The following is a 57,509-nucleotide window of genomic DNA, read 5'->3' as shown; positions in this document are numbered from 1 at the left end:
CCCGGGTCCGCGTCCGCTCAGCTCGGGACGTCGCGACGGCGGAAGCCGGTCGCCCCGGCAGCGAGCAGCAGGACCGCCACCCCGGTGAGCACGGCCAGCGGCAACGCGGTGAACCCGGCCGCCGGCAGGGCCGGCACGTGCGTGTACGGGGAGAGGTCCAGCACCGGCTGCGGCAGGTCCAGTACCGCCCCGAGCTGCCCGAACAGCAGGAACACGATCAGCGTCGCCCAGGACAGGCTCGCCACCGCGCGGGGCGCCAGCCCGAAGAACAGCACCACCACCCCGGCCAGCACCAGCAGCGCCGGCACCCGGACCAGGGCCGCCCCGGTCAGCTCGCCCACCCGGCCGACCGGGTCACCGGCGACGGTGGCGTACCCGAGTCCGGTGGTCGCCCCGGCCAGGAGCAGCAGGCCGGTGGCGCCGAGCACGGCGGTGGACAGGTGCCCGGCCAGCCAACGCGGCCGGCTGACGGCGGCGGCGAGCACCACCTCCAGGGTCCCGTCGGACTCCTCGGCGCGGGCCCGCAGCACCGCCTGCACGACGTACGCGCCGATGGTCAACGCGAAGATCCCGATCATCGCGGTCAGGTACGCGTCGACCAGGTTCGCCCCACCGCCGAGCTGGCTGATCGCCTCGGCCGCCGCCGCGTTCTCGCCGACCATGTTCTCGACCTCGTCGGCGGCGAGCCCCAGGCCGAAGCCGAGCAGCGCGACACCGACGGCCCAGCCGAGCAGGGCAGCGCGCTGCAACCGCCACGCCAGGCCGACCGGGCTGAGCAGGCCACGGGGTGCCCGCGCCGGCCCGCGCCGGGTGGCGAGCAGGCCGGCCCCGAGGTCCCGCCGGCTGGTCAGCAGGTACGCGGCCACGGTCGCCGCGACCAGCAGCGCGGCGGGCAGCAGGAGCACCCACCACCGCTCGCCCCCGTACGGGCGGACCTGGGTGGCCCAGCCGAGCGGGGAGAGCCAGGCGGGCCAGGCGCTGACCACGCGCAGCCCGTCCGGGCTGGCGTCGCCGAACACGTCACCGGCGGCGCGGAGCACGAACGCCACCCCGACGGTCGCCGCGGCCAGGGCGTTCGCGCCCCGGGAGGTGCCGGAGAGCTGGGCGGTCACCGCGGCGACCGCCGCGAAGGAGACGCCGACGGTGGCGATCGCCGCGGCGGTGGCGACCGATCCGCCGGCCGGCAGGTCCGCACCGACCAGGGCGAGGGCGACCAGCGCGGCGGTGAGCAGGTTGGCCGCGACGGTGACCAGCAGGGCGGCGGTGAGCGGGGCGTAGCGGCCGAGCACCGACGCGCCGAGCAGTTCGGCCCGGCCGGTCTCCTCGTTCTGGCGGGTGTGCCGGACCACGGTGAAGGTGCTCAGCAGGGCGGTCAGCACGGCGAGGGTCAGGTACGACTCGGCGAAGACCACCGCGCCCATGCTCGGCCCGGCGATCGGCCCGTTGAACGCCCGCGCGACCAGGCTGGCCGCCGCGGTGGTGGCGTAGGTGAGCCGGTCCCGTTCCCCGGCGTAGAGGCCGGCGACGCTGGCCGCCAGCGCGGCGGTCAGCAGCGGCGTCCCGAGCACCCAGAACACCAGCCGGACCCGGTCGCGGCGCACCGCCAGCCGGACCAGGCGACCGGTGCCGGTGAGGGCGCTCACCGCTGCCCCGCCGGCACGCGCCCGGTGGGGGTGACCCGGTCGCCGTAGTGGGCCAGGAACAGCTCCTCCAGGGTGGGCGGGGCGCTGGTCAGCGACCGGACGCCGAACCGGACCAGGTGGCCGAGGAGGTCGTCCAGGTGGGCCGGGTCGACCTCCAGCTGGAGTCGGTTGTCGGCCGTGCCGACGAGCTGGGTCCCGGCGATGCCGTCCAGCCCGGTCACCGGGCGCGCGGTCTCGACGGTGACGGACAGGCGGGTGAGGTGGCGCAGCTCGGCGAGGGTGCCGGACTCGACGGTGCGGCCCTCCCGGATGATGCTCACCCGGTCGCAGAGCGCCTCCACCTCGGCGAGCACGTGGCTGGAGAGCAGCACGGTGCCGCCGTCGCCCCGGATCCGCCGGATCTCGTCCTGGAACACCGCCTCCATCAGCGGGTCCAGGCCGGAGGTCGGCTCGTCCAGCACGTACAGCTCGACGTCGGTGGCGAAGGCCGCGACGATGGCCACCTTCTGCCGGTTGCCCTTGGAGTAGGTGCGGCACTTCTTCGTCGGATCGAGGTCGAACCGCTGGAGCAGTTCGTCGCGGCGACGCCGGTCGAGCCCGCCGCGCAGGGCCCCGAGCAGGTCGATCGCCTCCCCGCCGGAGAGGTTCGGCCAGAGGTTGACGTCACCGGGGACGTAGGCGAGGCGGCGGTGCAACGCCACCGCGTCCCGCCACGGATCACCGCCGAGCAGCCGGACGTCGCCGGAGTCCCACCGGAGCAGTCCGAGCAGGACCCGGATGGTGGTGGACTTGCCGGAGCCGTTCGGGCCGAGGAACCCGTGCACCTCCCCCGCCTCGACGCGCAGGGCGAGCCCGTCCAGGGCCCGGGTGCGGCCGAAGGTCTTGACCAGGTCGTTGACCGAGATGACGGCCATGACGCCTCCTGTCGCTCAGCGGGCGAACAGTGCACACTGTACTGACCGACGGTCAGCGTATCCACCTGTCGCCACCGGGCACCGGTCAGCCGCCGCTACGCTGACGGCCGTGGACGACGAGGAGCCGGGCGACACCCGGGGCAGGATCCTGCGGACCGCGCTGGACCTCTTCGCCGCCCGGGGCTACCAGCGCACCTCGCTGCGCGAGATCGCCGAGCGGCTCCGGCTGACCAAGGCCGCCATCCTCTACCACTTCCCCACCAAGGAGGACCTGCTCGCGGCCCTGGTCGAGCCGCTCCTGACCGACCTGGAGGCGCTGCTGGCGACGGCCGGCGGACTGCCGCCGGAGCGGGGTCGCTGGGCGCTGCTCGAGGGGTTCGTGGACACCATGCTGGCGCACCGCCGGCCGCTGGGCATGCTCTTCCACGACATGGCGCTGGTCGCCCGTGGGCCGACGTACCAGCGACTGGTGCAGTTCGCGCTGCGCGCCAACGAGATCGTCGCCGGGCCGGCCGGCGACCGGCGGGACCGGATCCGGGCCAGCCAGGCGATCGCGATGTGCTCCGACCCGGTGGTCTTCTTCCTGGACGTCCCGCCGGCCGTGCTGCGCGCGGACATGCTCGACGGGGTGCACCGGCTGCTGGACGGACCGGCCGTCCCCGAGGCGCCGGCCGCGCCCCGTCGACCCGGCCGGCCCCGGGCGATGAGCAGCGGTCAGATCGCCACCGCCCGGCGGATGCACGCGGCCGGCCGGCACTCGGTCGAGGAGATCGCCGCCGCCCTGGGCGTCTCCCGGGCCACCGTCTACCGGCACCTGGGCGACGAATAGTGAGCCGCGTTGTGCGACGGTAGTGAGACAGTTACGAGACGACGTCCACCGTTGTCGGCTCCACCGTGTAGTGGATGGTCTGCGCGATGATCCAACCGTCCTCGACGAGGAAGGAGTCGGCGCCGTCGAGGACCTGGTAGCCGGTGGCCTCGGCCGTCCACTCCAGGAAGCCGACCCGTCCCTCCACCAGCACGGTCGTGTACGTGTAGCGGGCGTCCGGCAGTTCCTCGACCAGCCACCGGGCCAGGGTGCGGACACCGTCGCGTCCCCGGAACACGCCCCGCCGCTCCAGGACCACGCAGTCCGGCGCGACGTTGCGCTCGATGTCCTCGGCGAACCGCCCCTCGGCGGCGAGGCGCAGGTGGTCGTCGAGCACCTCACGCGCGGTGCGTCCCCGGAGATCCACGGTCATGGCCCCATCATCGCCGCTCGCCCCGGCCGGCACGGCGGTTTGCCGGGTCCGGGGGCCGAGAATCAGGCCGTAGGTGCGGTCGGAGCGACAACGGGTACCCGGGCCGGGTGAAGCCGGATGACGACGCCGTGGACGTCGAGGAGCCGCTCGCCGCGAACGTACCCGCGGCGCCGCACGACGCCAGCGGCGAGCAGGTGGCGACCCGTGACCTGACCGGGCTGGCGCCACCCGCCCGGCCGGCCCGGCGCTGGACGCCCCGCCGGGTGGTCGTCACCCCGGCGGCGCTCGACCACCCGCACGGGCGCCGGATCGTCGACCGGATCGAGGGGCTCGGCATCGAGGTCGAGCGGTTGCGCGCCAACCGGCTGGTCGGCGTGCGGGGCGAGACCGAGCGGGAGACGTACGCGCGGGCGAAGTCGACCCTGGCCATCGTGGTCAGCCCACCGTCGCGGCGGGCGCTGCAGTCGATCGCGCCGAGTGCGGACTGGCGGGCGGACCTGGCCGAGGGCTGCCCGGCCCACTGCCAGTACTGCTATCTCGCCGGCTCGCTCTCCGGTCCTCCGGTGACCCGGGTCTACGCCGATCTCGACGACATCCTCGCCGGCCTGGCCGACTACGTCGGCCGGGGAACGGTGACCAGCCGCAGCGCCACCCGGGCCGGCGAGGGCACGACGTTCGAGGCGTCCTGCTACACCGACCCACTCGCGCTGGAGCACCTCACCGGCAGCTGGCGCCGGGCGGTGGAGCACTTCGGGGCCTGGGACGCGCCGGTGCAGTTGCGCTGGACCACGAAGTACGCCGACGTGGACACGTTCGTGGGACTGCCGCACGCCCGGCGCACCCGGGTGCGGTTCAGCGTCAACGCCGCCCCGATCAGCGAGCGGTTGGAGGGCGGCACCGCGACCGTGCCGGAGCGGCTCGACGCCCTGCGCAGGCTGGCGCTCGACGGCTACCCGGTCGGGCTGACCATCGCCCCGATCATGCCCGCGCCGCACTGGCGGGAGCACTACGGCGCACTGCTCGACCGGGTACGGGCGGCCGTGGCCGGGGTCGACCGGCTGGACCTCACCACTGAGCTGATCACGCACCGGTTCACGCCCGGGAGCAAGGAGGTCCTGCTCGGCTGGTATCCCCGCACCCGGCTGGAGATGGACGAAGAGTCCCGCCGCCGCAAGTTCGGCCGGTTCGGTGGGGTGAAGTACGTGTACCGGCCCGACACGATGATCGAGCTGCGCACCTGGTTCGAGCGGGAACTCGAAGCCAGGGTGCCCGCTGCCCGGATGCTCTACTGGACCTGATCCGCCCTCGACGACCGGGGCGACGCGACCTCCGTCCGCCGGCCGACCCACTCGTGGGCCGGCCGGCACCGGACGGTCAGAGCGGCTGGACGAAGTACGGTGACACGTCCAGCCAGCCGTTGCCGGCGGCACCGTCGAGCCGGCCGCCGCTGGTGCTGGTCAGCGTGTACCAGGAGTCCACGTAGTCCGGGTCGTCGGTGTACCAGGAGGTGGGGATGGCGTCCAGGATCGCGCCCACCAGCGGTTGGTACGCCCCACCGTCCACGACGACCAGCAGGGCGGCGACGATGGCCTGCACCAGGGCCTGGTAGTTGGTGTCCCCGTCGTCCTCCATCATGACCACGTCAGCCAGGTTGTACTTGTACCCGGCGAAGTGGACGAGGATCTGGTTCGGGCGGTAGGTCGTGCCGTCGTCGTCGAGGTACGGCATCTGGACCAGGTCCACCGTGGCCTTGCCGTCGAGTCCGAACCCGGCCACCACGCTGTAGATCTCCGCGTCCCCCTTGATCCACGGCTCCATGTCGTCGTCGAGCCGTAGCGCGTCGATCCGGGTCGCCCAGTAGCCGGCGGTCGCGGTCGCCCGGCCGCGCACGGTGCTCGCGCTGTCGCCGACACCCCGGCGGGCCAGCTCGGTCCGCATCAGGGAGAGGCCGGCGGTCAGCGCCCGGCGGGTGTCCACCTCGACCACCAGCACCGGTCGCGCGGGGATCCGGGCCGCGTCGAGCCGCACCGGGACGCCACCCCGCGCGTAGGCGGTGACGCTGGCCGGAAGGTCGTCCGACGGTGCCGCCGCCACCAGCGGCGACACGCCACGGGCGAGCGCCGCGTGCATGTCCGGGAGGGCCAGTCGCAGCCGCAGCACCGATCCGGTCGTGGCCGGCAGGCCCTTGGCCCGCAGCACCCGGTCGTTCGCGGTCCGTGCGGCGTCGGTCAGGGTCGCGGCGGGGAACCGGACGGTGAGCAGGTCCGCCGGCCCCGCGGCGGTGGCCGCGACGACGACCCGGTCGGTGGTGCGGTCGTCGAGTCCGACGGCGAGCTGGCGGGCCAGTCCGTCGGTGATCGCGTGGACGCCGCCGACGGTGGTGGTCGCGGGTGCCGGGCGGTGGTCGGCGGGACGGGCGTGGGCAGCAGCGGCGACCGAGGTCGTCAGGACCGCCGTCGCGAGGCCGACCGACAGGGCGGCGTGGCGGAGGGTACGAGCGGGCACGCGAAGTCTCCTCTGACGTCTGACCGCCGCATCGTGGCGACGGCGCAGAAGAGATATACCGCGCTCCATGCATAGCGATCAATACCTAGAACCGCTGCCCGATCGCGTCGGTTCCCGGCTCCGGGCCGGCCACCCCGGACGAGCACGCAGCCGGACGGGGGGTCGCCGCGGCGGCGGTCCCCCGTCCGGCGGCCGGGTCAGGCGGCGGCGCGCAGCGGGGCGAGGGCCTTGCTCCAGGCGACGACCTCGTCGAGGAGGGTGTTCACCGCGGGGAGGTTGTAGTCACCCGGCTTGAAGACGCTGAAGTTCTCGAACTCGGTCATCAGCGAGAGCACGACCTGCTGGCGGACGTCGGCCATCTTCAGCTCACCGGCGATCAGCCGCAGGTGCTCGACGGCGCGGGCCCCGCCGGCCGAGCCGTACGAGACGAAGCCGACGGCCTTGTTGTGCCACTCCGCGAAGAGGTAGTCGATCGCGTTCTTCAGCACCCCGGAGGTGCTGTGGTTGTACTCCGGCGTGACGATCACGAAACCGTCGAACGAGGCGATCGTGGCAGCCCACCGCTTGGTGTGCTGCTTCTGGTACTGGCCGAGCGACGCCGGGATCGGCTCGTCCAGGTGCGGCAGCGGATGGTCGGCCAGGTCGATCAGCTCGAACTCGGCGTCGGTACGGCGCGAGGCGATGTCCAACACCCACTTGGCGACCTGCTCGCCGTTGCGACCGGGGCGGGTGCTGCCGATGATGATCCCGATGCGGGTCATGAGGAGTACTCCTGCACACTCGTAGCGGCCGGCGGGGACCGACCTCGTATTTGCCGCGTCAAGCAAACAGGCTGGCACTTGCTTTGTCAAGCAAGTAGAGTGCGTGCGGTGACGACCGAGGAGCCACCCCGGCAGGGCCCGCTGACCGCCGACGAGGAGGCCTTCCTCCGCGCCTTCACGCGGACGATCATCACGGTCCCCCGCGCCCTCGACGGGGACCTGCTGCGCGACCAGGGCATGTCGATGAGCGAGTACACCGCACTCCGGCTGCTCTCCGAGGCGCCCGACCGGCGACTGCGGATGAACGACCTGGCCACCGCCGGCGCACTCTCGCTCAGCGGGACGAGCCGGATCGTCGACCGCCTCGAGGGGCAGGGCCTGGTCCGCCGGCAACGCTGCCCGAACGACCGGCGCGGCTACCACGCCGTGCTCACCGACGCCGGCTTCGACCGGCTGCGCCAGGCCTGGCCGGCACACCTGGCGAGCGTACGGCGGCACGTCTTCGACCACCTGTCGACGGCGGACCTGTCCGCGTTCACCGCCGCCCTCCAGCACTTCGCGACCGACGTCCCGTGCCCCGAGACGGCGTGCCCGGACGGCGCGGCCGACTGACCCACCTGCCCCGAAGCGCGAGCTACACAGGCGTCGATCGATCGATTATGCTCTATCGACGCCGCCGTCGGGCGGCGGAAGACGAATCACCGTCGCGCGAAGGGGCATCGTCATGCCGTTGTCGTTCTCTCGCCGGTCCGGCGCCTTCGCCGCAGCGGTCGCCCTCGGAATCGGCGCCGCGCTCACCCCGACCGGCCCGGCCGGTGCCGCGCCGACCGTCTCGCTCCTCTGCGAGTCCGGAGCCGCCATCCTCTCCTGCGACGTGACCTACGCGAACGCCCAGCAGCCGGTGTCCGTCCGGTGGTGGGTCGACAACACGTACCGGCCCGCCTGGGACGACCTGACGTCCGTGGCCCAGCGGTGCGCGGTGGGCCGGGCCTACGCCGTACGGGTCGTCGTCGCTGACGCGACCGGCGAGACCGAGGCGATCCGGCGCATCTCGTGCCGGCAGATCACGCCGTAGCGGCCCACCTCGGCCGGATACGCCCGGTTGACCAGCTTCAGCAGCCGCGGCGCGCTGCCGGGGACGCCGATCGGCGCGACGCGGGTGCCGCGCGGGCCGGGTCAGATCCGGTAGAGGCCCCGGTAACGGCGGATCAGCCGCCACTGGAGCACCACCGCCGCCACGGTCAGCAGCACCATCACCAGGGTCGCCGCCGCCGCGTAGCCGTACCGGAGGTACTCGAAGGCGTTGCGGTAGACGAAGAGCGACAGGTAGGTGGTGGCGTACGGGGGCGGGCCGCCGTCGGTCACCACGAACGCGGGGACGAAGGAGAACTGGAGACTGCCGATCGCGTCCCGGATCAGCAGCAGCGCCAGCACCGGCGCCATCAACGGCCACGTGATCCGGCGGAACACGTCCCAGCCGGTGGCGTCCTCGATGGCCGCCATCTCGTACACGTCGGCGGGGAGCGCCCGGCGGGCGGCGAGCAGCACCACGAAGGTCTCGCCGATGGTGAACAGGCTCATCAGGATGATCGCCGCCCGCGCGTCGGTCGGGTCGGTGAGCCACTGGGGCGGGGTCCGGCCGAACATGGTCAGCCCGTTCTCCCCGCCGAGCCGGAGCACCTGGTTGACCGGGCCGTGCAGCGGGTTGAGCAACCAGAGCCAGAGCAGCCCGTACGCGACCTCCGGCACCGCCGTGGGCAGCACGGTCGCGGTGCGGGCCGAGCCGACGGCCGGGCCGCGCCGGTGCAGCAGCAGTGCCAGACCCAGCGCCAGCAGCAGCCGCAGTGGCACCGCCACCAGGGCGAAGACCAGCGAGTTGAGCAGCGACACCCGGAACACCGGGTCGCCGGCCAGCTCGGTGAGGTTGTCCCACCCGACGAAGCGCGGCGCGCGCAGCAGGTCGTACTCGGTGAACGCGAGCACCAGGGTGACCACGGCGGGCAGCAGCACCAGGCCGACCAGACCGACCAGGTACGGCGCCAGCATCAGCCGCAACTGCCGGCGGGAGCGGGGGTCGGGGTTCACGCCGGGCCGACCCGCCGCCCGGAGGTGTCGAAGAGGTGCGCGTCCGGCCAGCGCACGGTGACCCGGACGGCGGAGCCGGGAGCGGGCCGGCGGGCCGCCGGGACCCGGGCCACCACCGGGTGCCCGCCCGACAGGGTCAGGTACGCGTAGGCGTCCTCGCCGACCACCTCGACCCGGTCGACCACCGCCGTGCCACCGGCGTCGGTCGACGTCGGGTCGGCCAAGCCGACCGCCTCCGGACGGAAGCCGATCCGGGTGCCGCCCACCCCCGGTGGCGGGTCGCCGGCCGGGGTGAAGGCGTCGGCCGGCAGCAGGTTCATCGCGGGCGACCCGACGAACCGGGCCACGAACACGCTCGCCGGGCGACGCCACACCTCCTCCGGGGTGCCCACCTGCTCGACCCGGCCGTCCCGCAGCACCGCGATCCGGTCGGCGAGCACCAGCGCCTCGGTCTGGTCGTGGGTGACGTGCACCATGGTCGCGCCGAGGCGGTCGTGCAGGGCCCGCAGCTCGGCCCGCATCTCCACCCGCAGGGCCTGGTCGAGGTTGGACAACGGCTCGTCGAGCAGGAACACGTCCGGCTCCCGGACCAGGGCGCGGGCCAGCGCCACCCGCTGCCGTTCCCCGCCGGAGAGCTGCCCGGGACGGCGGCCGAGCAGCTCGGCACAGCCCACCGTCTCGGCCGCCGCCCGCGCCCGCTCCCGGGCCGCCGACCGGGGTACGTCACGCACCTCGAGGCCGAAGGCGATGTTCTCCGCGACCGTCAGGTGCGGGAAGAGGGCGTACGACTGGAACACCATGGAGACGTTGCGCCGCCCCGGGCGCAGGGCGGTGACGTCCCGGCCGGCGATCAGTACCCGCCCGCCGGTCACCGGCTCCAGCCCGGCCACCACCCGCAGCACGGTGGACTTGCCCGCCCCGGAGGGACCGAGCACCACCAGCAGTTCCCCGCGCGCCACCGCCAGGTCGACGGCGTGCAGGACCTCCGTGCCCCGGTAGGCGGCCGAGACGCCGGCCAGGGCGAGACCCGCCGTGCTCACCCCTGCTCGCCCCGGGCGAAGATCGGCCGGGTCGCGGTGTCGAGCTGGCGGATCACGTCGTCCAGGCGGTCCCCGCGGAACACGGCGTTCTCCAGGATGCCGTAGCTGACGTCCTCGATCTCCGGCCAGGTGGAGACGGTCGGCAGGGCCCGGACCGTGGGGATGGCGTCCAGGAAGACCTTCGCGTTGCGCGGCGGCCGCGTCGGGTCGAGGAACGCCGCCGAGGTCGCCACCTCGACGTGCGAGGGGACGGTCCGCCCGGTCGCCGCGATGATCCGCTGTCCCTCCTCGGCGATGGCGAACTCCAGGAACCGCCACGCGGCAGCCTTGTTCTTCGCGCCGGTCGGCATGCAGTACGCGTCGGAGTGCAGCACCCCCACCGGCTTGGCGTAGACCGGCAGCGGGGCGACGTCCCACTCGAAGCCGGTGACGGTGCGGAAGGTCGTGGTGGCCCGTCGGGAGGTCATCAGCATGGCGAGCCGCCCGTTGGCGAAGCGGGACTCGTCGTCCTCGGCCTCCACCTCCTCGTCGGTGGGCGTCACCCCGTACGCCTGGCGCAGGTCGACCAGGTTCTTGAGCGCCTCCCGCGCGGCCGGGCCCGCCAGGGTCAGCCGGGTCGGCTTCGCCGGGTCGTCGACGATCTCCCCGCCGGCCGACCAGACGAACGGGGCGAGCCGGATGATCGACGGTTCGACCCCGAGCCCGTGCACCGCCGGCCGGCGGGCCGCGCCCTCGCTCTCGGTGCCCTTGATCACCGCCCCGGTGGCGTCGCGGGTCATCAGGGTGGCCGTACCGACCATGTCGTTCCAGGTCCAACCCGGCTTCGGCTCGGGTACGCCGTACTTCGCGAAGAGCGTCCGGTTGTAGTAGACGGCCAGGCTGGAGACGTTCTGCGGCAGGCAGAGCTGCTTGCCGTTCCACCTGAAGGCGTCCATCGCCACCGGGTAGTAGTCGGCCGGGTCGAGCTTGTCCGAACCGGCGATCCGGTCGTCGAGCGGTTCGATCACGCCCTTGGCGGCGAACTGGCCGTAGAAGCGGTAGTTCATCAGGAACAGGTCCGGCGGCGCTCCCCCGGCTACCGAGGTGGACAGCCGCGCCAGCAGGTCCTTGCGGTCGCTGGCCTCGACGAGCTGCATCCGCGAGCCCGGCTGCGCCTTCTCGTACGCCTTGACCAGGGTGCGGTAGGCGGCGAGTTCCTCCGGGGCGCCGAAGACCAGCAGCCGCACCGGCCCGTCGTCGGACGGGTCGGAGCCGGAGCCACACCCGGTGGCGAGCAGCAGGGTGGACAGCAGCAGCGCGAGCAGCGCCTTCGGTCGCATCATCGTCCGTTCCGGTCGGGGGTGTGCAGGAGACGCCGCTGGGCGAGGACGAACACCACCAGCGCCGGCACCGTGGCGACGACCGCGCCGGCCAGGAAGACCGGGAAGTTCGTCGGGTCGAGCACGGACAGCGAGCGCAGTGCCAGCGGCAGGGTGAACAGGTCACGGTCGTAGACGTAGACCAGCGGGTCGAGGAAGTTGGACCAGGTGAGCACGAAGGTCAGCGCGGTCAGGCCGGCGGTCACCGGGCGGACCATCGGCAGGGCCATCCGCCACCACGTCCGCACCGGGCTCAGGTCCTCCACCAGGCAGGCGTCGTACAGCTCCGCCGGCAGCGCCCGGAACGCCAGGTAGTAGACCAGGACGTACAGCGGTGAGGTGCCCACCAGCGCCGGGGCGACCAGCGGGACCAGGGTGTCGGTCAGACCGAGCACCCGGAAGACCGCGAAGCGCGGCACCAGCAGCGCCGTCGCCGGCACCATCAGCGCCACCAGGGACGCCGCGACGACGGCGGCGGTGGTGCGCGGGGCAAGCCGGGCCATCGCGAACCCGGCCAGCGACGCCACCAGCACGCTCAGCGGCACGGCGACCACCGCGACCAGGACCGAGTTCACCGAGGCCCGCAGCAGCCCGCCCAGCTCGACGGCCTGCTCGTAGCCGACCGTGGTGAGCGGGTCCGGGACCAGTCGGGGCGTGGGTGCCGGGGGCAGGCCGGGCTGGGTCAGCGAGCCGGAGACCAGCAGCACCAGCGGCGGCACGAAGACCAGGAGGACGAAGGCCGCGCCGAGGGTGCGCCAGACCCGCGACGCCCGTCCGGGCAGCGGTGCGGGGCCGCGTCCGCGACCCCGCACCCGGTTGTCACCGATGACCGTCCCGCCTAGCGGAGGGTGAGCTGCCAGGCGCCCAGCCCGTGCGAGGCGGCGTAGAGGATCCGCTTGCCGGGCACGACGGTCAGCCCGGCGACCTCCACGTTCGGCATGCCGGCGGCGGCGGGGACCCAGCTCGTGCCGCCCCGGGGCAGCCGCAGCACCCCGAAGTCGGTGGACGCGTACAGGTCGCCGGTGACGTCGTCACGCACCAGGTCGGTGACCGGCTGGTCGCCGACGTCGTACGACCGGTCGGCCCAGGTCGCCCCGGCCCCGGCGACGGTCACCTCGAACAGGTGCCCCGGGGTGGCCGGGGTGTTCGAGCCGAAGCCGCTGTAGGAGATCCACATCCGGTTCGGGTTCGCCGGGTCGACGTGGATGCTGGTGACGAAGCGGTTCGGGGTGTTCGGGGTGTCGATCCGGGTCCAGGTCACCGCGGACGCCGGCTCGGCGTCCACGTTGTGGCTGACGAACACCCGGCCGGTGCTGGTGGCCGCGTACGCGGTCGACGTGTCGGTGGCCACCCGCTCGACCACCGAGACCGCACCGCCGGCCCGGTCGCCCCAGGCGGCGTCGGTGAGCCGGGTGGTGCCCAGCTCCGCCCAGTCACCGCACTGCGCCTCGTAGGTGCCGGTCCAGGTGTTGCAGATCCGGTTCGCCTCCTCGATGCTCCGGTCACCCAGACCGAAGGTCGTGGTGCGGTAGACCGTGCGCCCGGTGCCGGCGAACATCGTGCCGCTGACCTTCGGGTCGCTGATGTGCGGGGCGTAGAAGAGCGTGTTGGGGTGGCCGAAGATCGGGTCGGAGACCGAGATCCAGCTCCCGATGTCCCCGCCCGCGAAGTTCACCTCGGGCGTGGCGTCGTAGAAGGTGTGGAACCGGAACTCCGGCCGGCCGACGTCGAAGCCGGAGGCGCCGCCGTCGCCGATCATCGTGTTGACCCAGCGCTTGCGCTCGCCCTTGTTCTCCCAGGTGCCGTTGTCCTGGGTGCCGCCCTGCAACAGGGTGTGGTCGTGCGGGCTCACCGAGAGGCCGATGTACTGCAACGTGGTCATGCCCTTGTTGATCCCCTCGATCTTCGCCGGGATCCGGGAGAGCATCTGCTGGCAGCGGGCCCGCTGCGCGTCGGTGACCAGGCCACGGTCCGGGTTGTCGCACCAGGCCGAGCGGTCCACGAACTGGCCGTTCGACCGCACCATGCCGCCGTCACCGGCCTCGAAGAACTGGTACGGGTTGCGCGGGTTGGTGACCAGCGCGTGCTGGTCGGGGTGGATGCCGTTCGGGTGCACCTCGTCGGTGCCGTCGAAGGTCATGTCCGTACCGGTCACCCCGGCGTCGGTGGAGAGCACCACCGCCCGCTTGTTCGCCACGGTCTCGCCGTACACGTAGGAACCACCGGTGTAGACGATGTCCGGGTGACCCTTCGGGGTGTGCACGAAGACGTCGTACCAGCACTGGCCGGTGCACTGGTTGTAGGTGGCGAACCCCGGATCGGCCGGGTTGGAGCTGGTCAGGTCGGTGAAGGTCGGGGTGCCGCCGGCCACGTCGTCGCTGCGGAACAGTCGCGAGTACGGGTTGCCGATGTTGCCCTCGTAGACGTACATCCGGGTCCTGCCGTTCGGCAGCGCGGTGACGTCGATCGCGGCGCGGGTCTGGAAGACGGCCCGGTTCAGCGACTCCTTGATCTGCGTCCACGTGGTGCCGCCGTCGGGTGAGCGCCAGACGCCCCGGGCGTACGAGGAGGCGTAGACGACCTGCGGGTCACGCGGGTCGAGCTTGACGTAGCGGACCCCGCGCGGCGAGCAGGCGGTGGTGTTGTTGTACTCGGCGGCGTTGCCGGTGCACTCGGTGGCGTTGGCCGAGCCGTTGTGCAGGAAGGTCCACCGCCTACCACCGTCGGTGGACTTGTAGAGGCCCCACTTGGCGGCGTCGGGCACCGGACGGGTGCCGCCGGTGCAGCAGGTACCGGACATGCCGCGCAGCGCGGTGGTGGTGGCGACGTAGAGGGTCTTCGGGTCACCCGGCTTGATGGTGATCTCGCCGATGCCCTTGCCGGCGAGGGAGTCCTTGCCGAGCGGCCCCTGCCAGGTGAGACCCCCGTTGGTGGACCGGTACAGGCCGACGCCCGCGACACAGCCGGAGGCGCAGGTGTTCGCCTCGCCGGTGCCGACCCAGACGGTCAGACCGGTCGGGTCGTTGCGGTCGATGACGACGGCGCCGGCGGCGTTGATGCCGAGCGGGCCGCCGAGGTAGATCCAGTTGGGCTGCGGGGCGAGGACGTTCAGCGTGCCCCACACGCCGCCGCCCGCCGGGGTGGCGTACGCGCGGCACAGCAGCGGCTTGCAGTCCGGGGCGATGTCGATCGAGGTGACCCGGCCGCCGGCGACGTACTCGTTCGGCACGTAGTTCGACGAGTTACGGAACTCGGTGAACGGATAGAGCGCCTCGCGGGGGCCGATGGTGGTCCACCGGCTGGTCGGGCCGCCGCGCGCCGCGCCGGTCCGCCGCTCGGCCCGGCCGTACGCGTCCCGCGCCCGGTCCATCTGGGCGACGGTGATGCCGGCGGCGGGATAGGAGCGCTCCTGGAACTCCTGCTGGGCGGCGTACCCGGGGCCCTCGGGCGCCATGCCGGTGTTGCCCGGCACGGACTGGTGCAGCCGCTGGAGGTGCGCGCCCAGCCGGCCGGGCAGTTCCCCGCCGCCGGGGGCGGCGGCGGGCGCGACCTCGGTGCCGGCGAGGTGGATGCCGGCGGCGCCGGTCGTGGCCACCAGGGCCGCGACCGCGAGTCCTACGAACAGGTGGCGACGTCTGCGCTTCACGAGGGATCCCTCCTGCCGCCCGGGTCCGGTGCCGAACGGCAACCGTCACGCAGGGCGTCCAGTGTGGAGGATCCCAGAGCGGATCTCGGCAGACAATCCCCCGGCCGGCGGCCCCGCCACGGTGGCCCGGCGACGAGCATCCCGACGCAGGTCGGAGTAGGCTGGGTCGCCGAGGGTACCGGTACCGCATGCCGAACCGTTACGAGAACTACCCCCGCATCGCGATCGTCACCGGTGGGGACTCCGGCATCGGCCGGGCCTGCGCGGCGGCCCTCGCCGGAGCCGGCTTCGACGTGGGGATCACCTGGCACGCCGACGCCGACGGGGCGGAACGCACCGCCGAGGAGGTACGCGCCGCCGGCCGCCGCGCCGAGACCGCCCACCTGGACCTCACCCGGCTGCCGGGCGCGGCCTCGGTCGTCGACGAACTGGCCGAACGGCTCGGCGGGATCGGGGTGCTGGTCAACAACGCCGGGACCGGTGCGTCCACCCCCTTCGTGGACACCGCCTGGGAACAGTGGCGGGAAGTGCTCTCGGTCGACCTGGACGGACCGTTCCTCTGCGGTCAGCGGGCGGCGCGGCGGATGCGGGCCACCGGCCGGGGCGGACGGATCATCAACATCACCAGCGTGCACGAACACGCGCCCCGGGTCGGCTCGGCGGCGTACTGCGCGGCCAAGGGCGGACTGGGGCTGCTGACGAAGGTGATGGCACAGGAGCTGGCGGCGGACGGGATCACCGTCAACGCGGTCGCCCCGGGTGAGATCGCCACCCCGATGACCGGGCAGGAGGACGTCGACCCGTTCACCCGGGAACGTCCCGGGGTGCCGGTGGGGCGGCCCGGCGACGCCCGGGAGGTCGCCGCCGTGGTGGCGCTGCTCGCGTCCCCGGCCGCCGCGTACGTCACCGGAGCGTCCTGGCCGGTGGACGGCGGCATGCTCATGATGGGACCACAGGCCGGGTCGCACCTGCCCTCGGACGAGTGGCGGGCCGGGTGAAGGACGGCCCGGGGCAGGCCGACGCCTCCTCTGTCGGCCTGCCCCGGGGGCTCGGGGAGCCCCGGTCGCGAGGAGGTCCGATGGCGGGGGCGGCCTCCGCCGCACCCGGCCGGCGCTCCTCCCCCGCGATCAGGTGCGCCACGGAAACGGCGACACCACCGTTTCCCGCCGTCGACGATAATGCTCTTCTCCACCCATGAATGAATCGTTCCGGTAACGGCCGGATTGGTTGTCGTGCATCGGCAACGATTCGATATCGCCGCCGGCCACCGCGACCTGGCAGCCCGTTTTCGTTGTCAGCCGAATGGTCGTTCGTCGCGGTACGACCGGCGCACGGACGATTCTGCGGCAGCTCCGGTGGTTTCCGCGCCGGCCTTTCGGGAATGCGCGCCCCGTGCACGGACGTCGTGCGCGGGGCCGGCCGGGACCGGACCGGAATCGGCGATCGGCGGCGCCGGCGAGGGCGACGGTCCGGCGTGCCGGCATGCCGGCCCACCGGCCGACGTTTGCGCCGCCACGGCGCGGGCAGGAGTGCGGCATGAGCACCGATGAGCGCAGGGATCGCGCGACCACCGACGAACCGGACGGCACCACCGCGTTCGAGGCGTCACTGCGACGGCCGGGAGAGTCGGTACAGAGCACCGACGACACCGGTGACGACCTCGGCGGGCCGGCAGCCGACGAGGGCCTACCGGCGACCACCACCAGCCGGGCCGGATACGACGTGGACGACGTGTCCGGCAGTTCCGACCCGAACGCCGAGTAGCCGACCCGCCCCCAGCGGACCGCACGGGCAGCGACCCGGACGGGCTCAGCGTGAACCGCTGCGCGACACCGTCCGGGCCTCGGTCATGCCCCGGTTGGCCAGCGCGTCGGCCCGCTCGTTCTCCGGGTGCCCGCTGTGCCCCTTCACCCAGTGCCAGCTCACCTCGTGGCGGTCGCACGCGGCCTCCAGGCGCTGCCACAGGTCGGCGTTCTTGACCGGCTGGCGGGCGGCCGTGAGCCAGCCGTTGCGCTTCCACGAGGCGAGCCAACCGGTGATGCCGTTACGCACGTAGGTGCTGTCGGTGTGCAGCCGTACGGTGACCGGGCGGGTGAGGCTCTCCAGCGCCCGGATGGCGGCCGTCAACTCCATCCGGTTGTTGGTCGTCGCGGTCGACTCACCCCCGCTGATCTCCCGTTCGTGGGCGCCGTAGCGCAACACCGCGCCCCAACCGCCCGGTCCCGGGTTCCCGCTGCACGCGCCGTCGGTCCAGATCTCCACGACCCTGCCGGTCGTCGTCTCGTCCGGGTCGACCGTCCGCTCCACCATGCCCGGCAACCTACCGTCCGTGGCGACGCCCGGTGTCCGGCACGGCGGACCGCTCGGCCAGAATGGCCCGGTGGGCGGGCGCGGCACGGGACGCAGGACGACGGACGACTCACCGTGCCCGTGCGGCACGGGACGCGGCTACGGCGAGTGCTGCGCACCGCTGCACCGCGCCGAGACCAGCGCGGTGACGGCCGAGGCGCTGATGCGGTCCCGGTTCGTCGCCTTCGCCGTCGGCGACGTCGACCACCTGCTGCGCAGCTGGCATCCCCGCACCCGGCCGGCCGCACTGACGCTCGATCCCCGGCTGCGGTGGACCCGGCTCGAGGTGCTCGCGACGGACGGGGGCGGCCTCTTCGACACCACCGGTACGGTGGAGTTCCGGGCCCACTACCGCGACCGTGGCCGCCCCGGCACGCTGCACGAACGCAGCCGGTTCCGCCGCGAGGACGGAGAGTGGGTCTACCTCGACGGACTGACCGACGGCGGGTGAAACCCGGCCCGGCCGGCGGTGCTCAGTGGGCCGGGCCGTCCCGGCGGGACGCCTGGACCTGGCCGTCGGCGGCCGTCACCCGGGCCCGCCGTTCCCGTTCCGCCTCGGCCTGCCGGCACAGCGCCCGGGTCAACGATTCGGGCAGCACCACGTCCCGCACCTCGGCCCGCTCGACCAGTACGCCCCAGGGTCGCCCGGTCGCCCCGTCGACGGCCGCGCTCAGCGCGGCGTTGATCCGCTCCCGGTCGCCGATGACGGTGTCGAGGTCCGACCCGCCGATCACCGACCGCAGGGCGGTCCGCGTCACCTGGAGCAACGCCGACGGGTAGTCGCGCACGTCGACCAGGGCCCGCACCGGGTCGACCACCCGGTGCCGGACGACCACGTCGACGGTGAGGGGCACGTTGTCCCGGGTGATCGCGCTCTGCGCCGGGACCTGCGTCACCACGGTCTGCACACTCACCCGGACCATCCGGTCGGCGACCGGCACGATCAGGTGCAGACCGGGCTGACGGATCCGGTGACGCACCCGCCCGAAGCGGAAGACGACGCCGCGCTGGTGCTGCTGCACCACCCGGACGCTCGCCACCAGCAGGACCGTCACCAGGACGGCGACGGTCAGGCCGATGATGGCGACTTCCATGTCCCCTCCGGTTCCGGCAGGCCCCGCTCCCGGGCCGGCGGTTACCCACTGGATCGGTGGCCACTCCTGCCCGGCGTGCCCGAACCAGCCTCGGAGCGGGTCGTCAACGCCGGGCGCGCGGGCGGAAGCGGTGCGGGCGAAGACCGTTGAGCTCGGCCGCCTCGACGCGGTTGACGATCTCGTCGGCGCCGAGCCGTCCCACGACCGGCGCCAGGGTTACGCCCGAGTGCATCACCGCGACGTAGGCCCCGGCGACGCCGGGCAGCGGCCCGACGACGGGCAGCCCATCGGCGGGCATCGGCCGCACGGCGAGGCGCACGCTGACCAGACGTATGTCGTGGGTGCCCGCGAAGGTGGCGGTGAGGCGATCGAGCGTCTCGCGCGCGGTGCGGTCCAGGTCCTCGTGGCTGGTCTCGCCGTGGTAGGCAGCGGCGACCAGCAACTGACCGTCCGAGGCCTGCCGGACCTCGACGTGGGTGCCGGCTATCAGGGTACGTACCAGCCCTGGGGCGGCAGTGAAGCGCAGCAGGAGCGCCGGGGACGGTGCGACGGGCAGGTCGAAGCCGAGCGGCGCGCACAGCATCGGCGCGTCGACGCCGGAGGTCACCACCACGGTGTCGGCGACGACGAAGCCGCTCGAGGTCTGCGCTCCCACGACCCGCCCGTTCCGCACGGACAGGGCGCTGACGGCGGTGCCGGTCATCAGTCGGGTGCCGTGGGCGCAGGCGGCACGCACCAGCGCGTCGGTGACAGCGATCGGGTCGATGACTCCGTCGCTCTCCTTGTGCAGCGCGAGGGGCGGCACAGTCGCCAGGTTCGGCTCCAACCGCCTGGTCTGTGCCACGTCGAACAGCTGCTCGTCCGCGCCGAGGCGGCGGTCCCGGGTCGGTCCCTGCTCGTCCCAGGTCAAGGACCCGGTCCACCGCACCTGCACACCCGGCACGAGTCTCTGCAGACGCCGGTAGTCGGACAACGCTCTGTGGCGGATCGGCCAACTCTCGTCCGGTACGTCGGCACCCCCGGGGCCACCGATCCAGGCGAAGGAGTCGCCGGTCGCGCCGGACGCGGGCAGGGACCGGTCCACCAGGGTCACCGCGGCTCCGGCCCGCGCCGCCTCGTACGCCATCGCGGCACCGACGATGCCGGCCCCCACCACCACGACCTCCACCCTCCACCCACCGCCCTCTCCGCTCACCGCACCCCGGCGTGGACGACGCCGTGGACCACCGTCGAAGCTGCCAGCAACAGAGGAACCCGAGCCACGCCGACGATGCGCCAGCTGCCACCTCGGTTCGCCCGCGGTCCTGCTCAGACCGGTGATCAAGCTCGCAGCACCGGGGGTGCGCGCGGGGTTTAGCGTTGGTGGAGGTGGTGAACAATCAGGTCGACGTCAACGAGAGGGGTACCCGTGCCCAGCGCCTCCCACAACTATCCCAGTCAGCAGGCCGGCCTGCCCGACGACGTGACCGACCCGCTGCTGTGGCGGCTCGGTTTCGACGTGGCGCACGCCCACCGGCTCGACGCGTCCGGCCGGTGCGGGAACCTCGGCTGCCCCGACGAGTCCGGACCGTGCCCGGCCCTGCGTCAGGCGGAACGGGCGATGCACCTGGCCCGCCAGGACGACCGACCCGGAGAGTCCCGCATCGCCTCCCCCGACCACGCCTCCTCCGACGATGTGCGGCTGCCCCAGCGGCTGCCCGGAACGGGGATGCGGGCGGCCTGACCGACCGCCCGCCCGCGATCTGGCACCACCTCGGCACCGGACCCCTCGCACCTGACCACTGGCCGCATCGCGTCGCCGCCGCTCGGTAGCGGGCGCCGCCGGACGACCGTCCCTGCGGGTCGCGAAGGTACCGCCGGGTACTGGCGCCGTCGTCACCTCGGCAATATTCTCCATGACGCGCGGGGTTCATGGAGTTCCTTTACATGCCTCGTGCCGTCACAGGCTGGCCGAGGGAGACACCATGATCTTCGACAACCCCGAACTGGACCGCCGGACCCTGTTCCGGGCGGGCCTCGGCGCAGCGGCGGTCGCCGTGGTCGGGAGCGAACTCGCGCTGCCGACGGCCGCGCACGCCGCACCCGGCGACGACCTTGACTGGATCATCGACTGCGACGGGTGGGGTGCCCGCCCGCCCCGGGACCCGCTGGCGGTCAGCACCATCCCCACCAACAAGATCATCGTTCACCACATGGCCTTCCCGAACACTCCGGACCACTCCCTAGAGCAGGCCGTCCGACTGGCCAAGAGCTGCCAGGACCTGCACATGGACGGCAACGGCTGGTCCGACACCGGCCAGCACTTCACCGTCAGCCGGGGCGGATACGTCCTGGAGGGACGGCGCGGCAGCCTGGACACCCTGCGGGCCGGCGAACGACAGATGGTCTCGGCCCACTGCCCCGGCGAGAACGGCCGGTCCATCGGTATCGAGAACGAGGGAACCTACGTCACCGAGACGCCGCCGCAGGCGCTGCTCGACTCCCTCGTCCGGCTCTGCACCGCGATCTGCCAGCGGTACGGGCTGCACGCCCACGACATCTTCGGTCACTGGGACTTCCGGGCCACCCTCTGTCCCGGCGCGATGTTCTACCGGGAGTTCCCCACCCTGCGCCGGCAGGTCTTCACGGCGCTCGGCACCGACCTGGCGGACGTGCCGGCCCGCCGGTGGCCGGACATCTGGCGGTTCGTCGGCGGGCCCGTGGTCCGGGTCGCCCAGTACCTGCTCGGCCACCGGGGTTACCCGGTCGCCGTCACCGGCGCCTTCGACGCCGCCACGGTGGCCGCGGTGCAGGACTGGCAGGCCCGCAACGGCATCCCGGTCGACGTCGACGCCACCCTCACCGGCCCGACCTGGGAGACTCTCGCTCCCGAACTGGGCCGGGACGCGACCGGCCTGCCGATCAGCGCGGTGCAGTACATCCTCAACGTCAAGGGGTACGCCGACGTCACGATCACCGGCGAGTACGACTGGGTGACGAAGAAGGCGCTCCAGGACCTCCAGCGCCTGCACGGCCTGCCCAGCCACGGCAAGGTCGACACCAGCACCTGGTGCGCGGTGGTCGGCGGCGTCGTCCGCCAGTCGTTCCGGCGCGGCTGACCCGCCGGCCCCGTCCGCCGACCCCGACCGCGCGACCGGTCCGGGTCGGCTCCGGTCCTGCCAGACGCCCCGGAGCACGCGTCTGGCGGTGGGGGGAACGCCCGGCGGTGGACGGGGACGCAGACGTCCACCGCCGGGCACGCGCCGACGGCCGGGGTGCCACCGCGCGCATCCGGACGCGGACGTATCGTCACCACATGACGTACACGGTGGACGGTCCATGGTGGACCCTACTGCCGGCGTACCGGGTCAGTCAGGTGACCGGGGCGGACCCGCAGCTGATCGACCTCGCCCTGGACCCCCTGCCCGCCGACGCCCCGGCGGTCGTGCGGTTCCACCCGGTGACCGGGGTGCCCGCCGCCACGCAGGTGGCGACGCTGCTCGATGCCGCCGACCGGGCCGCCGTCGCGCTGTTCCCCCGGTGGCTGCCCGGAGCCGACCGGCTCGACGGTCCCGGCGCGCTCGGCAGCGGGGCGGTCCGCGCCCTGGCCGCCGGGGTGGCCGCCCGGTCCCGTGGGTTCGGCCCGTTCCTGACCGACCTGGCCGAACGTGCCCTCGGCGGCACGGCCGAGCGGCAACCCGACCTCGGCTCCCGCCTGCCGGCGGAGGTGCGAGCCGCCGGGCTCGTCCGGGTCCTCGCCGACGCCTACCACCGTCGGTCGGTCGTCCTGCTGGTCCGGCTGCCCGACCGGCTCGCCCCCGCCGACGAGCGGGCCCTCACCGCCGCCGCCGAGTGGTTCGTCCAGCACGGCCGGTGCGCGGTCTGGCTGACCGGGCCGGAGTTACGCACGGTGGACCGGGTCCGCGCGGTCCGGATCACCCTGCCCGGAACGCTGACCCGGCTCGCCGTCGCGCCCACCGACCCGCCGTCGGGCCCGACCGGCCGGTGGTCGGGCCGACCCGCCCCGACCGACACCGACCCACCGGCGGCGCCCACGCTGCGGGTGCCGCCGGTGGCCGGGCTGCCCCGCGCCGACAGCACCGCCGAACAAACCCTGGAGCGCGCTCTCGCCCGGCACGACTGGGCGCGCGGGCGCCGCTGGAACCACACCCTGACCTGGCACACCCTGGCCCGGCCGTACCGGCTCGACCTGTTCTGGCCGGCCGAGGGGCTGGTGGTGGAGGTGGACGGCCCGGAGCACCGGGAACGACTGCGCTACGCCGACGACCGGCACCGGGACGCCCAGCTGCAACTGCTCGGGCACGACGTGCTCCGGTTCACCAACGACCAGGTGCTCTCCGATGTCGACGCCGTCGCGGGCACCATCCGGGACCTGCTGGCCGGACGACGCCCGGCCGGTGTGCGAGACGAGGAGACGAGGCACCATGTCGACCGCTGACGCCCTGCCCCACCTGACGCCGAACCAGATCAACGCGCTGGTCGTGCTCATGGTCGAGGCGCGCGAGCTGACCAACACCGAGCTGCGGGAGCTGGCCGGCTTCACGCTCACCGGCGCGGACAACGCCAAGCTGGTGAAGCTCGGCCTGGTCAGCACCGACCGGTCCCAGCGGCCCTTCTCGCACGAGCTGACCGAGCACGGCTGGCACGTCGCCCGACGGCTGCACGCCGCCCGGCCGCCTCGGCAGAGCGGATCGGCCACCCGGTCGCTGCTCACCGTCCTGGCCAACGTCGACCGGGGACTGGACCGGTTGCGGATCAGCCAGGCCGACTTCTTCCGGCCGGGCGCGCCGGGCTCCGGTGCCGACTCCCCGGCGCACGACGACGGCCCCGCGAACCCGACGACCGGCGCAGCCGTGACGACCGGCGCAGCCCTGACGACCGGCGCCACCGTCCCGGCCGCCACCACCGCGACCGGGTCCCCTGCCGTCGACGCACAGGCCCTGGTCCGGGCGGCGTACCGCGAGCTGGCGGTCACCCCGGGGGCCTGGGTCGGGCTGGCCGACCTCCGCGAACTGCTCGACGAGCACGACCGGGCAATGGTGGACGCCGCGCTGCGCGCCCTGGTCCGTCAGGACGACGTCCGGATCATCCCGGTGGCCAACTCCAAGTCGCTGACCGCCCGGGACCGGGCGGCGGCCGTGCTCATCGGGGACGAGGCGAACCACGCGCTGTCGATCGGACCGGCATGATCGACGCGGCGCAGCGGGCCGCCCTGGAGGCGTTGAGCTTCCACCCGGCGGCCACCCCCGACGACGTCTGGCGGCCCTCCCCCTACGACGTACCGGAGCTGCACGAACGGGTGGTCCGGGAGATCCTGCACGGAGTGGGGCGGGCGCGCACCGCCGAGGTCGGTCAGCCCCTCGGCGTGGCGGTGCAGGGGCGCGCCGGGTCGGGCAAGACCCACCTGCTCGGTGCGGTACGTGACCAGATCCAGCGCCAGGGCGGCTACTTCTTCCTGGTCAGCATGATCAACGGAAGGACGTTCTGGGAGAGCGTGGCGCTCGCCCTGGTGGAGGGGCTGGGGCGCGACGCCTTTGGCTGGGGCACCCAGCTCACCACCCTGCTGCGCCGGCTCACCGCCCAACTCGGCATCCCCGTCGAGGTACGGGACGCGGTCGCCGGGCGGCGTCCGGTCACCCGCGCCGACCTGGACACCTTCGTCCGGGCCCTGCGCGACTACGACCGGGAGGTGGGCCGGAACGCGCAGGACACCGCCCGCGCGCTGGTGCTGCACGGCTCCCTCGACTACGAGGCCCAGGACGTCGGGTACGCCCACCTGATCTCCGAGCCCGGGGACCCGGCGGCCCGGACGTTCTGGGGACTCGGCGGGGCGGTCCGCTCGCCGCAGCAGATCGTGCAGGACATCTCCCGGCTGACCGCGCTGACCCTGGAGCCGACGGTCATCGCCGTCGACCAGCTCGACACGCTCTTCGCGCAGACCAGCACCTCGCTGTTCGCCCGGCACGAGGGGCTGGAGGACGCGTACGCCCGGACGGTCGGGCCGGTCGCCGACGGGCTGCTGACCCTGCGCGACGTCACCCGTCGTACCCTGACCGTGCTCTCCTGCCTTCCCGACACCTGGGACCTGCTCACCCGCAGCGCACCGACCCCGGTCGCCGACCGGTTCCGCACCGCGGTCCTGCCCGACCGGATCCCCAGCGCCGAGATCGGACGGGCGCTGGTCGAGAAGCGGTTCACCGCCGCCTACCGGGAGCTGCGCTTCACCCCGCCCCACCCGACCTGGCCGATCGCGCCGGAGGCGTTCACGGACGCGCCGGACCTCACCCCACGGGCCCTGCTGCGCCGGGTAGACCGGCACGTCACCGCCTGCCGGGACCGCGACGAGGTCAGCGAGCTGGACCGGCTGATCGACGTACCGGGGGCCGGCCCCGCCCCCCAGCCGGCCCCCGTGCCGGCCGCCCGTGCCGGACTGGACCGGCTCGACGAACGCTTCGCCGAGTTGGTACGGACGGCCCGCGTCGAGGACGCTCTGGACCCGGCCACCGAGGACACCCGGGTGCCGGAGCTGTTGGCCGCCGGCCTCGCCGCCTGGATCGGCGAGCAGGCGACGACCGGCACGACGTACCGGCACGACCCACCACCGGGGCGGAAGCCGGCGCTGCACGGCCGACTGGTCGAGGTGCTCGACGAGGCCACCGAGAACGAGGCGCACTGGTGCTTCCGGGCCGTCGGCAGCGGCAACGCGATCGCCGTGCTCAGCCGGATCCGGGCCGCCTGCACGCTGGCGGGACTGGACCGGGCAGTGCCGCAGCGACGGCTGGTGCTGCTGCGCAACGCCCCGTGGCCGAGCGGCCGGCGCACCGCCGAGGTACTCGACGCGTTCCATGCCGCCGGTGGCGTCACACACCCGGTCGGCGCGGCCGACCTGCGGATCCTGGCCGCGTTGCGGACCCTGGCCGCCGAGGGCGACCCGGCGTACCCGGACTGGTTGCTCGCCCGGCGACCGGCCAGCGGCACCGCGCTGTTCGGTGCGGTGCTCGGTGACCCGGGCGGCGGCCGGCCCGGCCACCCCGGCGGACCGTCCGCCGTCGACGCCCCGGAAGACGGAGGGCCACCACCCGCGACAGGCCTCCCCACGCCCGCCGCACCGGCGCACGCTCCGCTCCCCCCGCCGGAGACCCCGCACCCGTCGACCGGCACCGCCGGGTCGGCAGAATTGGCGGGGCCGGGGCCGGACCTGGGCGGACCGGCGACCGCGACCGACCCGGCACCGGACACCGCCCGACCGGCGGACCCGGACGGACCGGCGGACCCGGACGGACCGGCGGACCCGGACGGACCGGCGGACCCGGACGGACCGGCGGACCCGGACGGACCGGCGGCCCATGGGGATGGATCGGAGCCGGCCGGTGGGCGGGCGGACACCGACGTCCGGGCAGGGACCATCCGGCTCGGACACACCGTGGACGGGGCACGTCCGTTCGAGGTGGACCTCGTCTCGCTACGCCGGCACAGCGTCGTCTTCGCCGGCTCCGGATCGGGCAAGACCGTGCTGATCCGCCGTCTCGTCGAGGAGTGCGCCCGGCAGGGCGTCTCGGCGATCGTGCTGGACCCGAACAACGACCTGGCCCGGCTGGGCGACCCCTGGCCGCACCCGCCGACCGGCTGGCTCCCCGGGGACGGGGAACGGGCCCGGGACTACCTGGCGCAGACCGAGGTGGTGGTCTGGACTCCCCGGGTCACCGCCGGGCGACCACTGAGCTTCCAGCCGCTGCCCGACTTCACCCCGCTGCGCGACTCCCCCGACGAGTTCGACCAGGCGATCCGCTCGACGATCGAGGCACTCGCGCCCCGGGCGGGCGTGGCCGGCACGACGAAGCTCGCCCAGCAGGGCAAGGCGGTGCTGACCGAGGCGTTGCAGGCGTACGCACGCAGCGGCCTGGTCGGGCTGCCCGGCTTCACCGAGTTCCTCGCCGCCCTGCCCGACGGGGTGAGCCGGCTGGCCCGAGCCGACAAGCTCGCCCACGAGGCGGCCGAGACACTGAAGGCGGCCATGGTGACCGACCCGCTGTTCGGCGGTGCCGGCACCCCGGCCGACCCGGGCACGCTGCTCACCCCCTCGGCGGGGCGGCGGGCCCGGGTGTCGGTGATCAGTTTCGTCGGGCTCGTCTCGGACGCGCAGCGGCAGAACTTCGTCAACCAGCTCCAGATGGCGCTCTTCGCGTGGATCCGCCGGCATCCGGCCGGGGACCGTCCGCTGGGTGGGTTGTTCGTGATGGACGAGGCGCAGACCCTCGCCCCGTCGACCGGACACACACCGTGCACGGCCAGCTCGATCGCGCTCGCCTCGCAGGCCCGCAAGTACGGGCTGGGGCTGGTCTTCGCCACCCAGGCGCCGCGAGGGCTGCACAACCAGATCTCCGGCAACGCGACCACGCAGTTCTTCGGGCTGTTGAACTCTCCCGCCCAGATCGAGGCCGCCCGAGGGCTGGCCCAGGTCAAGGGTGGCCGGTTGCCGGACATCGGGCTGCTGGGCAGCGGCGAGTTCTATGTCGCCGGGGAGGGCTTCTCGTTCGTGAAGGTGCGGACGCCGATGTGCCTCACCCATCATCCGCCCGCCCCGCTCTCTCCGGAGGAGGTGGTCGCCCGCGCGCGATGACAGCTCGGCGCAGCAGCACGACACTCCGTCGCTGCGTCGTGGCACCGCGTCTTGACTTACCTATCTCGAGCCTATACACGTTGCAAGGCAACGTCACGCAGTGTCGCCAGACAGAATCAAGGAGTATCCGGATGCCGGAAGACATCGGGTCGACCGTGCCGCGTCGACAGCTCGGTCGACTGCTGCGCCAGTTCCGTACCGAGGCGGGCGTGACACTCGACGCCGCCGCCGAGGCTCTGGAATACAGCCGGCAGAAGATCTGGCGGATCGAGTCCGGCATGGGATCGGTCCGGGTTCTCGACGTCAGGGCGATGTGCGAGCTGTACGGAGTGTCGCCGGAGATGACCGAGACGATGCGCGAACTGGCCGTCGAGACCCGCTCGAAAGGCTGGTGGCACGCGTACGGCGACGTGGTGCCGAGCTGGTTCGAGCTGTACGTCGGCCTGGAGTCCGCCGCCGCCCACCTGCGCTGCCACGAGGAGTCGGTGATCCCCGACCTCTGGCAGACCCGCGAGTACGCACAGGAGGTCCACCGGCTCGACCGGCCACAGGCCAGCGAGGAGGAACGGGGCCGGGCGGTCGAGTTCCGCCTGCACCGGCAGGCGTTGCTGAGTCGGCGCACCCCCGCCGCACCCCGGGTGCACCAGATCCTCTCCGAGGCGGCGCTGCGGCGGGTCGTCGGCGGGCCGGCGCAGATGACGGCCCAGCTCCAGCGGCTCATCGACGTCACCGCCCTGCCCAACGTGTCGATCCGGGTCCTCCCGCTGGCCGCCGGGCCGCCACCGGGCGCGGCGGCCGGGTCCTTCGTGATCCTGGACTTCCCGGTGGTCAGGGGCGGCCGGACCGCCGCCGAACCGTCGGTGGTCTACAGCGAGTCGCTCACCGGCGCGTTCTACCTCGACAAGCCGGACGACCTGACCGCCTACGAGCAGACCTGGCAGGGCATCGACCGGCTGGCGCTGAACGAGGGCGAGTCCGTCGACCTGATGAAGAAGATCATCGGGGAACTACGGCACGACTGACGCGGGCCCCGACGGTGACGACGGGGCAGGGGCGCAGCACCGCTCGACGGTGAACCCGCCGGGCAGCGGCCGGGCGAGGGGCCGCAGCGAGCGGTGCGCCTCGGCCGCCACGATCGCGTCGGGAGCGGCCCGGTCCGGCTGGCACCGGCTGGTCGAGTACGCCCGGTGGGCAGCGCTTCCCGCACAGTCACATCGACCTTTACCAGAAGGATGACCATGGGCCTGTTTGCCAGAGTTGCCGTTGGCGCGGCTGCCGCCGTACTGGGCGCCACGATGGGCGCCGTCCCGGCAGCCGCCTCCGCGCTGACCGTCAGTGGTTCCTGCGAGAGCGCTGCCGGCTTCGGGGCGACCAGGGATTTCGCGTGTTCCGCGACCGCGTCCGGCGGCACCGGCGGCCGTCTCCACTCGTGGCGGTCGCTGACGCCGAACTCGGTGTTCCTGGTCGCCCAGGGGGCGGTGAGCGAGGGCTACTGCTGGGCGTACACCGAGAACGTGGTGCGGGTGACGGTGACCAGCGGGGCGGAGACCGCCAGCGCGGACGTCCGCTTCTCCTGCCCCTCCAGCCGGCGCTGAGTCCGTCGCCCACAGCCGGTACACAGCGCTCAGCTGCGGCGGTTGATGACGGCGAAGGCGACCGCTCCGACGAGGATCTCGGCCAGGAGCAGCACCCCGACCACCATCTGCGCCGCGGCGCCAAGGCCGATGGCGATGGCCGCCGCTCCGGTGAGCGGGAACGCGACCAGGCCCAGCACGGCCAGCGCTCGGGTGAGGATGGCGTCGTCCCGTTCGTCACCGGTCTGCGTCCACGCCCGCTCGAACACCGTCGCGCGTTCCGGACGCTTGCGCAGCCGCCACGCCATCACCAGCACGCCGAGCAGTCCGACCGCCGCCCCCTGGAGGAAGCCCACCCCCATGTTGCCGGGCGCGTGCTCCCGCAGCAGCAGGCCCACGGCGACCAGCAGTGCCAGGATCGCCAGGAAGACGCCGACGACGGTCGCCTTCCGCATGGCTGTGCTTCCCTCAGTCGACATGGAAGATCTCCTCAACGGTGCGGTGGAAGTGGCGCGCGATGGCGATGGCCAGCGGCAGGGAGGGGTCGTAGCGGGCGGTCTCGATCGAGTTGATCGTCTGCCGGGAGACGTCCAACGCCTGGGCCAGCTCACGTTGGGAGAGCCCGGCAGCCAGCCGTAACTCACGGAGGTCGTTCCTCATGAACACCCCTGGTGTCAAGTTACCTTGTCACGACAAGCTTGCTTGACACCGGGCAGTATGTCAAGGGTGCTTGTCTCCGCGGTGGCCAAAGGATCGCTGCGGGCCCGGAGCGGGGTCGGACAGATTCGTCAGGCCGCCCAGGCCCGGGACACGACGCGGGCGATCCTCGGCCAGACCGAGAACCGCCCCTGCCGAGGGGTCAGATCAGGGCGGCGACGGCCAGCAGACCGAGCGACAGCACTGTTCCGACGAGCCCGATGACCACCGCCGCCACGCCGACCGTCTGACGACCACCGGTCCTGAGCGCCAGGGCACCCAGGATGACGCCGGTGACCGCGAGAAGGCCACCCAGTCCGGCGCAGAACGCGGTCGGGAGGGAGGCCACGCTCAGCGAGAGCGCCACGGCCGCCATCGACTCGTCGTGGGAACGCCGGGGCGGTGCAACGACCGGCGGCGTCGGCAGCCACTGGAACTGACGGGGCAGGTCCCTCAGTTGTGGGGAGAGGTCCCCGACCGTCACCGCCCGGTGCGTCGCGACGGTTCGACGGTCGAACTCCGCAAGATCGAGGTAGCCTTCGGCCAGCGCTCGGGCCAGCAACTCGGCGACGGCGTTCCGTTGCCGGGTGCCCACCCGCTCGCCGAGGTGCACCACCGACACGCCACCCTGCCCGACAGCCGGCCAGTGCGGGGGACGTGGCGGACCGGGCGGCCGGTGGTGCCTCGGGCCGACGACTCTGGGGGGAGCGGCGAAACGGGGATCGACGTCCGGCATACCGCTCATGATGGTGCACCCGGGCCACCTCCCGACCCGTGCCGGAATCCCCGTCAGGGCCAGTCGACGCGCAGCGGCTGCCCGACGAAGTGCCCGTACGGCCCGAACGCCTCCTCGACCCGGGCGCGCTCCGCCGCGTCGAGGTCGACCAGCGGCGCCATCCGCACCACCGTCTGTTTCCGCCCGACCGTCCGCTTCCAGGTGGCCACCACCCGGCCGGAGCGGACCACCGTCGACTGGAACACCCCGTTGCCGCCGGGGATGATCGCTGACAGGTGCTCCCGGTCGACCATCAGCGACCGGTCCTTGAAGCCGAGCAGGTACTCGTCGAAACCGGGCAGGACCCACAGGTCGTCGACGGGTGGCGGAGGACCGGCGTCGCGCAGTTCGGGCGTCATGACCATCTCGACCCCGTCGACCCGGACGGTGGTCAGGGCGTCGCCGGCCGCCGCGATGCCGCGCCGGGCCTCGGCGGCGGTCAGCCCGGCCCAGCCGGCGAAGTCCTGCCGGGTGGTGGGGCCGTGGCTACGGAAGTAGCGCAGCGCGATGGTGGCCAGCGCCTCCTCGCGCTCCGGGCGGTGCGGATCGGGCACCCACTCGTCGAGCAGCACGAAGGTCTGTTCCTTGCCGACGTGCGGGGCGATGCAGAGCACGCCGCGCTGGCTGGCGTACCAGAGCAGGTGGTAGAGCGACTGCCCGGCGCAGTCGACGCCGGCCTCGACGAGCGCCCGGCGGCACTCGTCGCGGGTGAACCGGCCGCCCCCGGCCAGCGCCGCGCCGAGTACGTCGGTGGCCCGGTCGACGGTCTGCTCGGTCAGCCCGAGGAACTCCCGGCGGCGTGCCGCGCCGGCCAGCGCCCGCTCCCCCAGCACCGTGAGCATCCAGTGCGCGTCCCGGGACGGCACCAGGTGCACCGTCCCCCGCATCGGCCAGGTGCGCAGCGCCTCCCGCCGTTCCAGTGCCGCCTGCACGTCGGCGACGGTGGCGCCGGGCAGCCGCAGGCCGAGCGACCAGAGGCCGCTGGCCATGTCCTGCGCCTGCATCGCGCCGAACCACTCGACCACCCCGGCGACGTCCCCCGGCGGGGACACCTGCCCGGGGCGGAGGAGAAGGCTGGCCATCCGCCAGCCGAGCGCGTCCCGCGTGCCGAACTCCACCGTCGTGTCTCCCCGTGTCCGGACCCGCCCTGCCACCGCATGTCTACCGCAGGGGTCCGACACGTCCCCGGCCGCCGCCGTCGGTTCGACCGCCCCCCGACCCCGGCGGACCGCACGCGGCCTGCCCGGCACCGGCGACGCGATCCCCACGGCCATCGGGCCGGCGGATGACGCGTGCGGTCTACCGGGCGGGCCTGGGGAGATCCGGCCGGTCGACGGCCGGATGATCCGTGCCGCCTACCGGGCGGGCCTGGAGAGGCCGGGCCGGTCGGCGGCCAGGCAGGCCAGTGCCTGTGGGCGGTGGTCGAAGACGAGGAAGACCGACGCCAGTCGCATGGTGTGCAGCACGGTGAGCACGAACCGGGAAGGCGCCACCAGGCAGAACGACCGGCCCTGCTGCCGGGCCTCCCGGTGGGCACGGACCAGCAGGCCGAGGGCGGTGGAGTCGAGCATCCCGACCCGGTGAAGGTCGAGCACGACGTCCCGGTCCCCGGTGAGCGCGGCGGCGAGCGCCTCCCGCAGGACGTCGGCCACCAGCACGTCGATGTCACCGCTGGGGGTGAGCACGACCGCCTCGGGCAGCTCCTCGACGTCCACCCGCCAGGTTCGCGCCCCGGCCGACGGTGCCGTGGGCCCGTCGACGTCCGGAGGCGGCGCGACCAGGGAGGCCACCGTGCAGCCGGCGCAGCGGTGCGGTCCGACCGCGAAGGGCGAGCCCTCCCACCCGTACTCGTTGAGCACGGTCCAGACCACCTCGGGCTCCGGGAGGACGGCGGGCACCGCCTCGACGGAGTCGCCGCACCGGTCGCAGATCAGGTTGACCGTGCCGGAGCGCAGTCCGGGTACCACGGTCATGCCCTCTCCTGGCGGTGGCAGGTCCGGGCGCGGTGCTCAGGGCCCGGCACCGTGACGGCCCTCATCGGGCACGGACCGGGGCGCTCGCGCGGGCCCGGACCGGCGGGACCGCGACCTCCGTGACGTGGAAGACCTGGTCGACCCGGGCGACCTGGAGCAGTCGCCGGATCCGGGGCGACGGGGAACGCAGCGAGAGCGCGCCGCCGAGTCGCCACATCCGCCGGTGCGTGTCCAGCAGCAGGCCGATACCGGCCGCGTCGACGTGGCCGCAGGCCGACATGTCGATGACCAGCCGGGCCGGCCGCCGCGCGACGACGGCGTCGACCACCGGGCCCAGCTTCCGCACCCCGGACAGGTCGAGCGGCTCGGTGATGACGATCTCCACCTGATCCGCGCCGTGGTCGCCCTCCGCGCTCCGCCTGTTCCCGTCCACCGCGCCTCCCGATGCTCGTCGCAGGTCAGCCACGACCCAGCCTTCCGGGAAGGTGTGGCGGCCGTCTCCCGAACATGTGACGGATCGATGACAAACGTCGTCGGGGCCGGTCCGGGCCACCCGCCGGTTTGCGGTCGACCGGGTCGGGCGGGTCATGATGGCCGCATGACGGGAGTGCTGGTGATCGAGGACGACGACCGGATCCGGCTGTCCCTGGTGCTGGCGCTGGAGGACGAGGGATACGTCGCACGCGGGGCGGCCACCGCCGAGGAGGGGCTGCGCACGCAGCGCGCCGAACCCGCCGACACGGTCCTGGTGGACCTGATGCTGCCCGGCGTGGACGGCTTCGAGTGCATCCGGGAGATCCGCCGCTCCGACGACGTGCCCATCGTCGTGGTGAGCGCCCGGGACGACACCCACGACATCGTCGCCGCGTTGGAGGCCGGGGCGGACGACTACCTGGTCAAGCCGGTCGCCATCAAGGAACTGACCGCCCGGCTGCGGGCCCTGCGCCGACGGGCCCGCGCCGCCGCCGGGGTGACCACGACCGTCCCGACGCTCGTCTTCGGCGACCTGGAGATCCGGCCCGACGGTGGTGAGGTCCGACTCGACGGCGAGCCGGTGGCGGTCACCCGCACCGAGTTCCGGCTGCTCTGCGAGCTGGCCCAGCACCCCGGTCGGGTGCTGTCCCGGCAGCAGCTCCTCGAACGGGTGTGGGGCTACACGGTCGGCGACGAACGGCTGGTCGACGTGCACGTGGGCCGGCTGCGGCAGAAGATCGAGCGGGACACCGCCGCGCCCCGGCACCTGGTCACCGTCCGTGGCCTCGGCTACAAGCTGCAACGTTGACGTCCCTGCCACGCCTGCGCGCCGGAGCCTCGATGAGACGGGCCGGCCTGCGTACCCGGGTGGCCGCCGGTTTCGCCGCCGGCGCGCTGGCGCTGTCCACCTCGATCGCGCTGGCGTCGTACCAGTTCACCCGGAGTTCGCTGCTCGCCGAGCGGGAACGCACCGCGGTACGGGCCGCGTACTTCGACGCCGCGATCGTGCAGGCCGGACTGACCGGCGAGCGGCCGGACATCATCGAGGTGCTGCGGTCGCTGGACACCGGCGGCGACCGGCGGGCCGTGCTGCGCCGCGACGGCATCTGGTACGCCCGCAACGTCGACGCCGGGGTCACCACCGGCATCCCGGAGCGGTTGCAGCAGCTGGTCGCCGACGGCACCCCAGCGGTGCAGCGGATCCGCGCGGACGGGCAGCCGGCCGTGGTGGTCGGGGTGCCGCTCTCCCCCACCACCACCTACTACGAGGTGGACTCGTTGCGGGAGCTGGAGGAGACGCTGCGCACGGTGGCCCTGGTGCTCACCGCCGTCGCGGTCACCACCGCCGTGGCCGGCGCCGGGGTCGGCTGGCACATGACCCGGTACGTGCTGCGCCCGCTGCGCCGGGTCGGCGACGCGGCGGAGGAGATCACCGCCGGGGACCTGAGCGCCCGGCTGGACCCGGCGACCGAGCCGGACCTGGCCCGGCTCACCACGTCCTTCAACCACATGGTCGACCAGCTCTCCCGGCGGCTGGAACGGGACCGCCGGTTCGCCGCCGACGTCAGCCACGAACTCCGGTCGCCGTTGCAGACGCTCTCCGCCGCGGCGAGCGTCCTCCAGCGGCGACGGGACCACCTCGACGACCGGACGCGAACCGCGACCGACCTGATCACCGACGAGATCGCCCGGTTCCAGACCCTCGTCAACGACCTGCTCGAACTCGCCCGTAGCGACCAGCCGGCCGAACGGACCCCGGTGGCCGTCGGCGACCTCGCCCGACAGGTGTGCCGGGGCCGGGGACTGCCCGAGACGCTGGTGCGCGTCGTCGGACCGGGCACCTGGCTGGTCGACCGACGGCGGTTCGAACAGCTGCTGGGCAACCTGCTGGACAACGCGGTCCGCCACGGCGGCGGTCCCCGCGCCGTCCGGTTCACCATCGAGGAGGGGACGTACCGGGTGGAGGTCGACGACGAGGGGCCGGGTGTCGACCCGCAGGACCGGACGCTGATCTTCGACCGGTTCGTACGCGGGCGCGGGGCACACGCCCGGGGCGGCGGCGACGGCACCGGCCTGGGGTTGGCACTGGTGGCGCAGCATGCCGCCGCCCACGGCGGGCGGGCGTACGTGATGGACCGGCCGGGCGGCGGCGCCCGTTTCCGGGTCGATCTGCGGGAGCCCCGACGGTGAGCGGCGACCCGCGACGGCAACCCACGACGGGCACATCCGGTCGGTCCTGGCCGGGCCCCGACACCCCGGCCCGGTCGGAACAGCCGGGCTCGGACGGACCGGCCCGGTCGGAACAGCCGGGCCCCGACACCCCGGCCCGGTCGGGGCGGCCGGTGCGACGGGTGGCCCTGGTCGCGGTGGCCGGAGTGCTCGCCCTGGCCGGCTGCGGGGTCTCCGCCGAGCGGGTGCCCCGCGAGGTGACCCCACCGCAGGGACCGTTCCCGGCGGTCGGGTCCCCGGACCCGGCGGCCACCGAGAGCGGCACCGTGGTCCAGCGGCTCTGTTACGTCCGGGACGACCGGCTGGTGGTGGTCAACCGCCGGGTCCGCACCCTGCCGACCGCCCGGGAGCAGATCGAGCTGTTGCTGGACGGGCCGCTCGCCGCCGAGCAGGACGACCGGCTGACCAGTGCCCTGACCGGCGTGAACGTGGTCACCGACGTGCGGGTGGCCGACGGCGGGGCGACGGTGACCGTCGGCGAGCGGCTCGCCGGCACCGGCCGCAACGACGAGGTGCTCGCCTTCGGGCAGATCGTCTGCACCCTGACCGACCGCGCCGACGTGGACCGGGTCACCTTCGTGCAGGGCGGTCAGCGCCTCGGGGTGCCCCGTGCGGACGGCTCGCTCTCCACCGGCCCGCTCACCGCCACCGACTACGCGGCCATGGTCTCACCGCGCTGACCGGGGGCGGGATGGGTGGGTCGCCGCCCACCCCGCCCCCGGCGGTCGCTACAGCGTCCGGGCGAGCCGGTCGGCGAGGATCCGGGTGAACCGGGACGGGTCGGTCAGCTCCCCGCCCTCGGCGAGCAGCGCCATGCCGTGCAGCAGCTCGGCCGTCTCGGTCAGCCCCTCCTTGTCACCGTCCTGCTCGTGTGCCGTGCGCAGGCCGGTGACGAGCGGGTGGGTGGGGTTGAGCTCCAGGATCCGCTTGACCGACGGGACGTCCTGTCCCATCGCCCGGTACATCTTCTCCAGGGTCGGGGTCATGTCGTGCGCGTCACCGACGATGCACGCCGGCGAGGTGGTCAGCCGGGACGAGAGACGGACCTCCTTGACCTGGTCGGCCAACTGCTCACCCAGCCAGGTCAGCAGCGCCTCGAAGTCCTTGCGCTGCTGCTCCCGCTCCGGCTCGGCGCTCTTCTTCTCCTCCTCGGAGTCCAGGTCGACCTGGCCCTTGGCGATCGAGCGCAGCGGGCGGCCGTCGAACTCGCCGACCCGCTCGACCCAGACCTCGTCCACCGGGTCGGTGAGGATGAGCACCTCGTAGCCCCGGGCGCGGAACGCCTCCATGTGCGGCGAGTTCTCGATCATCGACCGGGACTCGCCGGTCATGTAGTAGATGTCGCTCTGGCCGTCCTTCATCCGCTCGACGTACTGCGCGAGGGTGGTCAGCTCGGTCTCGTCCCGGGTGGAGGCGAGCGAGGTGATCTCGAGCAGGGTGTCCCGGTTCTCGGTGTCGTCGATCAACCCCTCCTTGACCGCGCGACCGAACTCGGTCCAGAAGGTGCGGTACCGGTCGGGGTGCTCGGTCATCATGGTGCGGACCGTGGCGAGCACCTTCTTGACCAGGCGGCGGCGGACCACCCGGATCTGCCGGTCCTGCTGGAGGATCTCCCGGGAGATGTTCAGCGACAGGTCGTGCGCGTCCACCACGCCCTTGACGAAGCGCAGGTAGTCCGGCATCAGCGCCTCGCAGTCGTCCATGATGAAGACGCGCTTGACGTAGAGCTGGACACCGCGCCGCCCCTCCCGGGCGAACAGGTCGAACGGCGCGTGGGACGGCAGGAACAGCAGCGCCTCGTACTCGAAGGTGCCCTCGCCCCGCATGTGGATGATCTCCAGCGGGTCCACCCAGTCGTGGCTGAGGTGCTTGTAGAACTCCTTGTACTCGGCTTCGTCGACCTCGTTGCGCGGCCGGGCCCAGAGCGCCTTCATCGAGTTGAGGGGCTGGACGTCGGTGGTCGTCCCCCCCTCGGCGTCGGTGCGCTCCACCGTCATCCGGATCGGCCAGGCGATGAAGTCGGAGTACCGCTTGACGATCTCGCGGATCTTCCAGTCGGCGGTGTAGTCGAAGAGGTTGTCCTCGCTGTCCTCCGGCTTGAGGTGCACGGTGACCGAGGTGCCCTGCGGGACGTCGTCGACCGACTCGATGGTGTAGGTGCCGGCGCCGGTGGACTCCCACCGGGTGCCGTCGGCCGCACCGGCCCGACGGGTGACCAGCTCCACCCGGTCGGCGACCATGAAGGTGGCGTAGAAGCCCACCCCGAACTGACCGATCAGGTCCTGCGAGCCGGAGGCGTCCTTGGACTCCCTCAGCTTCCGTAGCAGCTCGGCCGTGCCGGACTTGGCGATCGTGCCGATCAACGTGACCACGTCGTCGCGGGACATGCCGATGCCGTTGTCCCGGACGGTCAGCGTCCGCTTCTCCCGATCGACCTCGATGGCGATGTGCAGGTCGGACGTGTCGACGTCGAGTTCCTTGTCGACCATCGACTCCAGCCGCAGCTTGTCCAGCGCGTCGGACGCGTTCGAGACGAGCTCCCGCAGGAAGACGTCCTTGTTCGAGTAGATCGAGTGGACCATCAGCTGGAGCAGCTGGCGCGCCTCGGCCTGGAACTCGCGCGTCTCGACCCCGTTGCTCACGGGCGACTCCTTTCCGTGACAGGTGGTGTCGCCGGACAGGATACGAGTCGGCGCGGCGGGCCTCCGGCAGGGGCGGCCTCTGAAACCCGGCTCAGCAGGTGGGGACGACGAGCCGGCCCCGGCCCGCTGTCGGCGGCGACTGTTACGGTGCCGTCGCCGTGGATCTGTGAGCCGGAGGTTGGCGTGACCATCAGTACCCATGTGACGACGTTCGACGGTCTGCCGGTCGTCCGCTTCGACCGCGAGGCGGAGCTGCCGGCCGACCCGTCCGCGGTGGCCTGGCGGGTGGAGGCTCGCGACTACGGCTCCGCGCCGAAGGAGCTGGCGGATGAACTGGACGCGCTGCTCTCGCGGGTGCCGGCCGACGCGGTCCGGGCCCTGGTCGTCGGGGATTGGGGCAGCGCGTACGACATGCCGGCCCCGGTCGAGCTGCTGGTCTCCCTCGCGCCCCGGCTGACCGGGCTGCGGGCGCTCTTCCTCGGCGAGATGACCTTCGAGGAGTGCGAGATCTCCTGGATCAAGCACCGGGACGTCACCGGGCTGCTGGAGGCGTACCCGGGGCTGGAGGTGCTGCGGGTGCGCGGCGCGGACGGGCTGGAGCTGCGGCCGGTGTACCACCCGGCGCTGCGTGAGCTGGCGTTCGAGTCCGGCGGCCTGCCGGGCCACGTGGTCGACGCCGTCGGCGACTGCCGCCTGCCGGCCCTGACCCACCTGGAGCTGTGGCTCGGCATGGAGGACTACGGCGGCGACGTGACCGTCGCCGACCTCGCCCCGGTGCTGGCCGGCGACCGCCTGCCCGCCCTGCGCCACCTGGCGCTCTGCAACGCCGAGATCGCCGACGAGGTCGCCACCGCCGTCGCCACCGCGCCGGTCGTGGCCCGGCTGGAGGTGCTCGACCTGTCCCGCGGCACGATGACCGACGCCGGGGTGGACGCGCTGCTCGCCGGCCAGCCGCTGACCCACCTGCACCGGCTCGACCTCCACCACCACTACGTCTCCGACGAGGCCGCCCAGCGGATCGTCACGGAACTGGCCGGGGTGCGGGTCGACGTCTCCGACCGGCAGGAGGACGACGAGGACGACGACGTGGTGTACCGGTACACCGCCGTCGGGGAGTAGCACCGGTGCCGCTGCGCACCCGCCGGGAGGCCGGGCCCGCCGCCACGAACCGGAGCGTCCCGGCCGGCCGGGACGGGACCCTGCCGTTGACGGTGGTCGGCAACCCCGGCAACCGCCGGGTCCGGCTGTTCGGCGACGCGGCGGTCGCCGCCGGCCTGCCGCGGCCGGTCGTACTGCCCTGGCACGACCTGCTCACCGGCGCCGCCCCACCCCCGGCGGGAACCCTGGTGCGGGTCGACTCCCCCGGCGAGGACGCCGAGGTCGACCGGCTGCTGCGGGGCGCCGCCGAGCCGGCCCGGCACGGCGAGATCGTCGGCACGGCCGCCGCGCACGCCGGACTGCGTCGGGCGTTGGACCGGCTCGCCTCCGGCGGGGCGACCCTGCTCAACCAGCCCGCCGACATCGTCACCCTGTGCGACAAGCGGCGCTGCCACGCGGTGCTCGACGCCGCCGGCGTGCCGGTGCCGGCCGCGCTGGGCGAGGTCACCGGCTACGCCGGGCTGCGGGCGGCGATGCGTCGGGCCGGCTGGACGCGGGTGTTCGTCAAGCCGGCACACGGCTCGTCGGCGTCCGGGGTGCTCGCCCTCGCGGCCGACGGGTCCCGGCTGCTCGCCACCACCCCCGTCGAGCGGGACGGGGGACGACTCTTCAACTCGCTGCGGGTCCGCCGCTACACCGACGAGACCGAGGTGGCGGAGATCGTCGACCGCCTCGCCCCGGACGGCCTGCACGTCGAGCGGTGGCTGCCCAAGGCGGGGCTGGCCGACCGGGTGGTGGACCTGCGGGTCGTGGTGGTGGCCGGTCGCCCCACCCACGTCGTGGTCCGGGCCGGGCGGGGGCCGATCACCAACCTGCACCTGGGCAACGCCCGGGGCGACCTGGCGGCGGTGCGGGCGGCGGCCGGCCCGGCCAGCTGGGCGGCGGCGATGGCGACCTGCGCGCGGGCAGCCGCCTGTTTCCCGGACACCCTGCACGTCGGCGTCGACCTGATGTTCCTGGTCGGCTGGAACCGGCATGCCGTCGCCGAGGTCAACGCCTTCGGCGACCTGCTGCCGGGGGTGCTGGCCGAGAACCGGGACACCTACGCCACCCAGGTCCACGCGCTGCGCGACGGCTGGCGTCCCTCCGGCGGGCGGTCCGGTGTCCGGACGGCCGGCGGGCGGTCCGGGACGGCCGGCGGGCCGCCGGTGGCCGGGACGGCCGGCGGGCGGCTCGCGTCCGCCCCGGTCGTCGGGCGGGGCGGGCCGGACGGCCGGACGGGACGGGAGACGGCGTGCGCGACCTGATCGGCTCCCACGACCTGCTCCTGGTCACCCTGGACACGCTCCGCTTCGACGTGGCCGACGACCTGGTCCGCGCCGGGCGTACCCCGACGTTGGCCCGGGTGCTGCCCGGCGGGCGGTGGGAGCGGCGACACAGCCCGGCCAGCTTCACCTACGCCGCCCACCACGCGTTCTTCGCCGGCTTCCTGCCCACCCCCACCGGTCCGGGGCCGCACGAACGGCTCTTCGCCGCCCGGTTCCCCGGCAGCGAGTCGGCCGGGACGGACACCTGGGTCTTCGACGCCCCCGATCTGCCCACCGCCCTGCGCGCCGAGGGCTACCACACGGTCTGCCTCGGCGGGGTGGGCTTCTTCAACCTGCGCAGCCCGCTCGGGGCGGTGCTGCCCGGCCTCTTCGCCGAGGCGTACTGGGAGCCGGGGTTCGGGGTGACCGCACCGGACTGCCTGGACGCCCAGCTGGACCGGCTGGCCGAGGTCGTCGCCCGGGTGCCCGCCGGCCGCCCGCTGTTCAGCTTCCTCAACGTGGCGGCGCTGCACCAGCCGAACCGGCACTACCTGCCCGGCGCGACCACCGACGACCGGGCCAGCCACGCCGCCGCGCTGGAGTACGTGGACAGCCGCCTGGAGCGCCTCTTCGCGCTGGTCACCGGGCGCGGCCGACCCACCTTCGTGATCGTGTGCTCGGACCACGGCACCGCCTACGGCGAGGACGGGCACACCGGTCACCGGATCGGCCACGAGGTGGTCTGGACCGTGCCGTACGCCCATTTCACCCTCCACCCGGGAGAATCGTGACCCTCGACGGCTCGCCCTACCAGGGCTACCTCTACGCGTACCCGCACAAGACCGCGTACCGGCCGCTGCGGCCGAGGCCGGCGCTGCGGGAGGTCTGGGCGGCGCAGCCCCGCGACGCGCTCTTCCTCTACCTGCACCTGCCCTTCTGCGAGATGCGCTGCGGCTTCTGCAACCTGTTCACCCGGGCCAACCCGCCGGCCGAGCAGGTCAGCGCCTACCTGCGCCAACTGCGCCGGCAGGCCGGTCGGGTCCGCGACGCCCTCGGCGACGCCCGGTTCGTACGGGCCGCGTTCGGCGGCGGCACCCCCACCTACCTGGAGGCGGGGGAACTGGCCGAGCTGTTCGACATCGCCGAGGAGACCGCCGGTGGGCCGCTGGCCGGGCTGCCGATCTCGGTGGAGACCTCCCCGGCCACCGCCACCGGCGACCGGCTCGCCGTACTCGCCGAGCGGGGCGTCACCCGGGTCAGCATCGGGGTGCAGAGCTTCCTCGACGCCGAGTCCCGCGCCGCCGGCCGACCGCAGCGGCGCGCCGAGGTCGACCGGGCGCTGACGGCGATCCGGGACTCCGGCGCGCCGGTGCTCAACATCGACCTGATCTACGGCATCGACGGGCAGACCGCCGAGACCTGGCGGACCAGCCTGGAGACGGCGCTGACCTGGCGGCCCGAGGAGCTGTACCTCTACCCGCTCTACGTCCGGCCGCTGACCGGGCTGGGGCGGCGGGCACACAGCCGCGCCGACTGGGACGCCGAACGGCTGGCCCGCTACACCGAGGCGGTGGAGCTGCTCGGCGCGGCCGGCTACCGGCAGGAGTCGATGCGACAGTTCCGCCGTGCCGACGTGCCGACCCCCGACGGCCCCGACTACTGCTGCCAGGACGACGGCATGGTCGGGCTGGGCTGCGGCGCCCGGTCGTACACCGGCTCGCTGCACTACTCGTTCGACTACGCGGTCGCCGTCCCGGAGGTCCGGGCGGTGCTCGACGACTACCTCGCCCGGCCGGAGGAGGACTTCGACCACGCCGAGGTCGGCTACCACCTCGACGCCGCCGAGCAGCGGCGACGCTGGCTGATCCAGTCACTGCTGCGCGCCGAGGGGGTCGACCCGGTGGCGTACCGGAAACGGTTCGGCAGTACGCACACCGACGACGTCCCGGAGCTGGCCGAGCTGGTCCGGCGCGGCTGGGCGACCGACGACGGCAACCGGCTCACCGCCGCCGGACTGGCCCGCTCCGACGCGATCGGGTCGTGGCTGGTCTCCGCGCCGGTGCGCCGGGCGATGGCGGAGTACGCGCTCCGGTGAACCTGTCGATCCTCTACCGGGGCCCGCTGGCCAGCTGCAACTACGACTGCCCGTACTGCCCGTTCGCGAAGCGGCACGACCCGCCGGAACTGCTGCGCGCCGACCGGTCCGCGCTGGCCCGGTTCACCGACTGGGTGACGGCGACCGACGACATCCGGCTGTCGGTGCTGTTCACCCCGTGGGGCGAGGGGCTGACCCGCAGCTGGTACCGCGACGCCATGGTGCGCCTGTCCCACCTCGCGCACGTCGACCGGGTGGCGATCCAGACCAACCTCGCCGCGCGGCCCGACTGGCTGGCCGAGGCCGACCCGGCGACCGTCGCCCTGTGGGCCACGTACCACCCCGGCCAGGTGACCCGGGAACGCTTCCTGGCCCGCTGCGAGCGGCTGCGGGAGTTGGGCGTGCGCTTCTCCGTCGGGGTGGTCGGGCTGCCCGAGCACCTGGCCGAGGCGCGGGCGCTGCGCGCCGCCCTGCCCGACGGGGTCTACCTCTGGGTCAACGCCGCCGAGGGGCACCGGTACGACGCCGACCAGGAGGCGGCCTGGACGGCCCTGGACCCGCACTTCGGGTACAGCGTGCGCCCGCACCTGTCGCTGGGGCGGCCCTGCCACGCCGGGGAGACGGCGGTGTCGGTCGACGGTGCCGGGACGGTCCGGCGCTGCCACTTCGTCGCCGCGCCGATCGGCAACCTCTACGACGGCTCGTGGCGGGCCGCCCTGACCCCCCGGGCCTGCCCCAACGCCGTCTGTGACTGCCACATCGGGTACGTGCACCTCAAGCCACTCGGCCTGCGGGAGGTCTTCGCCGGCGGAGTGCTGGAACGCATCCCGGCCGGCTGGCCGGAGCGACCGCGGTGACCGGCCGGACACCCGGGGTTGCCCCGGTCTGCTACCTGTGTCGTCGTGTCGTCACCCGAACCGCTCGCCCGTACTGACGGACCGGCCGTACCCCGGCAGGACCGTCGCCGCGTACCCTCGTCGCCGGTGTCGCCGCCCGTGCCCCGGCGGATGCCCGTCACGGCCGGCGTCACCGGTCGTCCGTACCGCCGTCCCGGGCACGGCGCTCCCCTGGAGGCAGCCCGGTGAACGCCCACGACTGGCAGGTCTCCGGTTACACGCACCGACGCGAACTCGGCTCGGGAGCGTCGGGTCGGGTGATCCTCGCGGTGCACGACGCCACCGGCACCCCGGCCGCGATCAAGTACCTGATCGGGAAGGTCGGCGACGACCCGTCGTTCCGGGCCGCGTTCCGGGCCGAGGCCGAACTCCTCGCCGCGATCGACGACCCGCACGTCGCCCGCCTCTACGAGTACGTGGAGTCGCCGCACGGCGCGGCCATCGTGATGGAACTCGTCGACGGGGTCTCGCTGCGCCAGATGCTGCGCGCCAACGGCCCCACCGAGCCGGAGTCCGCGCTGTACGTGCTCAAGGGCTCCCTGCTCGGGCTGCACGCCGCGCACACCCGGGGTGTCGTGCACCGCGACTACAAGCCGGAGAACGTGCTGGTCACCGCAGCCGGTGAGAGCAAGCTCGCGGACTTCGGCATCGCCATGCCGATCGGGCGGGAGGCGGGCGCCTCGGTCACCGGCACACCCCGCTACATGGCCCCGGAACAGTGGCGCGGCGCGGCGGCCACCCCCGCGTCGGACATCTACGCGGCCACGGCGGTCTTCTACGAGTGCCTGACCGGCCAGGCTCCGTACGCCGGGCCGGGCCTGATCGACCTGCGCGACCAGCACGCGCACGCGCCCATCCCGACCGACGCGGCTCCCGCGTCCGTACACGACCTGCTCCTGCACGGGCTGGCCAAACAACCGGAGGAGCGCCCACAGCCGGCCGCCACCTTCCTGGGCTGGCTGGAGACGGTCGCGACGGGCGCGTACGGGCCCCAGTGGGAGGAACGCGGTCGCAGCCGGCTGGCCGAGCGGGCGGCGTTGCTGGCCCTGCTCTTCCCGTCCCAGCGGCCGAGCGACGGCAGCACCGCGGTCGCCTCCACCGTGTTCGCCGACGACCGGGGACGGGCGTGGGGCTGGGGCCGCAAGGTCCTGGTCGCCGGGGGCGTCGCGACGCTGCTCGTGGCGGGCGGCATGAGCTACAGCTACGCCTCCCGGGAGGAGCCGCCGGTCGAACTCGCGGTGGAGTCGGACGGGTCGCCCCCGGTCGTCCCGGCGCCGCCCGCCGACCTGAAGGACCCCACGCCCGGTCCGACGACCCTCCCGCCCACGCCGACGCCCACGCCGTCGCCCACCAGCACCCCGTCGGTCACCGCCGCGCCGACCGCGACCGCCAGCCGGACGCCGACCGCGACCCCGAGCCGCACCCCGACGGCCACACCGAGCCCGCTGGTGAGCACCACCCCGCCCCCGCCGCCGGACGTGACCGCCCCGACCCTGGGCCGGGTCTCCGCCAGCCCGCAGTCGATCGAGCCGGGCGGGTGCCCGTACGGGGCGAAGTCCAGCACGGTCAGCGCGACCGTCGCGGACGACCGCAGCACGCCCGGGTCGCTGCGGGTGAGCTTCCGGTACACGGTGGGCGGGCAGACCTCGACCGTGGCGATGTCGTACAGCCGCAGCGGTCAGCACCGGGGCACGTTCGGCAACCTGCCGACGGACCGGTCGACCCCGCGCATCCCGGTCGACGTGACCGCCACCGACGCCGCCGGCAACACCGCCGGACCGGTCCGGGTATACGTGACCTTCCAGCCGTACTGCACCCCGGGCTGACCGGCGGTGTCCACCGCGCACCGCACCACGTCGCACCGCGCGACGCCCGGCCGGACCCCGACGACCACGGGAGGTCGCACCCGATGAACCAACCGACCCTGCCCACCGGGGCCCGCGTGGTGGGGCCCGCGCACGCCGGCGTCTGCGGCACCTGGTGGCGGGCGCTGACCCCGGACGGCACCGAGCAGCTCGTGCTGCGGATCGCCGCCCCCGACCCGGCGCTGGCGGACCGGGTGACCGCGGCGACCCGTGCGGTGGCCGCCCTGCGCCACGGCGGCCTGTCCGGCGGCGGGGAGCCGATCCGGCACAACGGCGCGCTGTGGCTGGTCGCCACCGGGGCGTCCGGGTCGACGCTGTCGGAGCTGGCGGAGACCCCGGAGGCCGCCCTCGACGTGCCGGCGGTGGCCATGGTCGCCGTGGAGACCGCCCGGACCCTCGTCGCGCTGCACGCCGCCGGCCTCGGCCACGGCGCGGTACACGGCCGCACGGTTGTGGTCACCGGTCTCGGTGCGGTGACGCTCACCGAGACGGCCCTGCTGCCGGCCCTGCACGGCGCGCCCGCCGACCCGGCGACGGACCGCCGGGCGTGGGCGGAACTGGTCCGCTGGCTGGTCGCCCGGTGGTGTGCCGGGCAGTCCGGCGCCGACCTGCTGCTGCGCTGTGCCGCCCGCGGCGAGCAGGACCTGGCCCAGGCGGTACGGGACCTGCGCGACCGCCCGCTGCCGGTGGGATCCGACGGGCGGACGGGACTGCTCGCCGCCGTCGCCGTCCGGGGGCACCGGGCCGCGCGGGAGGAACCCACGGTGGCCGCCGGGCAGTCCCTGCCGCCCGAGAACGCCTGGTACGGCAGTGTGCCGACCGAGTCGATCCCCACGCCGTCGACGCCCACCGAGACCGTGCCCACGGCCGCCGTACCCACCGAGGCGTTCCCTGGGGCGGCTCCGTCCCCCGGGGCGGTCACGTCCGGTGCGCCGACGGCGGTGCTGCCGGACGACGCCCCGACCACCGCGCTGTCGATGTCACCGCCGGTGGACCCGTTCGGGTCGGTACGGATACCGACGCTGCTGCCCGAGCAGCCGTCCCAGCCGGGCCGGACGTACCGGTCGGGGGAGCCGACGGCCACCGCCGGGTACCCGGCCACCGCCGACTTCCCGGGCCGGACGACGACCAGCGGACCGGCGGACCGGTACGGGTCCGACGGCGGGTCCCTCCCTCTCCCCACCGCCGCCGAGGTGCGATTCGGGCCGGGCGTGCCCGCCGGGCCACCGGCCGCACCGAGCTGGCAGCGCCCGCCGGTACCGCCCCGGCCGCGTCGTTCCCGCTGGAAGCTGATCGGCTCGGTCCTGTCGACGTTGCTCACCCTCGCCCTGCTGGTCGCGGTGGGTCTGCACCTCTGGCAACGGCTGAGTCCGCTGGAGGTCCGCTCGGTACAGGTGGCCGTGGCCGAGCCCCCCGCCGAACGCTGCGACGTGACCGTGGACGTGGTGGCGACCGTGCAGACCAACGGCCGGGCCGGCACCATCCGCTACCAGTGGCTGCGCGGCGGGGCCGAGCCGGGCGGCCTGCTCACCCAGCGGGTGTCCCGGGGCCAGCGGACGGTGACCCTGCACCTGAAGTGGGCCTTCAGCGGGACCGGCTCGGCCACGGAGACCGCCGTCGTCAACATCACCGAACCCACCCCCATCCAAGGACGGACCATCTTCCGCTACCAGTGCCGGACCGGCTGACGGGCCGACTCGATCTGCGGATCGACGCCGTCCGGAGGCCCCTGCGACCGGTAGCGTGCCGGGTGTGACCCTGCGCACCTCTGACGCCGGGCGGGAATGCCTGGCCGCCGTCGGCATTTGGTCGCAGACATGAGCACAGACGATCAGACCGGCGGTGTCCGGTGAGTACCACCAGGCAGGCCGTGGCACCACCGGCGTCGACCCCGGGCGAGCTGATGAGCCCGGGTCAGCGGCTCCGGCTCGTTCTGGTCCTCGGTTCCCTCATCGCGATCGGGCCGCTGACCATCGACATGTATCTACCTGCGCTGCCGTCGATCGTGGACGACCTGCACACCAGCGAGGCAGCGGTCCAACTCACCCTCACCGGCACGCTCGCCGGGCTCGCGGTCGGTCAACTGGTGATCGGTCCGCTCTCCGACGCGCTGGGCCGCCGGACGCCCCTGCTGGTGGGCACCACGGTGCACGTGCTGGCGTCGCTGCTCTGCGTGGTCGCGCCCTCCGTGGAGGTGCTCGGCGCGCTGCGGGTGGTGCAGGGTCTCGGCACGGCCGCGACGGCGGTCGTCGCCATGGCCGTCGTCCGTGACCTGTTCAGCGGGGCCGCGTTCGCCACCCTCTTCTCCCGGCTGATGCTGGTGATGGGCGTCGCGCCGATCCTGGCCCCCACGCTCGGCAGCGAGGTGCTGCGCTGGACCAGCTGGCGGGGGATCTTCGTGGTGCTCGCGGTCTTCGGGGTGGCCCTGATCGCCGTGGCCGCCCTCGGCCTGCGGGAGACCCTGCCGGTGGCGCTGCGCCGCTCCGGCCGGATGGTCGACACCGCGCGGACGTACGGGACGCTGCTGCGGGACCGGATCTTCGTGGGGCTGATCCTGGTCGCCGGCCTCGCGATGGCGGCGCTGTTCGCGTACGTCGCCGGGTCGTCGTTCGTGCTCCAGGACCAGTACGGCCTCGACGAGCAGGAGTTCGGCCTGGCCTTCGGCGCGGGCGCGGTGGGCCTGATCCTGGCCACGCAGCTCAACGTCCGGCTGCTGCGGCGCTACACCCCGCAGCGGATCCTGGTGGTCTCCCTCGTCGGCGGCACCGTGGCCGCGCTGGGGCTGCTCGTCTTCGCGGCCACCGGTCTCGGCGGGCTGCCCGCCCTGCTGGCCACCCTCTGGGTGGTGCTGGCGGCGGCCGGGTTGGCGATGCCCAACGCCCCCGCGCTGGCGCTGTCCCGGCACGGCGAGGCGGCGGGCACCGCGTCGGCGCTGCTCGGCGCGGTGCAGTTCGGCGTGGGCGCGGTCGCCGCTCCGCTGGTCGGCGTGCTCGGTACCGGGGCCGTGGCGATGGCGCTGGTGGTGGCCGGTGGCATGGCGTGTGCGCTGGTCGTCCTGCTGGCCGTGGTCCGGCCGGCCCGGCTCGGCACGCTCGACGCGGCACCGGTGGTGGCCGGCCCGGCACACTGAACCAGCCGCCACCCACCACCCGCCGACGCCCCGCACCGGGCGTCGCCCGCCACCGGCCGGCACGGTTGTGCCAGGCTGTCCGGGTGGCTCAGCGACCTCTCCTCCTCATCGACGCTCCCAGCCTCTACTTCCGCGCCTACTTCGGCGTCCCGGAGTCCAGCGCGCGGGCCGTCGACGGCAGCCCGGTCAACGCGGTGCGCGGCTTCCTCGACATGCTCGCCACGCTGGTCCGCACCCGCCGACCGGACCGGATGGTCTGCGCCCTCGACTACGACTGGCGGCCGCAGTGGCGGGTGGCGCTGCTGCCGTCGTACAAGACGCACCGTCTCGCCGGCGAGGGCGAGGGCGAGGTCGTGCCCGACACGCTCGGCCCCCAGGTGCCGGTGATCCTCGACGTGCTCGCCGCGATCGGCATCCCGACGGTGGGGGCCGACGGCTACGAGGCCGACGACGTGCTCGGCACCCTCGCCACCACCGAACCCGCCCCCGTCGAGGTGGTCTCCGGGGACCGGGACCTCTTCCAGCTCGTCGACGACGCCCGGCCGGTGCGGCTGCTCTACGTCGGCCGGGGCGTGGCGAAACTCGAGGACTGCGACGACGCGGCGGTACGGACCCGGTACGGCGTGCCCGCCCACCGGTACGCCGACTTCGCCGCGCTGCGCGGCGACCCCAGCGACGGCCTGCCCGGCGTACCCGGCGTCGGGGAGAAGACCGCCGCCCGCCTGATCGAGCGGTACCACAGCGTCAGCGGCATCCTCGCCGCGCTGGACGAGCCCGACTCCGGCTTCGCCCCCGGCCTACGGGCCAAGCTCGACGGGGCACGGGACTACCTGGCGGTCGCCCCGACGGTGGTACGGGTGGCCCGGGACGTACCCCTCGGCCCGATCGCCACCACGCTGCCGGCGGCTCCGGTCGACCCGGAGCGGCTGCTGGAGCTGGCCGAGCGCTGGAACCTGGCCAGCCCGGTCCGGCGGCTGGTCGACGCCCTCGCCGGGCAACCCTGACGCGGACGGCTCCCGGTACCCCACCCGTCCCGCCGTCCCGGCCGCCACGAGCGTGCGCCGCGCCGGGAGGGGTGGTCAGCGGGGGGCGTCGTCGCGGCGCCGGGGGAAGGGGGTGCCGGGCTGGCCGAGGGTGCTCCGGGCGGAGTGGGCGCGCAGCCCGGCCGGGTCCGGCGGGGTGGCCGGCCCGGCGGTGGTCGGGGCGGGTTCCCGTCGGGCGTCCAGATACGCCGTACCCGCCCGGTCCTCCTCGGTCGGGGCGGCCAGCAGGGCGTACACCAGGCCGACCACCACGAAGATCACCGCGAGCACGATCGGCACCAGCAGGGTACTGAAGCCCGCGCCGGGAAGCTGGCCCTGCCGGTCGTGCAGGTGCACGGTGAGGGCGCTCATGCCGGTGAAGTGCATGCCGTTGACCGCGACGCCCATCACCAGCGCCGAGCCGACGAGGGCGAGCAGCCGGCGGACGGTCACCGCCAACCAGAGCGCCACGGTGGCCGCCACCACCGCGATCGCCACCGACAGGGCCACCCGGACGGGGTCGTAGTCGAGGTTCCCGTGCAGCCGTAGCGCCGCCATGCCGGTGTAGTGCATGGCGGCGACCCCGGCCCCGGTGAAGACGCCACCGACGACGATCCGCGCCACGGAGATCCGCCCGGTGCCGACGATGGCCAGCCCGATCCCGACCGCCACCACGGCGATGACCGCGCTGGCCACGGTGAGCGGGACGTCGTACCGGATACGCGTGCCCCCGACCGCGAACCCGAGCATCGCCATGAAGTGCATGCTCCAGATGGCGGTGCCGCCGATCGCCCAGGCGGCCAGGATCCCCCACCAGACCCGTTGCCCGCCGGAACCGGCGGTACGGCTACGGCCGGCACAGACCAGCCCGAGGAACGACCCGAGCACGGACAGGGCGTAGCTCAGCGCGGGCGTGATCCACCCGTACTCGAAATGACTGACCGTTGCCACGACGACCTTCTCCCCGGAAGCTCCACCGGCGCGCAGCTTGCGCCCGAGCAATGATCCGGGACGCCCTCACCAGGCAAAACGGCACCCCCCGACGATCCGGGGGGTGCCGTTGCAGTGACCGTGCGATGCGTCGATTGCCACTCGGCAACCACACGCTGTCATGGTCAGGCGGGAGCGTGGTACGCCAGGACTCCCCGGTTGACCGCCGCGATCGCCTGCCGGGCGGTGGCGCGCAGGTCGCTGGAGGCCCCACCGGAGTCGGCGAGCTGTCCGAGCAGGTCGACCACCTGCCGGGCCCACCGGACGAAGTCCCCGGCCGGCATCTCGCCGTCGAGCTGGTGGCCACTGGCCAGCACCTTGGCCAGGGCCTCACCCCGGGCCCACCGGTAGATCGGCCAGGCGAAGCCCAGGTCGGGTTCCCGGGTGACGCTGAGCCCTCGGGACGCCTCGTCCGTCTCGATCTCGCTCCACAGTTTCAGGGTCGCGTCGACCGCGTCGACGACCGCACCGCGCGGCACCGAGGCCCGCTCGTCGACGTCCCGCCGGGCCTCGAAGACCACCACCGACACCGCGGCGGCCAGTTCGGCCGGGGAGAGCCCGTCCCAGACGCCCCGGCGCAGGCACTCCGCGACCAGCAGGTCCGCCTCGGTCCAGATCCGGGACAGCATCCGACCGGCGTCGGTGACCGACCCGTCGGTGGTGAGGTAGCCCCGGGCGGTGAGCAGCGCCACGATGCGGTCGAAGGTACGGGCCAGCGAGCCCGTCCGGCCGGACACCCGCTGGCGCAGTTCCTCGGTGTCGCGTTCCAGCCGGCGGCGGCGCTCCGCCCAGCGGGCGTGCTCCTCCCGTTCCGGGCAGGCGTGGCACGGGTGACTGCGCAGCTCCGAGCGGAGCTGGGTCAGCCGGTGGTCCTCCCCCGCCGCCTGCCGGGACCGTCCGCCGCGCCGCCCGCCGTGCCGGTCCAGGCCGGTGCCGCCGACCTCGGCGGCGAGGTCCCGACGGGCCGCCGGGGAGCGGTGGTTGAAGTGCTTGGGCACCCGGATCCGGGCGAGCACCTCGGCCGGGGCGGTGAAGTCGGCGGCGGTGATCCGTCCCGCCCAGCGGTCCTGGGTAAGCACCAGCGGTCGGGGCTCGCCGAACCCGCCGGTGGCGGGGTCGATGACGACCGCCAGGCCGGCCCGCCGCCCCGACGGCACCCGGATCACGTCGCCGACCCGCAGCCGCTCCAGCGAGGCGATCGCCGCCGCCTTGCGCTGGGTCTGCCCCTGCCGGGCCAGCGAACGCTCCCGGTCGCCGATCGCCACCCGCAGTGCGAAGTACTCGTCGAAGTCGCCCTGGTGGCAGACCGCCTCCGCGCCGTACGCGTCCATGGTCTCGGTGTTGCGCTGCACCTGGCGGGCCAGGCCGACCACCGAGCGGTCCGCCTGGAACTGCGCGAACGACGACTCCAGCAGCGCCCGGGCCGGCTCCGCGCCGACGCTGCCGACCAGGTTCACCGCCATGTTGTACGACGGCCGGAAACTCGACCGCAGCGGGTACGTCCGGGTGGAGGCGAGTCCGGCCACGTGCCGGGGGTCGGTCTCCGGTGACCAGACCACCACCGCGTGCCCCTCGACGTCGATGCCCCGCCGACCGGCCCGGCCGGTGAGCTGGGTGTACTCGCCGGGCGTCAGGTCGACGTGGGCCTCGCCGTTGTACTTCACCAACCGTTCCAGCACCACGCAGCGCGCCGGCATGTTGATGCCCAGGGCGAGGGTCTCGGTGGCGAAGACCGCCTTGACCAGGCCCCGGACGAACAGCTCCTCGACGACCTCCTTGAACGCCGGCAGCATGCCCGCGTGGTGGGCGGCGAGGCCACGTTCCAGCCCGTCGAGCCACTCCCAGTAGCCGAGGACGGAGAGGTCCTCGCTGGGGATGGCGGTGACCCGGCTCTCCACCACCCGGCGGATCTCGGCGCGTTCCTCCGGCGAGGTGAGCCGCAGCCCGGCGGCGAGGCACTGCTCCACCGCCGCGTGGCAGCCGGCCCGGCTGAAGATGAACAGGATCGCCGGGAGCAGCCCCTCGCGGTCCAGCCGTTCGACGATGTCCGGCCGCAACGGTCCCCGCCAGCGGGGGCCGCGCCGCCGGTCCGCGCCGGTGCCGCGCACCTCCCCCAACTCCAGGCGACGCAGCGTGTCGCGGGTGTAGCGCAGCAGTTCCGGATGGACGTCGTGCTTGCGGGCCGCGTCGGCGTCGTGGAACAGGTCGAACATCCGTCTGCCGACGAGCATGTGCTGCCACAGCGGCACCGGCCGGTGCTCACTGACCACCACGGCGGTCTCGCCGCGGACGGTGACCAGCCAGTCGGCGAACTCCTCGGCGTTGGAGACGGTCGCGGAGAGGGAGACCAGGGTGACCGACGCGGGCAGGTGGATGATCACCTCTTCCCAGACCCCGCCCCGGAACCGGTCGGCGAGGTAGTGCACCTCGTCCATCACCACGTACGCCAGGCCCTCGAGGGTGCTCGAGCCGGCGTAGAGCATGTTGCGCAGGACCTCGGTGGTCATCACCACCACGGGCGCGTCGCCGTTGATCGCGTTGTCACCGGTGAGCAGGCCCACCTGGTCGGCGCCGTACCGGTCGACCAGGTCGTGGTACTTCTGGTTGGACAGCGCCTTGATCGGGGTGGTGTAGAAGCACTTGCGCCGGGGTTCCCCGGCCGACACCGGCCGGGCCGGGGTGCCGCGCAGCGCCAGGTGCACGGCGAACTCGCCGACCACGGTCTTGCCCGCGCCGGTCGGGGCGCAGACCAGCACCCCGCTGCCCCGTTCCAGGGCCTGACACGCCTCGCGCTGGAAGTCGTCGAGGTCGAACCCCAGATCGAAGGCGAATTCGTCCAGTGCCGGGAAGAGGGAGGCCTGCGCGGCCCGGCGGCGCGCCGCGGCGTACCGCTCGGCGGGGCTCGACATGCCCCCAAGATTAATGCGTCCCCGCCCGGCGCACCCGTCAAGGCCGTCCAGCGTCCCCGCCCCGGCGGTCCAACGCATCCGCACCGTCCTCGGCAAGGCCGTCCGCCAGGCCCGTCGGGGGCGGTCGGTAGGGTGCACCTCGTGCCGGATCATGCCCATGCGCCCGACCCCCGTGCCAACCGCGCCGCCGACAGCCGGGAGCTTCCCCGCCGTCGGATCGAGGCGGTCCTGTTCGATTTCCACGGCACCCTGGCCCAGGTGGAGGACGCTCGGGAGTGGGTGGTGGCCGCGGCGGCGAGCTGCGGGGTGCCGCTGGAACGGATGCGTGCGACGGTGCTGGCCGACCGGCTGCTCACCGCCGGCCGGGCCGGCGGGCCGCTGCCGCACCGGGTGCCGCCCCGGCTGGCCGAGGTGTGGTCCGACCGGGACCTCTATCCGCACGCCCACCGGGCCGCCTACACCGGGCTGGCCGCGACGGTGGACGCCGGGATCGAGGGCCTCGCCGACGCCCTCTACGAGCGGGTGCTGGGTCCGGACGGCTGGGTGCCCTACCCGGACACCGCCCCCACCATGGCGGCGCTACGGGCGGCGGGCGTCAAGGTGGCGGTGGTCAGCAACATCGGCTTCGACCTGCGACCGCTGTTCGACGCCTGGGGGCTCACCGAACTGGTCGACGCCTTCGCGCTCTCCTACGAGGTGGGGCGCTGCAAGCCGGACCCGGGCATCTTCCTGCGCGCCTGCGGCATGGTCGGGGTCGACCCGGAGCGGGCGCTGATGGTCGGCGACACCCCGGCGGACGCGGGAGCGGTCGGGGCGGGCTGCGCGGTGCTGGTGCTGCCCCCGGCCGAGGCGGGCCGGGCCAACGGGCTCGGTGCCGTGCTCGACCTGGCCCTGCCGGCCTGACCCCCTCGGTCCGGGTCAGCGCAGCAGCCGCACCGCCGCCGGTACCGCGGTGACCGTCACCGGCAGGCACAGTGACCGTTCCCCGTCGGCGTACGTGGTGATCCCCTCGGCCGCCAGCTCCACGGTCCGCGCCCGGTAGGTGCGCACCAGCGGGTGCCGCACGTGGGTGCCCCGGTAGATCCGCGGCTTGACCCGGATCAGGGTGCGCCGGTCGAAACGGCCGCCGACCACCACGTCCAGCAGCCCGTCCGTCGGGTCCGCGTCCGGGCAGATCCGCATCCCGCCGCCGTAGCTGGCGCAGTTGCCGATCGCCACCAGTACCGCGTCGATCTCCTGCGCCTCCCCGTCGATACGCAGCGTGTAGCGGCGCGGGCGCAGCCGGGCCAGCTCCACCAGGATCGCCACGTCGTACCGGCGGGGACCGCGGGGCCAGCGCATCCGGTTGGCCCGCTCGTTGACGATGGCGTCGAAGCCGGCGGCCAGAACCGCCCCGTACCAGCGGTGGACCCCGTCGGCACCGGTCATCCGGGCCAGGTCGACCGGATGGCTCCGGCCGTCCCGCAGGGCGGCGGCGACCACCTCCACCGCAGCCAGCGGATCGGCCGGATATCCGGTGTCGACGGCGAAGTCGTTGCCGGTGCCGGCGGGCACCGCACCGAACGGCACCGCCGTGCCGGCCACCGCCTGCAACGCACGGTGCACGGTACCGTCGCCCCCGATGGCCACCAGCGCCGACACACCCTCCACGACCGCCACGCGGCACGCCGCTTCGGCCTCCTCCGGGCTGCCCGCGTCGAGCAACCGAACCGGCCGTCCGGCGGTCGCCAGCCGGTCCAGCAGCCGGGGCAGCAGCCCTCGGTGCCGCCCCCGGCCGGCGGTCGGGTTGGCCAGCACGGCGACGGGCCCCTCGGGCGACGGGGCGACGGGCGGGTGATCGTCTGCGGTCACGGCCAGCACGGTAGCGCGACCGGCCCGCCTCCGTGTTCCCCCCAACGGCTGCCGGGCAGTGGCAGCACTCCCGGCTACGCACGAAGCGGTGGCCGGGAGCCCCGGCCACCGCTTCGTGCGTTGGTGCGGATCAGGTCATGCCGTCGTACCGGCGGTCGATCGGTGCCGGCGCGGGGATCCGGTCCGGGGCGGCGATCGGCGCGCTCGCGTCCACCCGGTCACCGGCGGCGACCGGCTCCGGCTCGGACGGGAGCGGGGAGGCCTCGTCGTCGTCGATGCCGGCGTAGACCTCCTTGTCACGGCCCTTGCGCCGGTCGTTGAGGAACGCCACCCCGACCGCGGCGAAGTAGAGCAGACAGAGGCAGAGCGCCAACGCCGTCATGCCGAACGGATCCGGCGTCGGGGTGACCACTGCGGCGAACGCGAAGAACAGGAAGACCGCGATCCGCCACCAGCCCAGCAGCCGCCGGGCGCTGGCCAGCCCGACGAAGTTGAGCATCAACACGATCAACGGGAACTCGAACGCCACCCCGAACAACAGGATCAGGTTGGTGACGAAGGAGACGTACCGGGTGATGTCCAGGGTCGTCTGGATCTCGCTCCCGGCGACGTTGAGCAGGAACTCCAGACCCTTCGCGGTGACGAAGTACGCCAGCAGCGCACCGGCCGCGAACAGCGGGGCGGCCAGGCCGGTGAAGACGTACGCGTACCGCCGCTCGTGCCGGTGCAGGCCGGGGGCGATGAACGCCCAGAGCTGGTAGAGCCAGACCGGGGCGGCGATGATCAGGCCGACCCAGAGACCGATCTTCAGGTTGAGCAGGAAGAGGTCCGCCGGCCCGAGCTGGACGAAGTCGCAGCTCGCGCCGGTCTCCTGGAACTTCGGCAGGTCGCAGTACGGCTTGCGGAGAATGTTCAGGACCGGCCCGGCCAGCCAGAGCCCGAAGCCGAAGCCGATCAGGATCGCCAGCGACGCCCGGAAGAGTCGGTTACGCAGCTCACGGAAGTGCTCGACCAGCGTCATCGAGCCTTCGGCGGCCCGTTCGAAGCTGCTCGGACCGCGCTTGCGGAGGCCGAAGCGCACGGTTGTCCGGCCTTCCGGTCAGTTCTCGCGGACGCGCTGCACCGGGTCGACGACCGGGGGCGCGACCGGCTGCTGCGGCGCCTGGTACGGCTGACCGACGTGGGGTGCCTGCTGCGGGTGCGCGGCGTAGGGCGCCTGCTGGGCGGCCTGCGGCGGCAGCGTCTGGTAGCCGGCCTGGGCGTCGGCCTTCTCGGCCAGGTCGCGGTCGTCCTCGTGCAGGCTCTTGGTCTCCGCCTTGATGATGCGCAACGAGCGACCCAGCGAACGGGCCGCGTCGGGAAGCCGCTTCGCGCCGAAGAGCAGGATCAGCACGACCACGAGTACGGCGATGTGCCACGGCTTGAGGGCACCCATGGAAAGCTCCAGTCGCTCTGTGTGTCGGGGTGATGTGTCGCAGCCCATCGTACGTGCGCCGCGCGCTTCCGCCACCCGCCGGCCCGCTGGCTGTGCGGTCCGGCCGGTGAAGTCTCGGTCAACCCCGGGTGTCCCGTCAACCGTCTCCGGAAACCCGCACCGCAGCTCACGATCACCCGACGAGTGGACGTCGAGTGGCGGTCAGCCGCCCCGCCGCGCATTGATGACCTCAATTCGCTGCTGGGCGGTGGCGATCCGCCGCTGCAAACCCTCGGCCCGTTCCTGGAGCACCTCGGCGGTCGACTGGAGCGCCTCGGCCTGGGCCTGCCGCTGTTGGAGGGCCAGCGCCGCCCGGCGCAGCCGGGGCAGGCGGGCCAACACCGGCCGGACGGCGAGCGCCAGCACGACCAGCGGGACGAGCACCACCGCGAGCACGATCCACTTCACCACGGCGTCAGCCTACTGCCTGCCGGGGTGGCCCGCCGGGCCGGCCGAGCCGGGTGCCCCGGCCACCTCCACCGCTCCGTCGACGAGGACGACCGGCACCCCGACGGCCGCACCGGGCGCCCCGACGGCCGGACCAGGTGCCTCGACGGCCGGGCCGGACACGTCGGCGGCGGGACCGGGCGCCCCGGGGGCGGCCCCGTCGTCCACCGCAGAGGTGGCGTACGCGTCCAGGGCGGCGAGCGCCTGGGCACGCACCTGCTCGGCCAGTTCCGCCGGGGCCACCACGGTCGCGTCCGGGCCCAACCCGAGCACGAAGCGGCGGGCCCAGCCCAGGTCGGTGACGCGCAGCGAGACCAGCCAGTGGTCGCCCTCGCCCGCCTCCACCCGCTCACACGGGTAGTACTCGGTGATCCAGCGTTCCCGCCGGCCGATCCGCAGGGTGATCAGCGGCAGGTCGGCTGACGGGCGGAACACCCCGCCGGTGAGGTCGTACGAGCGGGCCTGGGGCGGCACCGCCACCGGCTCGTCCAGCTCGGTGACCGCGTCGATCCGGTCCGCCCGGAACAGCCGGACCGCCTCGGCCCGGCGGCACCAGGCCTCCACGTACGCCCGACCGCCGACCATCAGCATCCGCAGCGGATCGACGACCCGCTCGGTGGTCTCGTCCCGGGCCGGGGTGTAGTAGGTGATCCGCAGCGCCCGGCCGCCCTCCACCGCGGCGCGCAGCGCCTCGACCCGCTCGTTGTCGGCCGGCAACCGGACGGCGACCGGCGCGCCCACGGTGTCGCCCGCCGCGTTCTCGATCTTGGCGAGGGCCCGCTCGACCGCCTCCCGGTTCGCCACCC

General features: G+C 73.8%; 52 protein-coding genes and 2 pseudogenes (1 of these 54 running past the window's edge). 27 read left to right on the top strand and 27 right to left on the bottom strand.

Annotated features, from left to right (window positions below; genetic code table 11):
• Nucleotides 1–17: 17 nt before the first annotated feature.
• Together AB0F58_RS14835 and AB0F58_RS14830 are read right to left on the bottom strand one after the other, a co-directional pair.
• Nucleotides 18–1,643, bottom strand: a complete 1,626-nt coding sequence (locus AB0F58_RS14835; protein ID WP_357142625.1) for an anibiotic ABC transporter — start codon at nt 1,641–1,643, stop codon at nt 18–20.
• Nucleotides 1,640–2,557 carry an ABC transporter ATP-binding protein gene (locus AB0F58_RS14830; RefSeq protein WP_357142624.1) on the bottom strand — a complete coding sequence of 306 codons (918 nt, stop codon included), beginning with the start codon at nt 2,555–2,557 and terminating at the stop codon, nt 1,640–1,642. Before AB0F58_RS14830 ends, AB0F58_RS14835 begins: the two co-directional genes overlap by 4 nt.
• Before the next feature lie 109 nt (nt 2,558–2,666).
• Here AB0F58_RS14830 and AB0F58_RS14825 point away from each other — a divergent pair, with 109 nt between their 5' ends.
• Complete coding sequence (locus AB0F58_RS14825) at nt 2,667–3,386, top strand: TetR family transcriptional regulator (protein ID WP_357142623.1); 720 nt, start codon at nt 2,667–2,669, stop codon at nt 3,384–3,386.
• Between the two features lie 31 nt (nt 3,387–3,417).
• Here the strand turns inward: AB0F58_RS14825 and AB0F58_RS14820 are convergent, their stop codons facing one another.
• Nucleotides 3,418–3,798, bottom strand: coding sequence for a nuclear transport factor 2 family protein (locus AB0F58_RS14820; RefSeq protein ID WP_357142622.1), 381 nt, complete (start codon nt 3,796–3,798; stop codon nt 3,418–3,420).
• Nucleotides 3,799–3,905: 107 nt separating this feature from the next.
• Between AB0F58_RS14820 and AB0F58_RS14815 the strand changes: the two genes are divergently transcribed.
• Nucleotides 3,906–5,096 carry a spore photoproduct lyase family protein gene (locus tag AB0F58_RS14815; RefSeq protein WP_357142621.1) on the top strand — a complete coding sequence of 397 codons (1,191 nt, stop codon included), beginning with the start codon at nt 3,906–3,908 and terminating at the stop codon, nt 5,094–5,096.
• Between the two features lie 76 nt (nt 5,097–5,172).
• Here the strand turns inward: AB0F58_RS14815 and AB0F58_RS14810 are convergent, their stop codons facing one another.
• Both AB0F58_RS14810 and AB0F58_RS14805 read right to left on the bottom strand, forming a co-directional pair.
• On the bottom strand, nt 5,173–6,303 hold the full coding sequence (locus AB0F58_RS14810) for a DUF3103 family protein (protein WP_357142620.1): 1,131 nt from the start codon (nt 6,301–6,303) through the stop codon (nt 5,173–5,175).
• A 197-nt stretch (nt 6,304–6,500) separates the two neighbouring features.
• Nucleotides 6,501–7,064 (bottom strand): NAD(P)H-dependent oxidoreductase, encoded by a 564-nt coding sequence (locus AB0F58_RS14805; protein WP_357142619.1) that lies wholly within the window; start codon nt 7,062–7,064, stop codon nt 6,501–6,503.
• Between the two features lie 108 nt (nt 7,065–7,172).
• Here AB0F58_RS14805 and AB0F58_RS14800 point away from each other — a divergent pair, with 108 nt between their 5' ends.
• Together AB0F58_RS14800 and AB0F58_RS14795 are read left to right on the top strand one after the other, a co-directional pair.
• Nucleotides 7,173–7,676: a MarR family transcriptional regulator gene (locus AB0F58_RS14800; RefSeq protein WP_357142618.1), complete on the top strand. Its 504-nt coding sequence runs from the start codon at nt 7,173–7,175 to the stop codon at nt 7,674–7,676.
• Between the two features lie 112 nt (nt 7,677–7,788).
• Entirely contained in the window at nt 7,789–8,139 is a 351-nt protein-coding gene (locus AB0F58_RS14795; protein ID WP_357142617.1) for a hypothetical protein, read from the top strand.
• A gap of 101 nt (nt 8,140–8,240) precedes the next feature.
• On the opposite strand, the gene AB0F58_RS14790 is transcribed toward AB0F58_RS14795, so the two are convergent.
• Genes AB0F58_RS14790 through AB0F58_RS14770 form a run of 5 tightly spaced genes read right to left on the bottom strand, consistent with a single transcriptional unit; the run spans nt 8,241 to nt 15,193 of the window.
• Nucleotides 8,241–9,110, bottom strand: a complete 870-nt coding sequence (locus AB0F58_RS14790; protein ID WP_357142734.1) for a sugar ABC transporter permease — start codon at nt 9,108–9,110, stop codon at nt 8,241–8,243.
• A gap of 35 nt (nt 9,111–9,145) precedes the next feature.
• Entirely contained in the window at nt 9,146–10,189 is a 1,044-nt protein-coding gene (locus AB0F58_RS14785) for an ABC transporter ATP-binding protein (RefSeq protein WP_357142616.1), read from the bottom strand.
• Entirely contained in the window at nt 10,186–11,511 is a 1,326-nt protein-coding gene (locus AB0F58_RS14780) for a sugar ABC transporter substrate-binding protein (RefSeq protein ID WP_357142615.1), read from the bottom strand. The genes AB0F58_RS14785 and AB0F58_RS14780 overlap by 4 nt, the downstream gene beginning before the upstream one ends.
• The gene (locus AB0F58_RS14775; RefSeq protein ID WP_357142614.1) at nt 11,508–12,359 is read right to left on the bottom strand and encodes a carbohydrate ABC transporter permease; all 852 of its coding nucleotides are present in this window, start codon (nt 12,357–12,359) and stop codon (nt 11,508–11,510) included. The genes AB0F58_RS14780 and AB0F58_RS14775 overlap by 4 nt, the downstream gene beginning before the upstream one ends.
• 26 nt (nt 12,360–12,385) lie before the next feature.
• A complete protein-coding gene (locus AB0F58_RS14770; RefSeq protein ID WP_357142613.1) occupies nt 12,386–15,193 on the bottom strand; it encodes an exo-alpha-sialidase in 2,808 nt (935 codons plus the stop codon).
• Nucleotides 15,194–15,381: 188 nt separating this feature from the next.
• Between AB0F58_RS14770 and AB0F58_RS14765 the strand changes: the two genes are divergently transcribed.
• Both AB0F58_RS14765 and AB0F58_RS14760 read left to right on the top strand, forming a co-directional pair.
• Nucleotides 15,382–16,191 carry an SDR family oxidoreductase gene (locus AB0F58_RS14765; protein WP_357142612.1) on the top strand — a complete coding sequence of 270 codons (810 nt, stop codon included), beginning with the start codon at nt 15,382–15,384 and terminating at the stop codon, nt 16,189–16,191.
• A gap of 538 nt (nt 16,192–16,729) precedes the next feature.
• The gene (locus tag AB0F58_RS14760) at nt 16,730–16,957 is read left to right on the top strand and encodes a hypothetical protein (RefSeq protein WP_357142611.1); all 228 of its coding nucleotides are present in this window, start codon (nt 16,730–16,732) and stop codon (nt 16,955–16,957) included.
• 45 nt (nt 16,958–17,002) lie between these two features.
• On the opposite strand, the gene rnhA is transcribed toward AB0F58_RS14760, so the two are convergent.
• A complete protein-coding gene (rnhA, locus tag AB0F58_RS14755) occupies nt 17,003–17,503 on the bottom strand; it encodes a ribonuclease HI (protein ID WP_357142610.1) in 501 nt (166 codons plus the stop codon).
• A gap of 70 nt (nt 17,504–17,573) precedes the next feature.
• Between rnhA and AB0F58_RS14750 the strand changes: the two genes are divergently transcribed.
• Nucleotides 17,574–17,993: a YchJ family protein gene (locus AB0F58_RS14750; RefSeq protein ID WP_357142609.1), complete on the top strand. Its 420-nt coding sequence runs from the start codon at nt 17,574–17,576 to the stop codon at nt 17,991–17,993.
• A 40-nt stretch (nt 17,994–18,033) separates the two neighbouring features.
• Here AB0F58_RS14750 and AB0F58_RS14745 read toward each other — a convergent pair.
• A pseudogene (locus AB0F58_RS14745) lies at nt 18,034–18,636 on the bottom strand (SPFH domain-containing protein); the annotation flags it as partial.
• Nucleotides 18,637–18,739: 103 nt separating this feature from the next.
• Complete coding sequence (locus tag AB0F58_RS14740) at nt 18,740–19,804, bottom strand: FAD-dependent oxidoreductase (RefSeq protein ID WP_357142608.1); 1,065 nt, start codon at nt 19,802–19,804, stop codon at nt 18,740–18,742.
• A 240-nt stretch (nt 19,805–20,044) separates the two neighbouring features.
• On the opposite strand from AB0F58_RS14740, the gene AB0F58_RS14735 reads away from it, so the two are divergent.
• The 7 genes from AB0F58_RS14735 to AB0F58_RS14705 all read left to right on the top strand — a co-directional run bounded on the left by AB0F58_RS14735 (nt 20,045) and on the right by AB0F58_RS14705 (nt 28,851).
• Nucleotides 20,045–20,359, top strand: a complete 315-nt coding sequence (locus tag AB0F58_RS14735) for a hypothetical protein (RefSeq protein ID WP_357142607.1) — start codon at nt 20,045–20,047, stop codon at nt 20,357–20,359.
• A 241-nt stretch (nt 20,360–20,600) separates the two neighbouring features.
• Nucleotides 20,601–21,734, top strand: coding sequence for an N-acetylmuramoyl-L-alanine amidase (locus AB0F58_RS14730; protein WP_357142606.1), 1,134 nt, complete (start codon nt 20,601–20,603; stop codon nt 21,732–21,734).
• A gap of 197 nt (nt 21,735–21,931) precedes the next feature.
• Entirely contained in the window at nt 21,932–23,074 is a 1,143-nt protein-coding gene (locus AB0F58_RS14725) for a DUF559 domain-containing protein (protein WP_357142605.1), read from the top strand.
• Nucleotides 23,061–23,825 carry a hypothetical protein gene (locus AB0F58_RS14720; protein ID WP_357142604.1) on the top strand — a complete coding sequence of 255 codons (765 nt, stop codon included), beginning with the start codon at nt 23,061–23,063 and terminating at the stop codon, nt 23,823–23,825. Before AB0F58_RS14725 ends, AB0F58_RS14720 begins: the two co-directional genes overlap by 14 nt.
• Entirely contained in the window at nt 23,822–27,256 is a 3,435-nt protein-coding gene (locus AB0F58_RS14715) for a DUF87 domain-containing protein (protein WP_357142603.1), read from the top strand. The genes AB0F58_RS14720 and AB0F58_RS14715 overlap by 4 nt, the downstream gene beginning before the upstream one ends.
• A 131-nt stretch (nt 27,257–27,387) precedes the next feature.
• A complete protein-coding gene (locus tag AB0F58_RS14710; RefSeq protein ID WP_357142602.1) occupies nt 27,388–28,278 on the top strand; it encodes a helix-turn-helix transcriptional regulator in 891 nt (296 codons plus the stop codon).
• 216 nt (nt 28,279–28,494) lie between these two features.
• Entirely contained in the window at nt 28,495–28,851 is a 357-nt protein-coding gene (locus tag AB0F58_RS14705; protein ID WP_357142601.1) for a hypothetical protein, read from the top strand.
• 29 nt (nt 28,852–28,880) lie between these two features.
• On the opposite strand, the gene AB0F58_RS14700 is transcribed toward AB0F58_RS14705, so the two are convergent.
• The 6 genes from AB0F58_RS14700 to AB0F58_RS14675 form a co-directional block, all read right to left on the bottom strand.
• Nucleotides 28,881–29,285, bottom strand: a complete 405-nt coding sequence (locus AB0F58_RS14700) for a hypothetical protein (protein ID WP_357142600.1) — start codon at nt 29,283–29,285, stop codon at nt 28,881–28,883.
• A 13-nt stretch (nt 29,286–29,298) separates the two neighbouring features.
• Complete coding sequence (locus AB0F58_RS14695; RefSeq protein WP_357142599.1) at nt 29,299–29,490, bottom strand: helix-turn-helix transcriptional regulator; 192 nt, start codon at nt 29,488–29,490, stop codon at nt 29,299–29,301.
• A 199-nt stretch (nt 29,491–29,689) separates the two neighbouring features.
• Complete coding sequence (locus AB0F58_RS14690) at nt 29,690–30,148, bottom strand: DUF1707 domain-containing protein (RefSeq protein WP_357142598.1); 459 nt, start codon at nt 30,146–30,148, stop codon at nt 29,690–29,692.
• A 167-nt stretch (nt 30,149–30,315) separates the two neighbouring features.
• Nucleotides 30,316–31,383, bottom strand: a complete 1,068-nt coding sequence (locus AB0F58_RS14685) for a winged helix DNA-binding domain-containing protein (protein ID WP_357142733.1) — start codon at nt 31,381–31,383, stop codon at nt 30,316–30,318.
• Between the two features lie 273 nt (nt 31,384–31,656).
• Nucleotides 31,657–32,274 carry an STAS domain-containing protein gene (locus AB0F58_RS14680; protein ID WP_357142597.1) on the bottom strand — a complete coding sequence of 206 codons (618 nt, stop codon included), beginning with the start codon at nt 32,272–32,274 and terminating at the stop codon, nt 31,657–31,659.
• Between the two features lie 61 nt (nt 32,275–32,335).
• Nucleotides 32,336–32,707, bottom strand: coding sequence for an STAS domain-containing protein (locus AB0F58_RS14675; RefSeq protein ID WP_357142596.1), 372 nt, complete (start codon nt 32,705–32,707; stop codon nt 32,336–32,338).
• Between the two features lie 165 nt (nt 32,708–32,872).
• Here AB0F58_RS14675 and AB0F58_RS14670 point away from each other — a divergent pair, with 165 nt between their 5' ends.
• The 3 genes from AB0F58_RS14670 to AB0F58_RS14660 all read left to right on the top strand — a co-directional run bounded on the left by AB0F58_RS14670 (nt 32,873) and on the right by AB0F58_RS14660 (nt 35,657).
• Nucleotides 32,873–33,556 (top strand): response regulator transcription factor, encoded by a 684-nt coding sequence (locus AB0F58_RS14670; protein ID WP_357142595.1) that lies wholly within the window; start codon nt 32,873–32,875, stop codon nt 33,554–33,556.
• A 32-nt stretch (nt 33,557–33,588) separates the two neighbouring features.
• Nucleotides 33,589–34,938 (top strand): HAMP domain-containing sensor histidine kinase, encoded by a 1,350-nt coding sequence (locus AB0F58_RS14665; RefSeq protein ID WP_357142594.1) that lies wholly within the window; start codon nt 33,589–33,591, stop codon nt 34,936–34,938.
• A 161-nt stretch (nt 34,939–35,099) separates the two neighbouring features.
• Nucleotides 35,100–35,657, top strand: coding sequence for a GerMN domain-containing protein (locus tag AB0F58_RS14660; RefSeq protein WP_357142593.1), 558 nt, complete (start codon nt 35,100–35,102; stop codon nt 35,655–35,657).
• A gap of 48 nt (nt 35,658–35,705) precedes the next feature.
• On the opposite strand, the gene htpG is transcribed toward AB0F58_RS14660, so the two are convergent.
• Nucleotides 35,706–37,619 carry a molecular chaperone HtpG gene (gene htpG, locus AB0F58_RS14655; RefSeq protein ID WP_357142592.1) on the bottom strand — a complete coding sequence of 638 codons (1,914 nt, stop codon included), beginning with the start codon at nt 37,617–37,619 and terminating at the stop codon, nt 35,706–35,708.
• A gap of 183 nt (nt 37,620–37,802) precedes the next feature.
• Between htpG and AB0F58_RS14650 the strand changes: the two genes are divergently transcribed.
• The 9 genes from AB0F58_RS14650 to AB0F58_RS14610 all read left to right on the top strand — a co-directional run bounded on the left by AB0F58_RS14650 (nt 37,803) and on the right by AB0F58_RS14610 (nt 49,014).
• Nucleotides 37,803–38,738 carry an STM4015 family protein gene (locus tag AB0F58_RS14650; protein WP_357142591.1) on the top strand — a complete coding sequence of 312 codons (936 nt, stop codon included), beginning with the start codon at nt 37,803–37,805 and terminating at the stop codon, nt 38,736–38,738.
• 5 nt (nt 38,739–38,743) lie between these two features.
• Nucleotides 38,744–40,024 (top strand): STM4014 family protein, encoded by a 1,281-nt coding sequence (locus tag AB0F58_RS14645; RefSeq protein WP_357142590.1) that lies wholly within the window; start codon nt 38,744–38,746, stop codon nt 40,022–40,024.
• Nucleotides 40,012–40,815 (top strand): STM4013/SEN3800 family hydrolase, encoded by an 804-nt coding sequence (locus tag AB0F58_RS14640; RefSeq protein ID WP_357142589.1) that lies wholly within the window; start codon nt 40,012–40,014, stop codon nt 40,813–40,815. Before AB0F58_RS14645 ends, AB0F58_RS14640 begins: the two co-directional genes overlap by 13 nt.
• A complete protein-coding gene (locus AB0F58_RS14635) occupies nt 40,812–42,119 on the top strand; it encodes an STM4012 family radical SAM protein (RefSeq protein ID WP_357142588.1) in 1,308 nt (435 codons plus the stop codon). Before AB0F58_RS14640 ends, AB0F58_RS14635 begins: the two co-directional genes overlap by 4 nt.
• Entirely contained in the window at nt 42,116–42,976 is an 861-nt protein-coding gene (locus AB0F58_RS14630; protein ID WP_357142587.1) for an STM4011 family radical SAM protein, read from the top strand. The genes AB0F58_RS14635 and AB0F58_RS14630 overlap by 4 nt, the downstream gene beginning before the upstream one ends.
• Before the next feature lie 224 nt (nt 42,977–43,200).
• Nucleotides 43,201–44,841 (top strand): serine/threonine-protein kinase, encoded by a 1,641-nt coding sequence (locus AB0F58_RS14625; RefSeq protein ID WP_357142586.1) that lies wholly within the window; start codon nt 43,201–43,203, stop codon nt 44,839–44,841.
• A gap of 83 nt (nt 44,842–44,924) precedes the next feature.
• Entirely contained in the window at nt 44,925–46,568 is a 1,644-nt protein-coding gene (locus AB0F58_RS14620) for a hypothetical protein (RefSeq protein ID WP_357142585.1), read from the top strand.
• 215 nt (nt 46,569–46,783) lie between these two features.
• On the top strand, nt 46,784–48,010 hold the full coding sequence (locus tag AB0F58_RS14615) for a multidrug effflux MFS transporter (protein WP_357142732.1): 1,227 nt from the start codon (nt 46,784–46,786) through the stop codon (nt 48,008–48,010).
• 83 nt (nt 48,011–48,093) lie between these two features.
• Nucleotides 48,094–49,014 carry a 5'-3' exonuclease gene (locus AB0F58_RS14610; RefSeq protein WP_357142584.1) on the top strand — a complete coding sequence of 307 codons (921 nt, stop codon included), beginning with the start codon at nt 48,094–48,096 and terminating at the stop codon, nt 49,012–49,014.
• A 75-nt stretch (nt 49,015–49,089) separates the two neighbouring features.
• Here the strand turns inward: AB0F58_RS14610 and AB0F58_RS14605 are convergent, their stop codons facing one another.
• Both AB0F58_RS14605 and AB0F58_RS14600 read right to left on the bottom strand, forming a co-directional pair.
• Entirely contained in the window at nt 49,090–49,983 is an 894-nt protein-coding gene (locus tag AB0F58_RS14605) for an MHYT domain-containing protein (protein WP_357142583.1), read from the bottom strand.
• 164 nt (nt 49,984–50,147) lie between these two features.
• Nucleotides 50,148–52,931: a DEAD/DEAH box helicase gene (locus AB0F58_RS14600; RefSeq protein WP_357142582.1), complete on the bottom strand. Its 2,784-nt coding sequence runs from the start codon at nt 52,929–52,931 to the stop codon at nt 50,148–50,150.
• A 216-nt stretch (nt 52,932–53,147) separates the two neighbouring features.
• Between AB0F58_RS14600 and AB0F58_RS14595 the strand changes: the two genes are divergently transcribed.
• Nucleotides 53,148–53,834 carry an HAD-IA family hydrolase gene (locus tag AB0F58_RS14595; RefSeq protein WP_357142731.1) on the top strand — a complete coding sequence of 229 codons (687 nt, stop codon included), beginning with the start codon at nt 53,148–53,150 and terminating at the stop codon, nt 53,832–53,834.
• Nucleotides 53,835–53,849: 15 nt separating this feature from the next.
• Here AB0F58_RS14595 and AB0F58_RS14590 read toward each other — a convergent pair whose 3' ends face one another.
• From AB0F58_RS14590 to AB0F58_RS14570, 5 genes and pseudogenes are all read right to left on the bottom strand, one after another.
• Entirely contained in the window at nt 53,850–54,791 is a 942-nt protein-coding gene (locus AB0F58_RS14590) for a diacylglycerol kinase (RefSeq protein WP_357142581.1), read from the bottom strand.
• Nucleotides 54,792–54,912: 121 nt separating this feature from the next.
• Complete coding sequence (gene tatC / locus AB0F58_RS14585) at nt 54,913–55,863, bottom strand: twin-arginine translocase subunit TatC (RefSeq protein ID WP_357142580.1); 951 nt, start codon at nt 55,861–55,863, stop codon at nt 54,913–54,915.
• An 18-nt stretch (nt 55,864–55,881) separates the two neighbouring features.
• Nucleotides 55,882–56,217: a Sec-independent protein translocase subunit TatA gene (gene tatA / locus AB0F58_RS14580; RefSeq protein ID WP_357142579.1), complete on the bottom strand. Its 336-nt coding sequence runs from the start codon at nt 56,215–56,217 to the stop codon at nt 55,882–55,884.
• Between the two features lie 201 nt (nt 56,218–56,418).
• Nucleotides 56,419–56,667 carry a hypothetical protein gene (locus AB0F58_RS14575; protein WP_357142578.1) on the bottom strand — a complete coding sequence of 83 codons (249 nt, stop codon included), beginning with the start codon at nt 56,665–56,667 and terminating at the stop codon, nt 56,419–56,421.
• Nucleotides 56,668–56,877: 210 nt separating this feature from the next.
• Nucleotides 56,878–57,509 (bottom strand): annotated as a pseudogene (locus AB0F58_RS14570) (YafY family protein) (its annotated part continues 340 nt past the right edge of the window); the annotation flags it as partial.

The organism is Micromonospora sp. NPDC023956 (genome assembly GCF_040639195.1).
GTDB lineage: Bacteria > Actinomycetota > Actinomycetes > Mycobacteriales > Micromonosporaceae > Micromonospora.
This window is presented reverse-complemented; position numbering and strand designations above follow the sequence as displayed.

Bases quoted from the DNA above. Each gene is read 5' to 3' on its own strand.
- AB0F58_RS14830 (WP_357142624.1), bottom strand. From the start codon at position 2,557: ATGGCCGTCATCTCGGTCAACGACCTGGTCAAGACCTTCGGCCGCACC.
- AB0F58_RS14820 (WP_357142622.1), bottom strand. From the start codon at position 3,798: ATGACCGTGGATCTCCGGGGACGCACCGCGCGTGAGGTGCTCGACGAC.
- AB0F58_RS14805 (WP_357142619.1), bottom strand. From the start codon at position 7,064: ATGACCCGCATCGGGATCATCATCGGCAGCACCCGCCCCGGTCGCAAC.
- AB0F58_RS14795 (WP_357142617.1), top strand. From the start codon at position 7,789: ATGCCGTTGTCGTTCTCTCGCCGGTCCGGCGCCTTCGCCGCAGCGGTC.
- AB0F58_RS14790 (WP_357142734.1), bottom strand. From the start codon at position 9,110: ATGCTGGCGCCGTACCTGGTCGGTCTGGTCGGCCTGGTGCTGCTGCCC.
- AB0F58_RS14780 (WP_357142615.1), bottom strand. From the start codon at position 11,511: ATGATGCGACCGAAGGCGCTGCTCGCGCTGCTGCTGTCCACCCTGCTG.
- AB0F58_RS14765 (WP_357142612.1), top strand. From the start codon at position 15,382: ATGCCGAACCGTTACGAGAACTACCCCCGCATCGCGATCGTCACCGGT.
- AB0F58_RS14760 (WP_357142611.1), top strand. From the start codon at position 16,730: ATGAGCACCGATGAGCGCAGGGATCGCGCGACCACCGACGAACCGGAC.
- rnhA (WP_357142610.1), bottom strand. From the start codon at position 17,503: ATGGTGGAGCGGACGGTCGACCCGGACGAGACGACGACCGGCAGGGTC.
- AB0F58_RS14730 (WP_357142606.1), top strand. From the start codon at position 20,601: ATGATCTTCGACAACCCCGAACTGGACCGCCGGACCCTGTTCCGGGCG.
- AB0F58_RS14725 (WP_357142605.1), top strand. From the start codon at position 21,932: ATGACGTACACGGTGGACGGTCCATGGTGGACCCTACTGCCGGCGTAC.
- AB0F58_RS14720 (WP_357142604.1), top strand. From the start codon at position 23,061: ATGTCGACCGCTGACGCCCTGCCCCACCTGACGCCGAACCAGATCAAC.
- AB0F58_RS14715 (WP_357142603.1), top strand. From the start codon at position 23,822: ATGATCGACGCGGCGCAGCGGGCCGCCCTGGAGGCGTTGAGCTTCCAC.
- AB0F58_RS14710 (WP_357142602.1), top strand. From the start codon at position 27,388: ATGCCGGAAGACATCGGGTCGACCGTGCCGCGTCGACAGCTCGGTCGA.
- AB0F58_RS14705 (WP_357142601.1), top strand. From the start codon at position 28,495: ATGGGCCTGTTTGCCAGAGTTGCCGTTGGCGCGGCTGCCGCCGTACTG.
- AB0F58_RS14700 (WP_357142600.1), bottom strand. From the start codon at position 29,285: ATGCGGAAGGCGACCGTCGTCGGCGTCTTCCTGGCGATCCTGGCACTG.
- AB0F58_RS14695 (WP_357142599.1), bottom strand. From the start codon at position 29,490: ATGAGGAACGACCTCCGTGAGTTACGGCTGGCTGCCGGGCTCTCCCAA.
- AB0F58_RS14685 (WP_357142733.1), bottom strand. From the start codon at position 31,383: ATGGCCAGCCTTCTCCTCCGCCCCGGGCAGGTGTCCCCGCCGGGGGAC.
- AB0F58_RS14680 (WP_357142597.1), bottom strand. From the start codon at position 32,274: ATGACCGTGGTACCCGGACTGCGCTCCGGCACGGTCAACCTGATCTGC.
- AB0F58_RS14670 (WP_357142595.1), top strand. From the start codon at position 32,873: ATGACGGGAGTGCTGGTGATCGAGGACGACGACCGGATCCGGCTGTCC.
- AB0F58_RS14665 (WP_357142594.1), top strand. From the start codon at position 33,589: ATGAGACGGGCCGGCCTGCGTACCCGGGTGGCCGCCGGTTTCGCCGCC.
- AB0F58_RS14620 (WP_357142585.1), top strand. From the start codon at position 44,925: ATGAACCAACCGACCCTGCCCACCGGGGCCCGCGTGGTGGGGCCCGCG.
- AB0F58_RS14615 (WP_357142732.1), top strand. From the start codon at position 46,784: ATGAGCCCGGGTCAGCGGCTCCGGCTCGTTCTGGTCCTCGGTTCCCTC.
- AB0F58_RS14600 (WP_357142582.1), bottom strand. From the start codon at position 52,931: ATGTCGAGCCCCGCCGAGCGGTACGCCGCGGCGCGCCGCCGGGCCGCG.
- tatA (WP_357142579.1), bottom strand. From the start codon at position 56,217: ATGGGTGCCCTCAAGCCGTGGCACATCGCCGTACTCGTGGTCGTGCTG.